The sequence below is a fragment of the Xenorhabdus sp. PB30.3 genome (assembly GCF_963895965.1).
Taxonomy (GTDB): domain Bacteria; phylum Pseudomonadota; class Gammaproteobacteria; order Enterobacterales; family Enterobacteriaceae; genus Xenorhabdus; species Xenorhabdus stockiae.
In genome coordinates, this window is sequence record NZ_CAWQMW010000057.1 from 1 (window position 1) to 57,671 (window position 57,671).

A 57,671-nucleotide genomic window follows, 5' to 3' on the forward strand; every position below is an offset into this window, starting at 1 on the left:
GAATTTGTCTGGCGGCAATAGCGCGGTGGTCCCACCTGACCCCATGCCGAACTCAGCAGTGAAACGCCGTAGCGCCGATGGTAGTGTGGGGTCTCCCCATGTGAGAGTAGGGAACTGCCAGACATCAATTTGACAGAGAAGCCATCCTTCACCGGATGGCTTTTTTGCATTTTAAACCTGAAGAAATTAATGTGCTTTTCCTTGTTCAATTCCAATTCCTGTCTGTGAACGCAAGAATTGTCTGCGAAACATTTCGCGTTCCTGCTGGCCTTGTTCTGATGTGTCAGTGATAGAAAAGAACCACGCACCGGCAAATGCCACAATCATGGAAAATAAAGCTGGATATTCGTAGGGATAAATGGGTTTTTCATGTCCAAGAATACTAACCCAGATTGTTGGGCCTAGGATCATGAGCACAACAGCTATTATTAATCCCAGCCACCCGCCAATGAGTGCACCTCGTGTTGTCAGTTTGTTCCAGTACATTGACAGCAAAATAATCGGGAAATTACAGCTTGCTGCAATAGAGAAAGCCAGACCGACCATAAAGGCAATATTTTGTTTTTCGAATAAAATACCTAACCCAATGGCGATAACCCCGAGAAAAACAACCGTAATTTTGGAAATTCTTAATTCATCCCGTTCATTAGCCTGACCTTGTTTAATCACATTTGCATAGAGGTCATGAGAAACAGCTGAGGCACCTGCAAGTGTTAATCCCGCAACTACAGCTAAAATGGTGGCAAAGGCGACAGCAGAGATGAATCCGAGGAAGAAATCCCCACCCACAGCTGTTGCAAGGTGAACTGCAGCCATATTAGTTCCACCGAGTAATGCGCCGGAACCATCTTTAAATGCAGCATTAGGGCTGACTAACAGTATTGCGCCAAATCCGATAATAAATGTCAGAATATAGAAATAACCGATAAATCCGGTGGCATAGAAAACACTTTTACGAGCTTCTTTGGCATCATTAACGGTAAAGAATCGCATAATGATATGTGGTAAACCTGCGGTACCAAACATTAACGCTAATCCTAAAGAGAGCGCAGATATTGGGTCAGAAACTAATCCACCGGGACTCATAATTTTTTGGCCATTTGAGTGAACGGCAATAGCTTCTTTAAACAGGGTATTGAAGTTGAAATTTACGGCTTTCATGACCATCAACGCCATGAATGTGGCACCTGCCAATAACAAGATTGCTTTAATAATTTGCACCCATGTTGTTGCCAGCATTCCGCCAAACAGCACATACAGAACCATCAAAATACCAACTAAAACCACAGCGATGTAGTAATTCAGCCCAAATAATAATTCGATGAGTTTTCCTGCTCCAACCATCTGTGCAATCAGGTATAAAGCAACAACAACCAGCGAGCCTACTGCTGATAATGTACGGATTGGGCGCTGTTTTAGTCGGTAAGAAGCAACATCAGCGAATGTGTAGCGTCCTAGATTTCTTAATCGTTCTGCAATTAGGAACAAAATAATCGGCCAGCCGACAAGGAAACCAATAGAATAAATAAGGCCATCATAACCGGAGGTATAAACCAGCGCTGAAATCCCCAAAAATGATGCTGCAGACATATAATCGCCTGCAATCGCCATACCGTTTTGGAAGCCAGTGATCCGCCCGCCTGCGGTATAGTAATCAGAACGTGAAATTGTCCGTTTTGATGCCCAATAAGTGATGTAGAGTGTGAACCCGACAAATAACAGGAACATGATGATTGCCTGAATATTTAAAGGTTGTTTTTCTACATTACCTGAAATGGCATCTGCTTGAGTGAGGATGGGGTAGAGGGAAGAAAATAACGCGATTGTTGATAGGACAAGTTTTCTCATTTTCTCACCTCATTGAGAATAGCTGAGGTTAAACGATCAAATTCACCGTTCGCTCTGATGACGTAAATCCCCGTTAATATAAAAGAAATAAAAATAATACCGACACCCACAGGAATACCACGAGTCATGCTGGAACCCTCATAAAGAGGTGTGCCAAGCCATCCAGGAGCAAAAGCGATGAGGAAAATAAAACTAACATAAAGTATTAACATAATGGCAGATAACAACCAGGCAAAGCGCCCACGCTTTTCAATTAACTCTTTAAAGTGAGGGTTGTTTTCGATTTCTTGATAAATATCGGTACTCATCAGGCTATCTCCTTTTAGGTATTAAAGGACGAACCTTAAACAACATTAAGGGTTGCCAGATACGGACAGCAACATTCGAGAGAATGCATGACTATCTGCCACGTCCCTGAACAGTTCTGTATTTTTTGATGATGTTTACCAAGCCGCCTTGCGGCGGCGTGCATGTGTACTATATGTGCCTTATAGCATGTACATTAAGGCATCATTATGGATTGCTTTTCTTCCAATAATTTTTCCACAACGCCGGGATCAGCCAAAGTGGAAGTATCACCTAAGTTGCCAGTATCACCGGAAGCAATTTTGCGTAAAATACGCCGCATAATTTTTCCTGAACGTGTTTTTGGCAGAGAATCAGTCCAGTGCAGGATGTCCGGAGTCGCAATTGGGCCGATTTCTTTGCGAACCCAACTTCTGACTTCTGCATACAAATCAGGAGAAGGTTCTTCACCATGAATTAACGTGACATAAGCATAAATTGCCTGCCCTTTAATACGGTGTGGTATCCCGACAACAGCCGCTTCTGCAATTTTGGGATGAGCAACCAACGCAGATTCAATTTCTGCGGTTCCCAATCGATGGCCTGAAATATTCAGCACATCATCAACACGACCGGTAATCCAGTAATAACCATCTTCATCTCGTCTGGCGCCATCACCGCTGAAATAAACGCCTTTGAAGGTAGAAAAATAGGTTTGCTCAAAACGGTCATGATCACCAAACAATGTACGAGCTTGTCCCGGCCATGAATCGATAATGACAAGATTACCTTCACTCTCGCCACTTAAGGTTTCTCCGGTATTATCGACTATTGCCGGGCTTACGCCGAAGAATGGCAGTGTGGCTGATCCAGCTTTGAGATCGGTTGCTCCGGGCAACGGCGTGATCATGAATCCACCTGTTTCTGTTTGCCACCACGTATCGACAATAGGGCATTTACTGTTGCCTATTTTCTTGTAGTACCATTCCCAGGCTTCTGGATTGATGGGTTCACCCACTGACCCCATGATGCGTAATGATGTGCGTTTGGTGCCTTCAATGGCTTTATCCCCTTCTGCCATTAACGCTCGAATGGCTGTTGGTGCGGTATAGAGGATATTGACCTGATGTTTATCTACAACCTGACAGAGACGATTCACATCGGGATAGTTTGGCACACCTTCAAACATTAAGGTTGTTGCACCACAGGAGAGAGGGCCATAAAGCAAGTAACTATGGCCGGTTACCCAGCCTACATCAGCTGTGCACCAGTAAACTTCGCCGGAGCGGTAATCAAACGTATATTTGAATGTCAAAGATGCATAGACCAGATAACCACCAGAGGTATGTAGAACACCTTTAGGCTTACCTGTTGAACCTGATGTATAAAGAATAAATAACGGATCTTCGGCATTCATCTCTTCAGCAGGGCAATCTGAACTAATCTCTTTGGTTAATTCATGCCACCAGAGATCGCGTCCGGTATGCCAATTTGTTGCATTATTGGTACGTTTGAAGACGACAACATTAGTCACATTTGTCACAGCCGGATTGCTTAGTGCATCATCGACATTTTTTTTCAGCGGAACAACTCGGCCAGCTCGTAAACCTTCATTGGCTGTGATGATTAACTTCGCATTTGAATCGATAATTCGACCGGAAATTGCATCAGGAGAAAAGCCGCCGAAAATTACGGAGTGAATCGCGCCAACCCGGGCACAAGCCAGCATGGCGACAGCGGCTTCTGGCACCATTGGCATATAAATAGCGACAACATCGCCTTTTTTGACCCCGAGTTTTTTCAAGACATTGGCGAACTGGCAGACATCGTGGTATAGCTCCTGATACGTAACATGTCTGGATTCAGCCGGATTGTCCCCTTCCCAGATAATGGCAGTTTGATGGCCTCGCTCCTGTAAATGGCGGTCAAGGCAGTTCGCACTTAGGTTAAGTGTGCCATCTTCAAACCAGCGGATACTAATATGCCCGGGGTCGAAAGAGGTATTTTTCACCTTTGTATAAGGTTTTATCCAATCGACAATTTTACCTTTCTCTCCCCAGAACCCCTCAGGATCCTGTAGTGAGCGTTGATATTCTTGCAGATATTGTTGTTTGTTTATCAGGGCTGTTTCTGCGATGTCAGCAGGAATAGGGTGCTTAATTATTTGAGTCATATTTTTATCTCCTTGCAATTGTTAATACTATGTCAAAACAAGGTTAACTAAAGTGTAAGAAGAATTTTTGTTTCTTTTTTGCGCGGAAGATCACGCAATAGAGATAATGAATGTTATGAAGGGAACATTTAATGCGGTGTATTTATATAAAATATACCGTCATTCATAATCTCATTTTTGGAAAAATTAACTAACTATTGGATTTTATTTGGTTATTTATTCTTATTTATAGATTAAATACAAAAGGAAAGGAAACCACAGTGATAATATGGAATTGATAATCATTTTCATTATCGTTTGATTCACTATAATAATCCTGTTGCTTACAAGGTGTGATCTTCATCCCCAATAAATAAAGGGTGTATGTATTTTAAACAACTGGAGATTTAATATGAGTCATTCATTACCTTCCTTGCCTTATTCTTATGATGCTCTGGAACCTCACTTTGATGAACAAACGATGCTTATTCATCATACCAAGCACCATCAAACTTACGTTGCAAATACCAATACAGCACTGGAAAATTTCCCTGAACTAGCTGGTCTGGACATTGATGATCTGGTTCAGCAGCTTGACAGGATCCCGGCTGATAAACGTACTTTTATGCGTAATAACGCAGGGGGTCATTCAAATCACAGCATGTTCTGGAAGGGGCTGAAATTAGATACAACGTTATCCGGTGCTTTAAAAGCAGCGATAGAACGGGATTTTGGCAGTATTGATGCTTTCAAAACAAAATTCGAACAGGCAGCAGCAACCCGTTTTGGTTCTGGCTGGGCTTGGCTTGTACTGAAAGAAGACGGAAAACTTGAAGTTGTTTCTACTGCAAATCAGGATAGCCCATTGATGGGACAAGAAATTTCCGGTACTTCCGGTTATCCCATTTTAGGGCTAGATGTATGGGAACATGCTTACTACCTTAAATATCAAAATCGCCGCCCTGATTATATTAAGGCATTCTGGCATGTCGTAAATTGGGATGAAGCAGCAAGGCGCTACGAAGAAAAAATTAAATAATAGCTATTATCTTCATCTTTCAAAAAGTGCTGATCATAACCGTGGTCAGCATTTTTATTGGTCATAATTTTCGCTATCATTCGATTTTTTCTTGTTTCGCGATTAAAGGCACATAATGAAAAAGAACGCTGTCATAACGATTACAACCCTTATAGTATCCTCTCTACTAATGTCTGGCTGTGCACAGCCCAAAACAAGTGCCGAACGTAATGCCAAGCATTTTGTTTATGCTTCTAATGATGATTTCGACCCCAATTTCAGAACCAAAATCTACGATAGTATCGAGCTTTCAGTACCATTTTTTGAACAATTCTGGCAGTTGGGTAAGAAGGATAGAGAAGCAGGGGTGTCCCCTGAAGAGGCGCAGCAACGGGTAATTTATTTAAAAGGTGATGAATTCTTGAATTCAATTCGGAGAACATCACATTTTGAGGGTAGAGTTTATGAGAGCAGCGAAGGCCCTTCACTAAAATGGCGTAAGGCAATGTCCGAAGCTATATCTGCTACTTATATGGATGGTTATGAAGGTCGGAATTAACCGCTTGTTTTACTGACTGTCTGTTCATTATTTGTTTATTGAGGAGAAATGGAAATGTATTACCCGCAGATATATAGAGGAAAAATAATCTCCTCCGAGAAATTGGGATCCTCTGCAATCAATAAGCTGCTGGTAAATGGCAGTTTACAGCTTACTTCTCTGGGACTGGAAGGTGATGAACAGGCTGAAGCCCGCTTTCATGGCGGGCCGGATCGTGCACTTTGCCATTATCCGATGGAACATTATTTATTTTGGAAAAGGCAATTTCCTGAATTAATGGAATTATTTGTCCCCCCTCTCTTTGGTGAAAATATATCAACGGAAGGGATGACAGAAGAGAGTGTTTATATCGGAGACATTTTCCAGTGGGGAGAGGCAATTATTCAGGTAACTCAGCCCCGTTCGCCTTGTTATAAACTTAATATCATTACCGGTATTGAGAATTTTGCTGCCATCATGCAGGACAGAGGCTATTGCGGCTGGTTATACCGCGTGATCTCTTCAGGTGTAACCTGTGCGGGTGAACCAATAAAACTTCTCAGTCGGAATAGTGATGTTTCTGTGAAAGAAGCCATTTCCATTGCTTTCCATAGCCCATTTGATGAAGAACAATATCGTCGTTTAATGGGAGCTGCCGGGCTATCTGCCAGCTGGAATCTTACGATGCAGAAGCGGATATTACTTGGAAAAATAGAGAGTTTTAGTCACCGCTTATTTGGGAAATAAGTAAATTTTCTATTTTTAAACAGGTATTCAATTGTTTGTTACTTAAGCCATGTATATATGTCAAAGGGTCAGCGTTAATAACCCTTTGACATGTAACGACTATTACGGATGGGTAATAAACCCAATTGCTTCATAAACCTTATTCAGGGTTTCCTGAGCACGAGCCTGTGCTTTTGCTGCCCCTTCTGCCATGACTTGGTTAAGCAGAGCTTCATCATTACGGAAATGGTGATAACGTTCCTGCAAGTCAGCCAGCATTTCACACACTGCGTCTGCAACCGCACCTTTCAGGTGGCCGTACATTCTTCCTTCGAACTCGGCTTCCAATTCAGGGATGGTTTTGCCTGTTACACCTGACAGGATATCCAGCAGATTGGAAACACCCGGTTTGTTTTCCAAATCATAGCGGACACGAGGTGGCTCTTCAGAATCGGTGACTGCACGTTTGATTTTCTTGGCAACAGATTTCGGGTCTTCCAACAGAGCAATGACATTATTGCGGTTATCATCAGACTTCGACATTTTCTTGCTCGGCTCTTGTAATGACATGACACGAGCGCCTTCTTTCGGAATGAAAGGTTCCGGGATCGTGAAAATCTCACCGTAAAGAGCATTGAAACGTTGTGCTAAATCACGCGTCAATTCAAGGTGCTGTTTCTGATCAATACCTACAGGGATCTGATTAGCCTGATAAAGCAAAATGTCAGCAGCCATCAGTACAGGATAGTTAAACAGACCCGCGTTAATATTTTCAGGGAAACGGGCGGACTTATCCTTAAACTGTGTCATGCGGCTGAGTTCGCCGAAATAGGTATAACAATTCAGTGCCCAGGCTAGCTGGTTATGCTGAGGTACGTGTGATTGTACGAAAATAGTGCTTTTCTTTGGATCGATACCACAGGCAAGGTAAAGTGCCAGCGTATCCAGCGTGCGTTTTTTCAGTTCTTCAGGATCCTGACGTACGGTAATACTGTGCTGGTTAACAATACAATAGATGCAATCATATTCATCCTGCATCTGAACCCACTGACGTAACGCTCCCATGTAGTTACCGATGGTCAATTCACCGGAGGGTTGTGCGCCGCTGAATACAATAGGTTTCTGTGTTTTTGGTTTCGTTGCTGTGGGTTCGTTCATTTTATTACGCTTCCTGTAAGTTCAAAGTTGGTAATCCAATTGTTGGTAGTAAATCCGGGAAATTGTCTAGTACATAATCCGGGTGATTTAATGCTATTGATTCCCCATAGTTATATCCATAGGTTAAGCCAACACAAGGGCAGCCTGCCGCCTGTGCAGCCAAAATATCATTACGGGAATCACCAACAAAAAGCAATTCATCTTTATTTAAACCAAGCATGCCCATTGTCAGATACAGTGGCGCCGGGTGAGGTTTTTTCTGTTTAACATCGTCTCCTCCCAGTACCAGTGAAAAGTATTGACTGATACCAAGAGATTCCAGTAATGGAGCAATAAAAGGTGTCGGCTTATTAGTAATAATTGCCATCGGCAGGTTGTGTTTTGCCAGCTCAGCCAGAGTTTCTTTGACATGAGGAAACAGTTTGCTGCCCGTTGTAACGGTAGTTTCATAGAATTTATCGAACAGACTGCGGACTTCACTGAACAGTTCAGGGGAAAACTCTCCGACAGCCCATTTTAGGGCACGTTCAACCATGATGTCCGCGCCATTACCCACCCACACAGCAACGCGTTCTTTGCCTGCTGCGGGCAGACCTTTGGTGAGTAAGGCCTGATCCAGAGCATCTGCCAGCCCACCGGCGCTGTCTACCAGCGTTCCATCCAGATCAAATGCAATGGCCTGAATTGCTTGTACTACATTTTTTTTCATCATGTTGCCTGTCGTTATGCCACTGTTGATAACTCACTGCGCATTTCATCAATGACTGCTTTATAGTCAGGCTGACTGAAAATAGCAGAGCCTGCAACGAACATATCTGCACCAGCCTGAGCTGCCGCAGCGATGTTGTTGGCTTTGATACCACCATCAATTTCGAGACGGATATCATAGCCGCTTTCATCGATAATTTTACGGACATGACGCAATTTATGTAGGGTTTCCGGAATGAAAGACTGACCGCCGAAACCGGGGTTAACTGACATCAATAAAATAACGTCGAGTTTATCCAGTACATAATCCAGATAGCTGAGAGGTGTTGCCGGATTGAATACCAGACCAGCTTTACAGCCATGATCTTTAATCAGCTGTAGTGTCCGGTGAATATGTTCACTCGCTTCGGGATGGAAAGTGATATAGGTTGCACCGGCCTTAGCAAAATCGGGGATAATGCGATCTACAGGCTTCACCATCAGATGAACATCAATGGGAGCGGTAATACCATAATCGCGCAGTGCCTGACAGACCATCGGGCCAATTGTCAGGTTTGGTACGTAATGGTTATCCATAACGTCAAAATGCACAACATCAGCACCGGCAGCCAGCACCTTTGCGGTATCTTCACCCAGACGGGCGAAATCTGCAGATAGAATGGATGGGGCAATCAGAAAATCTTTCTTCATTATTCTCTTCTCCAATTCATTGTTTATCCCCGTTATTTCAGGGGCAGGAAACCTCAATCACTTCTGGCAGTATAACGCCAAAAGTTCATCAACTTTACTGCGGGCAAGAATATTTCTACTTATTGTCCGGCGGGCTTTAACAATGTAAAGGGAAGCATGATGATACCATTCACGTGTCATCGGCGTGTCATGGTTGGATATGAGCACCGGAATACCATGTTGAGACGAAAGATTATAGGCAAGTCGCGCCAGATTTTCTTGGTCTGTCAGGTTAAAACTATTTGTATGGTAGGCTGTAAAATTTGCGGTTGCTGAAAGAGGAGCATATGGCGGGTCGCAGTAAACCACTGAACCTTTTGGGACATTAGTTAATGCAACTTCATAATGCTGGCAGATAAAAGTAGCCTTCTTAGATTTTTCAGCGAACCAATACAGCTCATCTTCCGGAAAATAAGGTTTTTTATAGCGTCCGAAAGGAACATTAAACTCGCCGCGTAAATTATAGCGACACAGGCCGTTATAGCAGTGACGGTTAAGATACAGAAACAACACGCTGCGATGGAATGGATCTTTGCTTTTGTTGAACTCTTCTCTCAGGCGATAGAAGGTTTCAGACGTATTGTATGCTGGTGAAAATAAGGGACGGACATGATCAATAAACTCACCCGCACGAAATTTTACCGTATCGTACAGATTGATCAGATCACTATTGATATCTGATAAGAGATAAGAATCATAATCGGTATTCAGGAATACCGAGCCTGCGCCAACAAATGGCTCAACTAAGCGATCGCCCTCTGGCAGATGACGTTTAATATCATCCACCAAGGGGTATTTTCCACCGGCCCATTTTAAGAAAGCGCGTTTTTTTTTCATGCCGTCAATAAAGTATTCAATAATTTCAGAGTCGCAGATTGTACTCTGTTTAGGACAGCATATCAGCGCCTAATCAAAATAGTTTTATTTTTTCAGATCTTGATGAACCTGTTGTAGTTTTCTTACCCAGGGTTTTTGTGTCCGAACGTCTACAGGGAGTGAGGCAATCGCTTTTTTGGCGTCAGAAGCGGAATTGTAGCTACCGTAGATCAAAATAAACCATGTCTTATCATTACGTTTAGTTTCATAAACTTTGTAATGGGAAAGGTTATTCTTTTTCGCAAAAGCAATCAAGGTATCCGGGCGACTGGCGCTGCTTAACTGGAGTGTAAACCGATTTGCCGGTACTTTGAGTAGGTCTTCACCGATACTTGCAGTACTTTGCTTATTTGTCTGATGGTCAGTCGTTGCGGGTTTTGTGGCGACCTTATGTTGTTTTTCGGTTTTTTGCTGTTCAACCGGTGTTACTGTCGTCTGCTTTACACGGCTCTGTTGTGGTGCCGGCTGGTTTTCCTGTTCCGTATTTTTTTGTACCGCATTGTTGATATTGCTCTGTTGCTGATTCAAAGCATCAGAAATATCACCGGGTAATTCGATACGTTGGTTGTAGCCTCCTGTTCCGCTGGTCGGGGAAAGGTTCTGGCTAGGGGTACTGCTGATTGGCGGCATGCCGATTTCATGCGGATGGTCAGTGGCAGAAGTTGCAGATGTGGATGGTGCTTCCTGTGCGCTATTTTGCTCATTGTCGGAAGATGATGAAGTGCCGGATAGATTAATACTTTTCTCGACTGAATTTGATGACTGTTGCTTTTCATGTTCTGTTGGCGATTTCAGGGCAGAACTGATAGCGATAATGAGCAGTAGAAGCACAAGGATACCGGCTCCAATCATCATTTGTTGACGGGATATTGCCAGTTTTGGATTCTGCTTCTGAGGGCGTGATCGCTGAGGAGGACGATCAGATGTATCGGGTTTAAACTCGTTTTCTGTTTTTTGTTTATTTTCTGATTTTAATTCGTCCATATGCCCTCCCAGCTGATGAGATAATACTGCCAATTGCTATGTGACTAATAATAGAATTATAGGTTCGGCGGCCTGACCTAACTGAAGCTGTTCACATTATACCCATTATTTGAAAAATCTATCGGATATATCTATCAATGTAGCTATTTTATAGCAAACAGCCAGAAAATTAGGGATCATTCACGACAACGTCGGATGGCATTTAATATGACATCGGTGCTGATATCAGAACGAAGTTCTGCTTTCCCGATAGCTGTGGGTAATACCAGCCGAAGCTTGCCCGCAGTGACTTTTTTATCGCGCATCATATGAGGTAAATAATTTTCAGGAGGCATTTCTGACGGGCCATGTACAGGCAGTTTTGCTCTTTCCAGCAGGCTGATAATGCGCTGTGTGTCCTGACCGGAGAATGAGCCAACAAGTTCAGAAGCCCGTGCAGCCATGACCATCCCTGCTGCGACTGCTTGCCCGTGCAGCCAGACTCCGTATCCCATTTCAGCTTCAATCGCATGCCCGAAAGTATGGCCGAGATTTAATAAAGCCCGCATACCTGAGCGTTCATGCTCATCTGCTGCAACAACAAGGGCTTTCAGCTCACAGCAACGACGAATGCAGTAAGCCATAGCCTGATGATCGAGATCCAATAATTTTTCGATATTGCTTTCAAGCCAGTCGAAAAATTCACCGTCCAGAATCACGCCATATTTGATCACTTCAGCCAGCCCTGCATACAGCTCTTGGGCTGGCAGGGTATTTAAGCAGTTGAGATCAATGATCACAGAGGCGGGCTGGTAAAACGCCCCAATCATGTTTTTTCCGAGGGGGTGGTTGACTCCGGTTTTTCCACCAACAGAAGAGTCAACCTGAGAAAGTAGAGTGGTGGGCACCTGAATGAAACGGGTGCCGCGCTGATAGCTGGCAGCAGCAAACCCCGTCATATCACCGATGACACCACCACCGAGAGCGATAAGCGTTGTGTCCCGAGCATGATTATTTTCCAGTAAGGCCGAAAATATATCATTGAGCACAAAAAGTGATTTGTATTGTTCACCGTCAGGTAAGATAACTTCATTCACCCGAAGGCCCATATTCAGCAATGTGGATTTCACCTGTTCAAGATACAGGGGAGCCAGTGTTTCATTGGTCACTATCATGACCTGCTGACCAGATTGCAGGGGCCTGAATGCTTCACTGCTCGAAAACAGCCCTTGGGCGATGGTAATTGGATAGCTTCTTTCACCTAACGTAACAATCACTTGTTCCATATCAGCTTTCGCCTTATTTTTTGCAACGGATTGAATCCGCGGAAATTAATTTTTTTCCAATAATTCAATAATTTGATTAGCTACAACTTTGGCGCTTTGCTCATCTGTACGTATTGTCAGGTCAGCAATTTCCTCATACAGAGGATTGCGCTCATCAGCCAGATTTTCTAAAACTTCACGTGCTGGTGCATCAACTTGAAGTAAAGGGCGTTTTTTGTCGCGCTGGGTACGAGCTAACTGTTTTTCGATAGTTGTTTCTAAATAGACGACAACACCACGGGCAGACAGACGATTGCGGGTTTCTTTTGACTTAACAGAACCCCCCCCAGTTGCCAATACAATGCCTTGTTTCTCAGTCAGTTCGTTAATTATTTTTTCTTCGCGTTCACGGAAGCCTTCTTCGCCTTCCACATCGAATACCCAGCCCACGTCAGCTCCGGTACGTCGCTCAATTTCTTGATCGGAGTCGTAAAACTCCATATTGAGTTGCTGAGCTAACTGACGACCAATAGTGCTTTTGCCGGCACCCATAGGCCCAACCAGAAAGATATTGCGTTTCTCTGCCATGTTTTTGGTATTACTAAGACTATTTGTTAATGATAACCCGCCCCGCCAATCAGATTAGCCGCGGGACCTAAACTGAAACCTCATGAGTGAAATGTGAGATCAGATGGAAAAATTATCTCAGCACATCAGCCTATATTGCAACTATATAAATCAGCACGAACCGATTGAATCGGGTTCATGCTTTTTTTTCTGGCTGACTGTAACCCTACCCATGAATATTTTGGTAGGCTTTTGCTGGTAATGAGAGACCTGCTCACTCAATTAGATAATCCTTGTATGCTAAATTGCCCTCAGCGTCAAATCCATAAACAGGTCAGACCAAGGAAAATGGCTGATAATCGGGCGATAAAATCACATATGCTGCATTTAACTAACTGATAAATATATCTATATTTTAATGTGATTAAATATCGGTCAATTGAGGTGTAATAAAAATTACGAGCTCCCTTCGGCTATGTCGTTCTCCCTGTTGGTTAAATAATGCTCCCAATATAGGAATTTCTGACAAGTAGGGCACTTTTTGCAGACTGGCGCCTTTTTTCTGTTGAAAAATACCGCCTAAAATAAGCGTTTCACCATTTCTAACGGTAACTTGTGTCATTATTTCTTGTTTATCAATCGCCAGATTTTCATTTCCGCCCTGATTAATGGGAAGGCCGGGCGCATTCTGGCTGATCTTGAGTATTAACCGGATTTTTCCGTTTTTTAAAATGTGTGGAGTGACCTCCATTCCCAATACGGCCTCTTTAAACTGAATCGTTGTTTTATCCTTATTCTGTACGATATAAGGAATATCAGAACCCTGTTTAATACTGGCAGGTTGCTGATGTGAGGCTGTCAGTCGTGGGCTGGCAATGATATCCAGTTGATTTTCTTGTTCTAATGCACTGAGTTCCATTTCCAGCAGAGTGGCATGGATACGGGCTGCATTCAGCACTAAACGATGGCTTTGGCTACCCGCAGGCTGATGCAGGTTCAGTCGGTTAAACCCCAGTGCCCGATTTAGTGGATCGGCGGTCATGCCCCAGTGAATACCTAATTCATGCAGAGCTTCTCTACTGCTGGTGACAATATGCGCTGTAATTTGTACTTGTTGTTGTGGAGTGTCCACTTCTTTCAGCCAGTTTTTGATGCGAGTAATAGCATCAAATTTATCTTCTAATATCAGGCTGTTTGTTAAAGCATCATGTTCTACTTTTCCCCATTTTGTCAGCAACGCTGGGGTATTTTTTTGCAATTGTTCTGTTATTTTTCCTGCATCAGCGTATTGCAGGGTAATAACCTGATATTCGATTTCCTGATCATCATGTTCTGACTGATGGAACTCCGTTGCTTCATCTGCCGTATTTTCATTGATAGGGTCGTGTGGCGGCCGGAAAGGATCTCTGACATTTATGGAAAAAGCCGTTTCTTCCGGTTCAGTATCTTCAGCACAACTGAAAAAGGATAAAAACAGGAGAGCCAGTAAGGTGTAAACACAATTCTTCATTGCTGCTTTTCCTCATAATTTATATTTTCCTCATGACTCATATCTGCCAGTACCATGCGGACGGTCAGGCTATTATCGGCGGGGGTGATTGTGAGGTGTTTAATCAGCAATAATGGCCGTAACTGCTGAATTTCACTCAGAAAGCGGAGTAATTGCTCGTAGGTCAGTGACAATATGATATGCCATAAAACCTGATGACCTTCTTTGTGGCTTTTCCATTCCATCAGTTGGCTGCCGGAACGGGTTAAAGGCTGGTGGAGCCGTTTAAGTACCGTAGCTTTCGGGGATGATATCATGTGACGATTTGAGTCGAGATTAGCGGTTATCTGTTGGATCTGCTGGTGGAGTTCGGTTAAGTCCGGTAGTTCGGAAAAACGGGTTTGAGATAATGTAATATCATTTTTCTGCTCTGCCATTTTGGAGCGAAAAGAATGAATGGCATCTTTATTGTCCTGCCAGACAAAAAAATAGAACCCCAAAATAAGAGGAACGATCACCAATTGCTGTAATAAAAATAATTGCCATGCAGGGCGAAATAACCACACCAGATAATTATTTTTCATTACTGTTCCCCATCAACCACTCAGCATCAATGGTAAATACCCGGAGATAGTCTTCAGATGTCGTTGTCATTTTTTTCAGTTGGACATTGATAAGTGAAATATTGCCTGTCAGGTTATCCAATAAATCAGAAACATCTTCATAACTCTGGCTATTGGCAGCAAAAACTAATTGGCCGGAATCATCGCTGAATGTGGTTAGCCAGCTTTTTTCCGGTAATAAGTGAGGAAGCTGGCGAAATAGCTGTAAATATCGCTGGTTCTGCTCCATGAATAACTGTTTTTTCCTTAATTGTTGAGCCAGCTGTTGTTGCTGATGAACAGCCTGCTCTGTTTCACTGATAGTTTGTTTTAATTGCGCAAGTTGGCGGCTATTTTCAGTAAATTGGTTTTGATATTGTCCAATTTGTTGTTTTTGCTCTATTGAAATGATTACCAGAGCGGCAATCCACAGGAACAGTTGCAACCCGAGGAACAGCCCCCATTTATGGCACCGACGTTTAAGCCTTGCCTGTCGCCAGGGTAGAAAATTCACCTGATGCATCATTGGTCATCCGGTCGTAGTGCTAATCCTGCCGCTATCATGAAAGCACCGATGTTTTCCGGTATTGGGGGCTGGTAATGGCAAAATGCTGACAGTAGGTGCCAGACCTGAACGGATCCTGCTGGCGCGGCCTGCTGCTTTATGGGAGTAAGGCTGGTGGGTTGTTCATCACTGTAATAAATCGGGTAATTTTCCCCATCCGGAGTAATGGGGAGCTGGTTAATGACCTGTGTCAGACTGGCATGAGACTGGGTTGATACCAGCCCATAACTGAAAGGCAGGCTCGCCGGGGCCAGCCATAGCCAGTCAGTTTTCCGTTGATGAACCAGCCAGCTGTTACCGGGAATTCCGGCAAGTTCGGCTACATAGCGTAATGCGCAGGGGGCAATATCGATGGCATCGGGTGATAAACCGACTTCTGCGAGCAGGCTGAGCCAGAAATTAAGGTCTTTTTGGCGGGTAGCACTTATACAGATTTGTTGCCCATGTACCCGATAATCGAGAGCCAGATCAGTGGTGGGGAATTGCTTTTCGGCATTAGCACGGACAAACCAACCGAGTTCCGGCTCCTGTAATGAGATGTGCTGAGGCAGAGGAATTTGTTTCTGTAATGTTTGTTGAACAGGTAGTGCCAGCCTTAATTTAACCTTGTTAGGTAATATTTGCCGCCACTGCGTTAAAATTTTGCGTAATTTTTCTGGATACTGTAACCATCCCCCTGAGATAGGGGTGTTTGGTACCTGATTTAATAAGGGAGTTTCACTAAATGATGGTGTTTCATTAAATAAAGAGTAGTGCCAGCAGTGCCGGAATTGCCAGCCGTGACGGCGTTTAGTGGCGGCAAGCGCACGAATGTAATGATTATGGATATCCAGGCCGATATACCATTTGGCTGGGTACATATAGTGATTTCCTTATCAGTGATTAGTAATTAATGAAAGGTCATATTCATCGTGTTGTATAGCCTTTATACTACGTACTAATCGTTTATAAACTGCCTCATTAACATGGCGTGAGAAATTTCAGGTGAAGTTCATAAAGTATTTTTTGATCCTTGTCGTTTTTTGCATTTTTCTGGGAACTGCCTCGATTTTTGGTTTGTACAAATATATCGAGCCACAGTTACCTGATGTCGCGACGTTAAAGGATGTCCGATTACAGACACCGATGCAGGTGTTCAGTGCTGATGGCGAACTCATCGCTCAATATGGCGAAAAACGCCGTATACCGCTTACCCTATCCGAAATGCCTCCGTTGTTGGTAAAAGCCTTTATTGCCACAGAGGATAGCCGTTTTTATGAACACCACGGTGTTGATCCGATAGGTATTATTCGTGCTGCTTCCATTATGATGACTTCGGGGCACGCTTCTCAGGGAGCGAGTACCATCACACAGCAGCTTGCGAGAAACTTTTTTCTTACCCCGGAAAAGACTTTGATTCGTAAGGCGAAAGAAGTATTTCTGGCGATTAGAATTGAGCAGATGTTAACCAAGGATGAAATTCTTGAGCTGTATCTTAATAAGATCCATCTTGGTTATCGTGCGTATGGTGTCGGTGCTGCAGCGCATGTTTATTTCGGCAAAAACGTGAATGAGTTGACACTAAGTGAAATGGCGATGATTGCCGGATTGCCGAAAGCCCCTTCAACTTTAAACCCGCTGTATTCTTATGAGCGCGCGACTAATCGCCGTAATGTGGTGCTGGGGCGTATGCTGGAAGAGGGCTACATTACTCAGCAGCAGTATTATCAGGCCAGAAGTGAGAAATTAGTTGCCAGTTACCACACCCCGCAGATTGCGTTTTCTGCACCTTATCTGACTGAAATGGTCAGACAGGATCTGATTAACCGTTATGGTGAAAATGCGTATACGGATGGTTATAAGGTCTATACCACGGTGACACGCAAAATCCAGCTGGCTGCCGTCGATGCCGTTCGTACTAATGTGATTGATTATGATATGCGTCATGGTTATCGCGGTGCTCAGGATGTGTTATGGAAGCCAGGCCAGCTTTCATGGAACAAGTTTAAGATTATCGATAAGCTGAAAGCCTTACCGAAATATGGCCCTTTGTTGCCTGCGGTTGTCATGAAATCTAATGCTAATCAGGCTGAAGTGATGCTGACAGATGGCAGCAGAGTTGAGCTGACTATGGCGGGAGTCCGCTGGGCACGTCAGTTCAAAACTGACAGCCTGCAAGGACCGGCACCACAGAGTGTGAATAGCGTCATTCGGGCTGGTGAGCAGATCTGGGTCAGAAAGGTCAATAACGTCTGGTGGCTGGCTCAATTGCCGGAAGTGAATGCGGCGTTGATCTCCATTAACCCAATAAATGGTGCGGTAGAAGCGCTGGTTGGAGGTTTCAATTTTGAATTAAGCCAATTTAACCGGGTGACTCAATCATTGCGTCAGGTTGGCTCCAATATCAAGCCATTCCTGTATACCGCTGCGATGGATAAAGGGCTGACGCTGGCATCATTGCTGAATGATGCACCTATCAGCCGTTGGGATGCTGGTGCAGGTACTGACTGGCGCCCGAAAAACTCGCCTCCGACCTATGATGGCCCGGTTCGTTTGCGTCAGGGACTGGGGCAGTCCAAGAACGTGGTGATGGTACGTGCTATGCGTGCGATGGGTGTCGATTATGCGGCTGACTATCTGAAACGCTTTGGCTTACCGGGAGAGAATGTTGTTCGTACAGAATCACTGGCGCTGGGCTCACCTTCTTTCACACCAATGCAGTTAGTACGCGGCTATGCAGTGATGGCGAACGGTGGCTATCTGGTTGATCCTTACTTCATTAACAAAATTGAAAATGATGAAGGAAAAGTTCTGTACGAAGCGAAACCTAAGGTTGCCTGCCCACAATGTACTGATATTCCGGTGATCTACGGGGATACAACACGCTCTATCGAGCTGTCTGAAGATTCGATTGAGAACGTAGCTCATTCCGATGTTTCCCAAAACCCCGTGTTACTACCACAGCCGGATCTGGAAAGTGTCGCGCCTAATCTGTACGTTGATGATCAGCAATATGCTCCGCATGTTATCAGCACGCCACTGGCATTTTTAATCCATGATGCCCTGAAAACCAACATCTTTGGTGAACCGGGCTGGATGGGAACGGGTTGGCGCGCCGCCCGCGATTTGAAACGTCGTGATATTGGCGGTAAAACCGGGACAACCAATAGTTCGAAAGATGCATGGTTCTCTGGTTATGGGCCGGATATGGTGGCAACAGTCTGGATTGGTTTTGATGAACACAGCAGAAGTCTGGGACGTACTCCGGCTCTGAAAGGAGAAGGTGGAGCGAAAACGGCTCAGCCAATCTGGGATGACTTCATGAAAATGGCATTAGAAGGCGTGCCTGAAAAACTGATGGAGGCTCCTCAAGGCATTGTGTCTGTCACGATTGATCGGGCTACGGGTAAGCTCTCTAGCGGTGGAAAAAATACCCGTGCAGAATATTTTATTGAGGGCACTCAACCGACAGAATATTCCGTACCAGAGGCGGGTACGACTGTCATCGAGAATGGTGAAAGCCAAGAACTGTTCTGATCAGTTTTAGATGCCTGTATTGCAGCTATTAAACCGAGATAAAAAGGCTCTGTCAGTTTCCTGACGGAGCCTTTTGTTATAGGTTATTTATTAATTTTTATAGCATAACGGCTATTTATTCATTTTATCTTTCACAGCTTTTGCGAATGGTTTACCGCCATCCACAGCGGTGTAGTGAATATGAATATTGATATCTTTTAACCGCCACACAGGTACGAGCCCCGGATAATAAAATATGTTATCGATTACATCCTGATCAGGGAACTCCAGTGTCCAGGTGGAAATAGCGCCTGTACCTTCGAACGGCAGATAACGGTCATCATCAAACATCAGGGTATATAGCCAATTTTCTTTCGCCACACTGCCATCATCCTCACTCAAAGAAGAAAGAGCGATTTGCTGTTGAGCGCGCAGATTATTAACCACATTTTTGCTGTTACCTGCTTTCCTGTTTGGGTCATAGAGCCAATTAACTCCGTCCATATCCGGATGGGTTAAGGTAGAACTACTGGTTTGGGTCAGGATCGCACTAATCTCTGATGACAGGACAGAGCCAAGATTCAGAGTATCCAGAGAGATTGAAACGGAAATCCGTTTAATCTGACGCAGATAATGGCCGGGATAATTGTCATCAAACAGTTTTGAATTCAGGGTAAAGCTGATGGATTGTTTATTATCGATCTGTTTTCTTAATCCGCCGCTCGTCAGTAATGAACTGAGGGAGACCGTTTTCTTAATATTCAGACGGCGCTCATTGCGCTGTAGCCATGCGTTTTCCATTTGCAGCAGATCCAGCTGTAATGATTCCCCGGCCAGTAGCCCACGATAAGAGTCGTTCCATGCAGAGGTCTTGATAAAGCCTTGGCGCTTGTAATCTCCGACTTCATAGCGCCAGCTACTTTCTGCCATCAGACACATGGAGAGAACTGCGTCATAAGCCGGAGCATACAGGGCAGCCAGACGCCCCATCAGCCATTGGTAGGTGGGAACGATCAAAAATCCGCTGGTCATAAATTCATATAGCTCACGGGCTGCGGATTGTTGAGCCTGAGCTTCCCGCAGAGCTGTATTAGCACTTTTGATGAGTAATTCCTGTTCTTGTAACTGACTCTCGATGATATTGATTTCACTTTGAGCCTGTTTATATTCAATTTCCCATTCTTGACGGCGACGTTCGTAGTCTGCGCTGTCCTGAAGCCTGTCAGCCGTAAGAGCTAATACACTGGAAATCAATTCAGAAATGATGGCTGCATTTTTAATCGGAGCGGCGTATTTTCCTCCACCAACAGCCAGACCAAAAATATTAGGAACAACTTCCAGTGCGGCACCAGCGGCATAAAAAGGAGATGCTGCTGCTTTGACTGCTTCTGCTGATGTTTTTATTGCCAGCGCGGATGTTTCCAGAGCAGAAAGATTTTCTTCATATAGATTGTGGTAATGTTCATGCCTTTCTTGCGCCATCTTTTTACTCTCTTCCAGAGTCGCTTTACCCAGTTTGGCAATCTGAACGGCTTCCTGTTGTAGTTCAATGGCAAAAGCAGATAATCTGAGAACGTGTGATTGTTCCAGCACTTTTTGCTCTATATTAATTTTGCTTTCAATCGCCTGAAATAATCGGTGTCCCATTTCAGTGAGTTGCTTCACGGCTTCACTGGCACGTCTTAGCATAATGGGGAAGCGATATGGCGGGACTTGTTGCTGTAGATTGCTTGGTAAATTGTTGGCATACGCTGAGTTTCTTAGTGCTAGACTATTCGAATCTGCAATACTGGAATAAAGAGGTAAAGGCTGTATTTTTCCATCCAGAGTCAAGCCATGACGCAGGTTGTGGAGTCTATTTTCCAGTGTTTTTTGAGCGTTAATTAATTGGTTATTAAAGGGTGATTTAAATAAGCTATTAACGAGTGATATTTGGGGTTTAAAGGAAGTTTTAATCTCTTCAAGAGTCATCGGATGCCAGTGAGTTGCATCCAGACCTTCCGGTAATGTGCCAAGTAGTAATAGTGCTTGTTGATAACATAATCCTGCTTCGTTGAGGCTATCTCTTGTCAACTGCCGATACAGGTTATCCCCTTCTTGTATCCAGAGCCTGATTAGAAAGTGAAATAATGCTTTCTGGTAATAAATAGGCAGGCTATAAGCAATCGTATCAGGATCATAGTTTCTTATTTGAGGTAAATTACTGCCGGGTTCTATTATGGGACGAGAATTCCACATTCTGATAGTCCCATAAGGATTAAATAGATATTTGAGCAACCAATAACGGGCATCATAGAAGCGCTGTTCTTCACTAAGCCGCGATGAGACCAAAAAAGGCATATGAAAAAATAACTCCCAGAAATAGAGTCCGTTGGCTCCGTGAAAGTCAACTTTTACTGGAGGATGTGTATCATCCAGTTCAGGTTCAGATAAAGATTGAGTATCCCATGCCAGAACTCGATCGATAGATTGGGTGGCTCTTGCAACCAGTTGTTTACCAAAGAGAGTATTTAAACGGATAGCATTAAAACTAAAGTTCAGACTCTGAATATCTAAATATTGAGCCTGTTTGTCAGTCCGGCGTAGTGTAATTGAGGGTACTTTATCGATATCTTTTACAGTGAATTGATATTCATTTGAGGTTTCTATTAAGTTCTTATTAACAAACACATTGGCGTGAACAACTTCTACCTCTAGCGTGGAAGAGAGTGTGAAATTATATTTTTCCTCTTCTGAAATAAGATCAACGATAATTTCACCCGTAGATGCTTTACCATTTAGTTTGGTTTTTTTCTTAGTTAGCTCTTTGTGATAAGGTTTGTTAATCTTCAGAGCTAATTCCGTCTCTGTGTTTTCCCAACCATCTTCGATTGAAAATATTATTTGATCCAAGGGGATTTTTTCTTCACTTGCAATAGATATTTTTTTGCTAATATACACATTCCATTGAGTGCTTTTTTGATATGCTGATTGGTTTATCCAATTAAAATCAAAGGTTTTTGTTAGTTTTTTGTTTTTCGATTCATTAGGTAAAAGGAAAAATAATTCAGTTTGATTATATAGAATAGAGCATGTTTTCTCTGGTTCTTTTTCTCCCAACCATTCAAAATTAAATGTTTTTATACTAGTGTCACTTGCTGGAATATTAATTTTAATGTGAATATCATCATTATGAATTTCCGTGTTAATTTCTTCAGATGGAAATGATGATATGTTATCTATTTTCCATTCTCCCATTGTACCCAAATTTTTGGGGTTGCGTTTAATCAAAGTATTAAATCCATTCAGAATGATTTTCGTTCCATCTTCGTTAAGTTTGGCTTTTAATACTAAATTAGTATAGCGGTTATGTTCGTCAGGTTTTAATGTGATAAATTTCTGTGTACCCGCATAATGATGCTGTAATGTGTCGGGATTATTGAAGATCTTATACCAAGAAGTAACGAGATTTATTTCATCATTCTTATTGAGAGTTTTTTTATCTACCAGTAGTAAATCACGTAATTCAAGGTAGTAATCTGTATTTTTCTTCCAAATGCTGGTATCTGTTTTTGTTGAATCATATAACAAGACTCCCATCCACGGATCATCTTCACGCTGTACATCTACCATTGCAATCAATGCTGGTTTGTATTTTTCATCTTTCAGGTAAGGATTATCCTTATCAAGAATTCGCTTACCGTCTTTAGTCGGATATTCACCATTAGCGTCTGTACCATCCAGCCGGAATAACATATTCGGTGCGCTCCATTCACCGTTGCTTTGCTTGAAGGTAAATTTCACATTGATGGCACGGTAATCCGTTGGTTTTTGATCAACTCCCATCAATGGTGTGGCTTCACGTTCAACCCAGATGGCATATTGACGACCAGAAATAACAATTGGCCGGATTGCCAGTAAGGTTCCTGATAGCGAAAGAGTGATTTTTTCCCATTCACGCCAGGCTAGTGGGCTGATAACGTTATTGCTGTCACGTAGGCTGATATCAAGAGATCGCCAGTAATATTCCACTGGTTCAGCATTATTTTTGCCAATAAAATGATAGCTATCACTCGCTGGATCTGTGCCGTTGATATAACCACTAATTAATTGTAAGTTACTGATTCGTTCAAATTCTGTCAGGTAACGTAGGATAGCGGTTTGAATCATGTCGTTATTTAAACGAGACTGGCCTAAATCATTTTCCAAATCGGTAAATGCGCGGGTTTTACGTAGCCTACGGGCTGGGTCAATAAAGTTTTCCGGGAAGTTGTTTTGTCTCTGTAAAACTTGCCAGTGACTATATTGGCTCAGATACCGATTCCAGTTTTCAACACGTTCATCTGAAATAGTTTGCACACCATAGCCTATTTCCATACAGGAAAAGAGACGGAATAAATAGCGTTGCAGACTGGCGATAGCGAAAGCTACCCGGCTGGTATCAACTTCTGCGGCAACCTGTATATCAGTCAGAAAATAGTTTGAAAGGTCTTCAATGGTGACGATATCTGACAATGAATCATCAGAAGGTGCCCAGCGTCGTAAAAGGTAATCTACCAGTGCATCACGCCAGAGTTCATTGAGTAAACCTTCCGGTTGGGATTGATCTTTGGGATTAATAGCGGCAAATAAAGCACTACTGACCTGATGCCAGTGATCATAACTGGATGTGGTGCTCAGTTTAGCCACATCTAATAATGGCTGAACTGACATTTCGCTTTTCTCTGCTAGTGCTTTTAGCCGCATCACGTTACTGATGCCGACAATGTTTTGTGCCACTTTCGGGGCAAAGTATTGTGTTACGCGAAGGATTTCTTTATCTGACCAGCCTATCAATTCAGCCAGATTGGCGGCTGCCTGTTCTGCGGTCCAGACGTTTGTAGCAGGTGGGTTCTGACCGATTTGGTTGGCCTGACGCAGATAATAAATAACATCGTCTTCTGTTTTATTCTCAGGTAATAAACTAAGCCAATCACTATAGCGGCTCAGGCGATGGAGGAAGGTCAGATCAAGGGCGCGGAGTTTGCCATCTTTTTGCAGTTTGAACCAATCCGGATGGTCAATCAGGGTTTCTATGCTTTTTTCTGTCAGTTTGAATATATTGCAAATCGCGGCGTAACGGCTGAGATCGTACCATGCAGCAACAGCTTTATCTTTGCGTTGTTGATCACCTAAATTGCGGGACAGTGCTATGGTATTACGCAGAAAATCAGCTTGTTTGTTGTTTGTCCAGCGTAATAGCGGTAGGGAAAGCGTATTATCAATGCCAAATACATGGTTAACGGCGTTAATAATGAGATCTTGCTGAGCAACAAACGCATTGGTCAGTAACGTTACCAGATTTTGCGTCCAGATATCCCCCTGTTGTTTCCATGCGGCTTCCTGAGCCAGATCTTTGAGTATTTTATTCACTTCATTGAACAGGGCTTTTTCGCTCTCGCCGCTAGTTGAAATTACACTGTCCAGAATAATACCGAATTGTGTATCCACCAGTTTGGCGAGCGCAGTCATCCAAATGACGGATGTGTTTTTTGCCTGAAAGCCCTGCATGGCAGAAGCGATTTTATCTTCGCTCAGCATGGCATCACTTGCACTGGGAATAACGGATCTGATTTTTTTAATCCAATCAATATTTTCAATATCAGCAGAGGTATTGCTGCCGGACTGATAAGGCATCAGTAATAGGTTAAGGGACAAGGGAGATAGATTATGCTGCTTAATCCATTGCGTGGCATTCATGACAGCGATAAGTACATCGAGAATATCAATGGCTTTAGCGTCCTTAGCTAATATCGGAATACCTGCCAGTTGTTGCAGATAGTTCGGATTATCGCGGTTCAATAGCAACAATAGCCCCAGACTTTCTTTCACTGACATGCGCAATATGCGGGGTATGGCAACCAGACGATACAGGGCGGAAACCACATCCAGCGAACGTTTGGGCTTGTTCAGGTTCTGTGCCTGCATAACGAAAGAAAGTAATATCTGGCAGGTTGCATCATCAATATTCAACCCCCGGCATAACTGGTTGATAGTCAGTGCATCGATGCCTTCGGTCGCGGCGGGATCAAATTCTTTATCATCCAGAACCAGCACAAATGAAGAAGATGCCTGTTGTGACAATCCCGGCGCATTGAAAAGCTGATCAAAGAAAGAGAGTTTGTTCTCAAGAGAGTAGGGGGTTACTTGGCCGATAAAAGCGGCAAATTGCTCAGCGGTGACGTTATATTCCTGCTGAAAATGCAGAAATACTCCCAACGTGCGCAGAGTTGCTTCTGTTATTAAAAACTCAGTCTGTTTTTCTGCTTTACTGGCTGTTGCCAATAATAGATCTAGATCTTCATAGCTGAGTTTTAATGCTTTCTGGATATGAAGAAAACGCTGGATACGGTCAAAGTTATCGTTACTGGCTTCTTTAATCCGGATAACATCTTTTGCCGTGTCTTTATCTTTTGTTTTTTCCAGATAGAGAGCGGGGGCTTTACCTGCGTTGATATAGGAAGCGGCATAGTTGGCCCCGGAGGGAAATTGTTTATCCGCATTATCCGGTTTCGTGACGTTACCGGAGTAGGTGACGATACTGTGAGTCTTGGTTTCTTCGGCGATTCCGTTAACCGCAAACAATGATTCTGCTTCCTGAGACGTCAGGCCGGTTTGTTGAGTGAATCTGGTGAGACGCTCCAGAGATCCTGCGGCTTTGGCTGTATCTCCTTTGATACCGTAATATTTTTCGAAGAAATCTTTTTGGCTGCTTTGCGATGTTTCCAGTAATAGCGCCTGAAGTTTCGGTGCCAGTGTGCTGCTTATCATCATTGCTGTTTGCAGCGAGTCAGCACTCAGATTGTCATCGATAAAATTGGGATACTTGCTGTCTGCCCGTTGGATCAAATCCAGTAATGGGATCTCTTTTTTTGCTAATACGGTTGTCGTTTGCTTGAGCGGAAAGTGGAATGGCAACGAAAGCGGGTAATGAATATCAGCCAGAGAATGGGTCAAAGGCTGGTTATTATTGATATGAGTTTTGACTTTTTCAGCCAGAGCTTCAATGACGAGTGGTAACAGGCTACTGGTCTGATTGAGGTTAGTGCTATCGAGCAATAATTTTTCGATATCAGCCCGCCGCTGGCTGAGAAAACGGGCACTTTCTTTGTCTGCATCTTTTTCAAACATCTGAATCTGTTGGTACAGCTCAACCAGATAGGCTAACGGCCCGTCATTGGCTTCGGGTAAACCCGGAAAACAATAAAGATCCTGATTATCGTTAAAGAGTGTCTTATAACTAATCTGTGAATTTATATTATTTGCCATACATGATTACCTTTGAAATAGAAATTCGATTAAAAGAAAACAGCACTTCTATTCTTCGTAACACCTTTCTCATAACATTAAGTTATGTTTCTGGCGCTATTGAAACGGTTACACTATGGCCTGTTATTGTGAGCTATCCAGCCTAAAATATATTTCGGATCTGATCGTTTATTAAAAAGTTATTTTATTTCAATGGGATTTTTAAAGTTGAGTTTATTAAATGAATCATAAAGGGATTGTCAGAGGAATATCGCGATTGGCGGGTATTAATTTTTAAATAATAATAAATATGTTTATTTGTTATCTTTAATAAAGTGAATTCTTTTGTGTATGCTCAGTATAGTGAAAAAATAGGTATTAAAGATGGTTGTCTCCAATACCCCTTTTTCATAAAGTTATATTATTAATTTCAATTATTCAGATAAGCCATCAGCGCTGCTGTAAATGTAGTCTTAACATGCTTCATTCAGGTATCGTTGTGCAAAAAATAAAGCGCTGACATTTCTGGCTTCGTTGAAATCGGGATGTTCCAGTAGTGACATCATGTCTGCTATCGGCCAGCGGATCTGTACCAGTGGTTCCGGTTCATCTCCTTCCAGATCTTCGGGGTATAAATCCTGTGCAATCACGATATTCATTTTGCTGGAAAAATAAGAAGGCGCCATCGTCAATTTTTTCAACAACTCCAGTTTTCTGGCACCTAATCCCACCTCTTCCTTTAATTCACGATTAGCCGCTTCAAGAATACTCTCCCCTGCATCAATCGCGCCTTTAGGAAAACCTAATTCATATTGTTCAATACCGACGGCGTACTCACGTATCAGAAGTAAGTCATCACCAATTACCGGAATAATGAGAACCGCTTCATGATTGGCAGGTTTCATTCGTTCATAAATACGTCTGGCACCATTACTGAATTCAAGATCGACGGACTGGATGTTGAATAAACGAGAATGGGCAATATTATTTATATTCAATATTTTAGGCTTTTTCAGTTCAATCATGCTTGCCCCTGATGGTTGTTGCGTATTTAAACTTTGCTTTAATATGGCTGATTATGTTAGTAAATGATAGCGATTATCGCTTGTATGTATTTTTGTTATGGTCTTACTTTGCATAAAATGCTGTTTTTTGTGAATTGGTGTGAGAAAATTTATATAACATGTTGTAAATAAAATTAAAAATAGAAGTCGAGAATAGGAATAACCTGATTCTGCGGGTTTCTTTCGATTGTTATTTTGTCAGTTTCTTACCTGCTGTCATGGGCGTGGAGAACAAATGAGCTCACTGGTCATTATATTGGCTATTTTTATTATTAGCCTGACTATAATGGCTTCCTTTCTGACTTTCAGATGGAGGCGGTCTGATAACGCGCGTTATATGTCATTGAAGACTAACACAGTCAGTCGTAAGTTGAGTGCAGTCGAATTTCAGGTTATTGAATCTTATTTGAAAAATATCTTACCCCAGACGAAATTAGACAGAAGCTACGTATCCGGCTACCCGGTATTTCCCATCAGGGATAATAACGTTTATACCATCAGCCATACTATCACCCGTTTTTCTGCTGTTTCCGGGGAAACGCAGCACTGGCGTTACTATCTCGATGAAACAGAAATCTATTTTCCAGCCTTGCTTGAACCTTTCGTTAATCAGCGCAATACAATCGATATTGTTGAAACTTCTTCAATGCCGCTGGTCATTGCGGTAAATGGTCACAGTCTGACAGACTATCAGCAAGACCTGCTGGTTACACCGAGTATCAAAAAAGCAGAGCACGCTTCAATTCAGAAAAACGGTAATTCGAATGCTAACCTGCTGTACCTGCGTAAAGAAACCCCGGAAGAGTATCGCCTGCGTCACTCAACAGGTATTCAGGAAGGTGTGCTGATGTGTGTTGGCTTATCGTTGTGGTTTCTGGCGCTTTTTGTTCCTTCTCCACTATTGCCGTGGCTGATGCTGGTTTCTGTGCTGTTTATTCTTGCCAGTTTCTGGCCGTTTTTCAGGTTACCCTCTGCACGTAATTATTTGAATATAAGCTGTTTCAGCGGAATATTGAAACGCTGGGGGGTATTCAGTGAATTTGAGCCGGAAAACAAAAAGAACATCTCTCTGGGAGGCGTTGATCTCATTTATCCTGTTCATTGGGAGCCGTATGTTACGCATGAACTTGATAAAAATACTGATGTAGAAATGTACTCCAATGGCCATGTTGTCCGTCAGGGGCAGCATCTTTCATTGAATGAGGAGGAAAGGCTTTACCCTTATCAACGTTACCAGAAGAATCAGATGCTGGTGGTGTTTTCTATCTTAGCCATGCTTATACTGTATTTTTATCAGCCGGTTAGCCTATCGATGCGATTAAGTTTCGCGTGGCTGCATGGCAATAACACCACAGTCATTACTGATGCCGGTGAGTTATCGAATATACCACTGCGGGAAGGGGATGTACTGAGGGTTAAAGGTACGGGAATGTGTTACATGCCACCAAAATCAGGGACACTTTCTTCCCCGGATGATTTTTCTTTTTTACCGTTTGATTGCCTTGGTATCTATTGGAACAATGGCAGCTCATTACCTATTCCCGAATCGGAGATTATTAATAAAGCTTCGGCGTTACTGACAACAGTGAATGAACAATTGCGTCCTATGGAGCATGCCCGGAAATATAATCCCGGCCTGAATGAAGTGATTACTAAATCGGGAATGATATTGCTCGACAATTTTCCTCAGATTATTTTGAAGACGAATGCGCTTTGCTTCAAGGAAGGCGATTGTAACCGGCTGAAAAATGCACTCGTCAATTTAAGTAATGCTAAAAGTTGGGATAATCTCCTAAGTCAGGCTGAAAAAGGGAAACTGAATGGAACTAAGGTTCTGCTACGTTCTGTCAGTGCGGATGCATTAGGAAAGTTAGTTGATTCCACTGCAGCTTCATTTGTCCAGCAGGAAACGGATAGATACAGTATTCTCCTGAACAGTCCTCCACCGGGGGGCGTTTTATTGATTAGTGATGAAAATCGTCCATTAGTTGAATATCCTATTTCATCGTTTGTTACTTATGATTCCAATGCATTGCAGCAATGGCATGAATTATTACGGCAGGCGGGAATGTTGACGCATGTGCCATTTGAAACGAAAGGCATCGTCACGGCGTTATCGGAAGATGCAAATGGCACCCGCCATATAACGCTGCACAGTGAGCCTGATTCTATAACACTGATTCGTTATCTGGGTAGCTGCCTTTTTCTGGCGGTAATTATGGCGACGCTGATAGTCAATGGGATACTGGTTATCCAGAAAAAACAAAAAAACAGACAGCGTTTGCTGCGGATAAAACAGCACTACGATAGTTGCTTCAATGTGAAACAACCACCAATGAGTTAGCGATAACTCGGTGGGCTATGCTACCCTGAACCTGTTTTTTGTCATCTCCGATCAGGTATTGTTATTACACATTACCCGTTAATATTGAAACAGAACAATCAGAGAGAACAATCATGCCTAATTCAGACAACGATCAAGCTGTTCGCCTTGATAAGTGGCTGTGGGCAGCCCGTTTTTACAAAACCCGTTCCACTGCGCGTGACATGATTGATGGAGGAAAAGTCCATTATAATGGTCAGCGTGGAAAGCCGAGTAAACTGGTTGAGTTGAATGCTGTCATTAAACTGCGTCAGGGTAGTGATGAGAGAACAGTCACCGTTCTGGCCCTCAGCAGCCAAAGGCGTGGTGCTACAGAAGCCCAGCAGCTTTATCAGGAAACGGAAGAAAGCATTATTAAACGGGAAAAAATGGCGTTAGCCCGTAAAATGAATGCACTAACGATGCCACATCCTGATCGTCGCCCGGATAAGAAAGAGCGGCGTACACTGATTAAGTTCAAGAATACAAAATTAAATGAGTCGGGACATTCCTAACTAAATTCGAGTTGCTTCGCGTTGCCAGCAAAGCGGCGGCTTGAAAGATAAAGGGAATAACCGCCTCAGTGAAATGAGAGAGATTTATGATCAAGCATGACCAATTACACCGCTTTTTATTTGAAAGTCATTCTGTCAGGGGTGAACTTGTTACTGTCAGTGAGACTTACCAGCGGATGTTGGAAAATCACGATTTTCCTCAACCTGTACAGCAGTTACTGGGTGAATTGTTGGTCGCAACCAGCCTGTTGACCGCGACCCTGAAATTCAACGGAGATATTACCGTACAAATTCAGGGCGACGGGCCAGTTAAGCTGGCGGTTATCAATGGTAATAACCAGCAACAAATGCGTGGTACTGCCCGTATTGATGGTGATATCAGTGCTGAAAGCAGCCTGCGTGATATGGTTGGTAATGGTTATATGGTCATTACAGTTACGCCAACAGAAGGTGAGCGCTATCAGGGTGTTGTAGCACTGGAAGGAGAGACACTGGCGGAATGTCTGGATGCTTACTTCAGGCAGTCAGAACAGTTACCAACCAGCTTGTTCATCCGCACAGGTGTACAGGATGGCAAAATGGCGGCGGGTGGTATGTTATTGCAGAGCTTGCCGAGCGCGCAAACCGGTGATGTTGATATGCTTGACCATCTGGTTCAGCTCACGACAACCATCAAAGGTGAAGAACTGTTTACACTGGATATCAAAGAAATTCTGTATCGTCTTTACCATGAAGAAGATGTCACCCTGTATGAACCTCAGCAGGTTGAATTCCGTTGTGGTTGTTCTCATCAACGCTGTGCCGATACTCTGGCAACTTTACCAGAAGCGGATCTGCAAGATATTCTCCATAAAGATGGCAAAATTGACATGGAATGTGAGTTTTGTGGAATGCATTATATTTTCGATGAAAAAGCGATTAATAAAATAAAAGAAGTGAAGCAATAATAATTATATTGATTGTATTTATGTATTGATTTTGGAGGGCGTATTTATACGCCCTTTTTATTATTAAAAATTTTTTGTTTCGTGTTCTGTGTCTCATATAACACTAAAAAAAATAATAAGTTTTCAATTTTTTGATAACAATCGCGGTTAATTAGTCATAATTATTTATTATTTCCGGCTGAGACAGAGATTAAATCTAACTGATCAGGAGCAATAAATGAGCGTTACAGGCGTTACTGCGCAGGAGCTTGCGGTTTATGGTATTCGTGATATCAGCGAAGTTATCTATAACCCAAGCTATGAATTGTTATTTTCTGAAGAAACTAAATCCTCTTTACAGGGATATGAGAAAGGAACATTGACCAACCTTGGCGCTGTCGCAGTAGATACTGGGATTTTTACAGGGCGTTCTCCTAAAGATAAATACATTGTACGTGATGAAGTGACTCGCGATACAGTGTGGTGGGCAGATCAGGGAAAAGGTAAGAACGATAATAAACCTCTCAGTCAGGAAACCTGGTCTCATCTTAAGGGGTTAGTTACTCAGCAGCTTTCAGGCAAACGTTTGTTTGTGGTCGATGCGTTCTGTGGTGCGAATGCGGATACTCGCCTGAAAGTGCGTTTCATCACAGAAGTGGCGTGGCAGGCTCATTTTGTCAAAAACATGTTTATTCGCCCTTCGGATGAAGAGCTGATCGATTTCACGCCGGACTTCATTGTGATGAACGGTGCTAAGTGCACGAATCCACAATGGAAAGAGCAGGGCCTGAACTCTGAAAACTTTGTTGCTTTTAACCTGACAGAAAGAATGCAATTGATCGGTGGTACTTGGTATGGCGGTGAGATGAAAAAGGGCATGTTCTCAATGATGAACTACCTGCTGCCACTGAAAGGTATTGCTTCCATGCACTGTTCCGCTAACGTGGGTGAGCAGGGCGATGTTGCTGTTTTCTTTGGTCTTTCCGGTACAGGTAAAACCACGCTTTCCACTGATCCGAAACGTAAACTGATCGGTGATGATGAACATGGCTGGGATGACGACGGCGTATTTAACTTTGAAGGTGGTTGTTATGCAAAAACCATCAACTTGTCGAAAGAAGCTGAACCAGATATTTATCACGCTATTCGCCGTGATGCCCTGCTTGAAAATGTCACCGTGCTGGCAGATGGCTCGGTTGATTTCAACGATGGTTCTAAAACAGAAAATACCCGCGTTTCCTATCCTATCTACCATATTGAAAATATCGTTAAGCCGGTATCAAAAGCCGGACACGCAACTAAAGTTATTTTCCTGACGGCTGATGCTTTCGGTGTATTACCTCCTGTTTCCCGCCTGACGCCAGAACAGACTCAGTATCACTTTCTGTCTGGTTTTACCGCTAAACTTGCCGGAACAGAGCGTGGTGTCACTGAACCAACGCCGACATTCTCCGCGTGTTTTGGTGCGGCATTCCTGTCGTTACATCCGACACAGTATGCTGAAGTGCTGGTTAAGCGTATGCAGGCATCCGGTGCAAAAGCCTATTTGGTTAACACTGGCTGGAACGGCACAGGCAAACGAATCTCTATCAAAGATACCCGCGCGATTATTGATGCAATCCTAAGTGGCGATATTGAAGATGCAGATACCGTCGAATTGCCGATTTTTGACCTGACTGTCCCAACGACATTGCCGGGCGTTGATAGCGGTATTCTTGATCCACGCAATACTTATGCAGATAAATCGGAGTGGGATGTTAAAGCCAAAGATCTGGCTGAGCGTTTCATTAATAACTTCGACAAATATACCGATACCGCCGCTGGCGCTGCATTGGTAAAAGCTGGGCCGAAGTTGTAAGAGTTTCAGACTATCTGCATTAAATAAAGTGGGAGAACGATCCCACTTTAAGTTGTTAACAAACCCCGTTGAAAAACTAGCGGGGTTTATCACTATGACGTTTCTTACTTTTTGGAAGAGTGATCAATTAGGCGGCAGATCAAACAATAAGATTTCACTCTGTTGATTTGCGGTTATCTGAATGTCGGATTCATCCCTGATAGCGATACCGTCGCTAATCCCTGCTTTTACACCGTTGACATCGATTTCGCCGTGAACCACTTGAAGCCAGATTTTTCGCGGTTTTTCTATATGATATTCGTACCTTTCACTACGTTTCAATGTATGACGCCATAACGTCATATCTTGAAATATCTTTAATGAACCATCACGGGCATCAGGTGAAAGTATGAGCTGGTGGTTTTTTTCCGGCTCAAAGCGGCGTTGTTCATAGCGGGGCGTCAGATTATTTTCTGCTGGCATAATCCAGATTTGGTATAAGTGAAGAGGGTTATCATGATGTGGATTATATTCTGAGTGGCGAATACCAGTACCTGCGCTCATTATCTGAAACTCGCCTGCTGATATTTGTCCCAGATTTCCCATATTATCCTGATGTTCTACTGTACCGGACAGAACATAAGTCAGAATTTCCATATCACGATGAGGATGCATGCCAAATCCTTGACCACCATCAATCAGGTCCTCATTGATGACTCTTAGGGTAGAGAAGCCCATGAAGTTGGCATCATAATAATGTGCAAATGAAAAAGTGTGCCAGCTATCCAGCCAGCCATGATTAGCGTGGCCTCGTTCTGAAGCCTTACGTAGGTAAATCATCTTCAAAATCCCTCAACATTTTTTCATAGTCTAGTTGATGGAGTTAAATATGAAATATTAGAAATTTAATATTAATGATCAAAAATTTTGAATAATAAAAAGAGGATATTAAGCATAAAAAAAAGCCAACATCAAGATGCTGGCTATAAAGTAAACACTGGAAGCAATGTGAGCAATGTCGTACTTTCACATGACCCTGAAGGTGGTGCACTGAAAGTGTTAATAATGATAATCGTTCTCAATATCATTTGTAAAGTGTTTTTCTGACCAAAATTAGATCCTGATCGGCTTTCTGATCAGAACATTGACGAATCTAGTTAAGAAAATGGCAGAAATAAGTGAACATAGAGTAGCTCGATGGCAAGCCTGTAAATTAAATTGTGTTTAGGTCATTCGAATGACAAAAGGAAGATAAATGCTGCCTAAACTGCCCCCATCTATTGACTGTTTTATCGGCAATTCTGCTTTACTCCCTGATAAAATTGGTGAATCTCCTTGCCGTGTTTACAGCTTCATACGCGGAAATGATCGGTTTTTTCTCAAATACTCTCCTTCTGTTTATGCCAATACGACTTACAGTGTCATGCGGGAAGCCTCAGTACTGGATTGGCTGGCTGATCGCCTGAATGTCGCGGAAGTTGTCTGTGTGGCAGAAAATCCAGGGAGTGAATTTATGATCTCCCGCGCTGTTCCCGGTAAGCCATTATACGAACGGCTCAATGCTCGGCAGCCGGTACTGGAACTGTTTCACGAAGCGGTTCGCCAGATGCAGTCTGTGCCTATTGTTGATTGCCCGTTTGATTCTGGCGCGGGGTTTCGTCTCAATGAGCTTGAGTATTTTCTGAACCACGGTTTGTGTGCTGAGCAATATGATCTTGAACAGTGGCCGGGGATAACGACTCCACAGAGTTTGCTGAAGCATCTGCATGCCACTTTACCCAGTGAGGAGCGAGCGTTTTCCCACGGTGATCTCTGTGACAGCAATATCTTCGTTGATGAACATGACGATTTGTATTTTATTGATCTTGGGCGGGGAGGTGTGGCTGATCGCTGGCTGGATATCGCATTTGTGCACCGTAACTTGCGTGAAGAGATTTCAGTGGATATAGCCGCGGAGTTTCTTAATACGCTTGGCGACTTTGATAACGCAGCCAAGCGTGAATTCTTCGAGCAGTTAGACGAGCTGTTTTAACCCGGAATCAGCTCACTTACGCGGGGTTGTCGTGAGTGCCCTGTCGTTTCTCCTAATTCCATTTGGTAGAGATGCTGTATGCTGATATCGGAAAACTTATAGAGCGTTGGTTGGTAACCCCGTAGCCAGAGCAAAAACCACCCTTCTTGGGGGTCAGGGCATAGTCCGGCAAAGCGGAATCCGCCTTTTTGCAATTGTGGGTAGAACTGTAGTGCTTCTTCATTAGCCGGAAGTTTCAGATAGATTAGCTGATTAGCCGGGTAATCTATGATCTCAGATAGGAAGTCCGGATCAGCCTCATACAATGTGATTTCCAGACGTCGCCCTTTTATCTGGGAAGTCGCATATGCACCGGAAGTAAAAGGGTTACAGCCTTTTTGTTGTTGATCAGGTGATGATTCACCAACATATTGGCTTATCTGGTTGGCCCAGTTCTGCCAGGATTGCGGCCAATTCAGTTTAGGCAATGGAAACGATTCCAGTGGCAAAATACCCTGAACAATGCTTTCAGGCTCCGGTAACCCGAAGGGAGAATCGACATAATCCAGCATCAGCGCGGTTGAATAAAAGCCCAGATTCTGGGCTAAATACTGACTTTTCATATGCGAACAAACTTGTTTTATCGTCAACAAACGATATTGCTGTTCTTTCGCATAGTGGCATAAATAATTCCCCAAAGAGGTAGCAATACCTTTGCCCTGAAATTCTGGGTATACCGCAACCAGCGCCAGCTCTGCCTGAGCCTGCTGAACTGCATCCTTCACAAGTGATGCATGGCCAATCAGCCGCTCCTGAGAAAAAGCCAGAGCAGAATACCATTTTCCTGTAGTCTGATAATCGTCTATCAATTTGGGTAGATAGATATCAGGATAAACATACGAATCACCGTAAATATCACGGAATAATTTGCTGATATGTTTGCTGTCACCCGATTGGTAGCTGCGGATCTGAATAGCAGAATCCAAAATAGCTGAAGGAAAAGTAGTCATAAATTTTATCCTTCAATTATAACTACGCAGATCCACAACCCGCTGCAATTTGCCTGAACGCGGGTGGGTATACATTGCATCGATATTGGTTTGAACAATCTCCAGCATATTTTGCCGGAAATGTGCAGTGTTCAGACCCGGAAATGCCAGTAGCATATTATGGCGTATTTTCTCGATATTAACGGGTTCAGGGCTGGCCACCAATAATCTGATTTTGTCTTCCGACTCTTCCTGAGATAGTACCAATTGCCAGGCGAGTAGTTCGGTTTGCGGTGACAACTGAGTTGCTAAGTCGTCAGGGAACAAGGAAAGATCACCCACTCTGATCCGGTAGCCCTGATTGGCACGCCCCTGAAGTGCAAACTTACGATGGGTCTGATCAGGTTCACACCAGCAGGCCAGATCGCCGGTAGGATAGCGGAGTACCGGCATCAGTTGCCGTTGTAGGTTGGTAACCACCAGCATTCCCCGATGCCCCGGTTCCGTGATGGGTTCATGAGTAACCTCATCAATAATTTCAATAATAGTCTCTTCACTGAAAACCCGATGTTCTCCCGGCCCACATTCGGGATCAGCAAAGCCGATTAACCCGCCGTCAACACTGGCACAGCCTACAGAGCCAAAGCGAGCCTGCGGGAAAACCTGCCGCATTGCTGCGATTTGCCCTTCAAACAGGCTCTCGCCACCGAACAGAATGGTTTCTACCATTGGCAGAGTCTGTCCGTTTTCTTTCAGATATTGAGCAAAGCGGATGAGCTGGACGGGAACGCCCGCCAGCACATTGATATTGTGATGCTGAATGTTGTGAGCCAGCAAGTCGTCATCGACTTTACAGGTGAAGGGAAACTCCACAATAGGCAATGATGAGTTAGACAGTGCACCATGCATAAACAGTAAACTGGTATAAAGATCGCCCGCAAAAAACAAATTGGCGACGCGATCTCCCGGCTGGAGTTGACGGGCAACAGCTTTGCCAAAAGACTGGATAAATGCTTTCCACTCTTGCTGGCTGAAAACCGACAGCCGACCATCACTGGTTGAACCACCCGTTTTAAACACATGCCCCCCTTCCAGTGGGGCAGTAAGCACCGGCCACGTTTGTAAATTTTCTGAGCCGACCCAGTAATTACCGGGTTCGACTAAGGGTAAATCTTGTAGCGTCCAGTTATCAGGAACGGACTTGTAGAGCTCCCGATAATAAACAGAATGCTTACGTACATGATTGAACAGATCAATTAACGCTATGCTTTTCATGATATTCGCTTCACTTAATCAGAATTTACGTAAGTCAATGAACAATGGGGCCTTTCCGCTATGAGCATTTCGACGAAATTCTGATACTGGGCAAAATGTAACATCCAGATTCAACATTCCACCGTCGACAACTTCCTTAATTTTTGAATTCTGCTCCAGATCCAATAAATATTGGCGGACTGTGACAACATCAGGATTTTCAATCAATAACTGGATACCACCGATACCTTCTTCGTTATGATCGATTATCCATTGCACAGGCGCTTCCAGCTGTTCTGACAATTCAGCCAGATTGATAAAAATACTGCCGACACGCAGTAAAGCACCATTACGTCCAACAAGTCGGAAACGAGGCGTAATTAGTCCGCAGGAACAAGGTTCATTGATCCAGTGCCCGAGATCACCTAAATCATAGCGCTGGACGGATTGCGCCTCGCGGTGGCGAGAGGTAAATATCAGACGACCGGTTTCCTCTTCTGCTACGGGGTTATCATCATGAATATTAAGGATCTCCAGCCATTGGGTATCAGCCATTAAATGGAAAACGCCATCTTCGCTGGCTGTACATCCGTGGCCTAATGGACCTGCATCTACTGAGCCGTAGGTTGCTGAACGTATCAGGGTGATGCCGAATTCATTCAGAAAATTACGCTGACCCACATTCAGGTGCTCGCCTCCCAAAAACAGTTTACGAACTCCGCCATACTGGCGCAGCTTGTCGGCTTCACTCAGGAATAATCGGTGTATCGTGCTTGGCATACCGACCAGCGTATTAATGCGTTCCTGTATGATTAAGTCCGCTATTTCGCTGAAATCACTGTCAGTGGGGCCGCCCATCGGATATTGAGCGACATCCAGCTTATCCAGAATCGTGAAGAAACTCATCATGCCGCCATATAGCTTTCCGCCGTACAGCAGGTTCATGACCCGGTCTGTAGCAGGCTCAAGCCCGCAAGCGAATATCCCGTCAGCGGCGGACTGCATTTGCGTGTGATAATCGGAATAGCTGTAAGCCGCCAGTTTTGGTGCCCCGCTGCTGCCTCCGCTACGGAAGTACAAACGGCCTTTTTCGTTTGGAGTCAGTGCCTGAAAATCGGCCTTATTCATAACTGGCAGGTTATCCAGCCCGTATGGACGCGATGGCGGAGTATTCAGATGCGCACAACCATCCAGCGTACCAGCAGGCAGACTGACAGAAACCCGCTTGGCAAGGCGTGACAATGCATAAACGCCATCGTGCGGCTCACCGCTATAGCCATTATGCATCTGACCGGCAGAGGCTATGCGGCTGACTCCCGCAGCGAACAGAGCATGGCTCATTTCTGCGATATCTTCCTGACGGGTAATCAAAGCGCAGCTTTGGAGGTGATTACGCCACGGGCGCAGAATAGAACATAATTTCTGACGGGGTGCCGGGCGTAACTGTAATGAACGGAACAGGGGAGAAGCCGCCAGCTCCTGCTCATGTCGCCATACTACCCGCCATCCATCGTTTTGCCAGAGTTTGCCATTTACCGGAGCAAAGGCGAAATCGAGGTGCTGAAATGCCATCTGAGTGGTAATTTCAGCGGATTCCTGTACATCTGCCTGCAATGCAGGATGCAATCCGGCACGACGCTCAAGGGCGGCTGCCATACGCTGCCCGATATTCTGCAAAACGGCCGGGTCATCACTATCAACCAGCAGGCATTGCGGACTGGAACAGGCTTGCTGGTCATAACAACAAATATCATCTGCCAGCGCATCCAGTTGAGCATCATTGACTACATCAGGGTTCAGCCAGGCGAAACTGATACGGTGTCCCCAGTCTATCCAGCGGCAGCCGGCTGGCAACTGGCTACGAATGGAAGATAATGCAGAGTCTCCGCCCCAGGCAGAAACAGCATCGGCCTGACTTAACAACGTTCCCAGCTGTGTGGCAGGTAACGACAGAACAGCGACGCGATCAGCTAAATCACCGGAAATGTCATGAGCAAGGAACGCATGCAGAAGTTGTTCACTAAAGCCTTTATCACTGCTGCTCGGACGTAGCCAGTTGATATTGCCGACCAGTAAACTTTCCAGCACAGCCATAAAAGGAAGCAGTGCAGCATTGGAAGGTGTGATATGAACGACCAACCCCAGTGGCTTCCATGACTCATAGCGGTTTTGGTTATAATCAAACCGGCGCAGGGAAAATGCGTCTTTTCCCAGTTCCCGTTCCAGCTTAGCCTGTAGCGCTTCACGCTGACAGAAAGCAATTAATGCTTCACGTGTTTTGGCATCAAAAAGAGGGTGATCATCCATATCGGCAAGATGATCGGCAAAGCATTGTGCACACTCAAGCACTTGTTCCGCAGTATGAGGCCGTGCCAGAAGCTCTGGTAAACGTGCACTTAATTTTGCAATTTTTTGTTTTGCCAGCTGTTCTACAGAAAGCTGTTCATTAATATTTTCTATGGAAGACATCTCAGGCCTCTTTTATCAATTCTGAAGCGGCAATAGCACAACTACGACTTTTGCTGGTACCAGCACGACCAAGCAACTCAAACCAATCAGTATCCAGCTCACAGCCACACTGACTTCCGGGATGCAGTACCGCCAGATCACTCATAACGATGCTGTGCGCCGGGCTGGAAGTGATAAAAGGAGAGACGAAGTGCAGAAAACCCGGTTCGCCATAAGGCTGCCGTGACATATTAGCGGTATGACGGATATAGACCTGTGAGTAGACCGGAACATGGAAACGATGGTGAGAACACTCCATATAAGGCACTGGATGTTCAACGGAACCGTATCCATCGCGACAGCGTACATTCGGAATACCTAATTGTTTTTCCAATCGTTGGTACAGTTCTTGTTTAGAGATTGCTTTATCGGAATGTGTTTTCCAGCCACCACCCAGAGACAGCAGTGAATCCGGATGTAATTTCAGTGGGGGTAGCCCCATTTGCTCCATTCTTTGCAGGGTAAACCACAGGAAAGCCGGAAAGCCGAAAATACGCACTGGCAGCCCTTCTTCAGCAAATTCCTGTAAGGCCTTAATCGTACCGAACGGATCGAATTCATTACTTTTTCCGTTATGACGCAGGGCATAGTAGGAGCGGTTTACCGGTGCATACTTACACAGAAACTGATCGGTATAAGCGGTTCCCAAAGAAATGGCTCCGGCAGGTTCATAACTGAGTAGAAGATAATTGCAGGGTTGGTCAGGTGTATTCCAGCCATAATAATTAAAAATACGATCCACCATATTCTGCGCAGCCGTAATACTTCGGTTGTCATAGTGCATACGGCTCTTTTGTCCGGTTGTACCTGAGGACGTTAACTCCAAAGCATCTACCGAGCTGTTGCTCACGATCAAATTACGTTTGAAATAATTGGCAAAAAGAGGTGGCAGGGCTGACCAGTCATCCATTGCCATTACAGATTGTTTATTCAAACCATTATTTGCCAGCCACTGTTCATAGCCCGGAGTATGCTCACAGTGATATAACGTCAGTTCACGCATGGCATCATTAAATAACGCATCATGATCGGCACAGGCACGATAAGGATCTGCTAAAGCACATAGTGCTTTAACATGGGTTAAGTTTTGCATAGTTAAGACTCATTTTTTTGAACAGAACAATCTTGGGATCCATGTCCCAATAAAGGTTAATAAATTTGTCTGCTCATATTTTGGATGTAATGATTTCTAATAGATTTATTTCGTTATCCGATATAAATCATTTGTACTAATAATTAATCCCTGAGGCTTTGTTGAAGAATGATGTTGGAAAGTCCTGACCGTTTTTAAAGTTATTTTTAAACTATCTTAATTGGGTTTTTGACTGGGTAAACGTGCTTTATCCAGTTTTATAGTTTGTTGTCAGTCCTAATTTGCCGCGCATTATTCCAAATAGAAATATAATAATCAATCTGTTTTTCTAATGTTTAACTCTGAATCATACAGAATCTTGTATCAATATTTGATATACCTATTTCATTATTTATTCCAGCCCGGGAGAAATAGCATTTTTAAATAATAGGAGGGATTTTAGTATTAATTGAAAGGTCTATTTATAATTGAATATATTAATCGCAGAAGTTTATTATTTATATTTTTTGTAGCAACTTAATATCCTCGAAATATATTGGTTATACAACTGTCAGTATCACAAAAACCATACTAGACTCAGATCCAGCATTTTGTTGATTTTTTATGGATGAGTAAACCATCGTCATGTTTGGCTCAGTGGAGACAAAGTGTCATGCATAACCAGTCTCAGGTGGCGAGTGGCGGTGTCATTACGTTGCTGGTCGTGATTGCGCTGTTTGTTCTGACTCAGCTTTATATGGTTATCCCTCTACTGGCACAAGTTGGTCAGGATTTTAGCCCGACCAGCCCGCGGCATGTAACGTTTGCACTTGCTACAAGTTTCAGTCTGGCCTATGCCTGTGGATTCTTGATTTGGGGGCCGGTATCCGATCAGTATGGACGTCGTCCGGTGATGCTGACGGGGTTAGTTATATTGTCGATTGCGACCTTTGCATGTGCTTTCGCGCCATCATTATCATGGCTGACCGGGCTACGGGCGATGCAAGGGCTGGCAGCATCCAGTTTTGCACCGACAGCACTCGCCTATCTCAGTGAAGCGATTCCGGTTCGCCGACGTGCGATAGCAACCGGAGCAATGTCGACTTCATTTCTTGTTGCCGGTATTTTTGGGCAAGTACTGGCTGCTTGGGTGGTACTGAGATGGGAGTGGTATTGGGTATTTCTGATAACGGGAACCTGTCTGCTGGTGGCTATTCCATTTGTTGCAGCGATGGTCAGAGAACCAGAACGTGCTGCTGTTAATGGGCATCTGGGATATCGCTTTATAGAGTTGGGAGCGGTTACCATGCGTCCGGCTGTGTTATTGCTGTCTTGTGCTCACATCACGTTACTACTGTCATTTGTTGCTATCTATACCGCTTTGGGGCCACATCTTGTAATTCTGGGACTGGAGCCCGAAAAAATCATTCTGCTGCGTATGGTTGGATTACCCGGAATGTTTGCAGCACTGTTAGCCGGGCCGATTGCTACACGGATTGGGATGCAGGGCGTTGCTATTACGGGTTATATGTTTGCGTCTTTTGGCTTATTTTTGGTGGCAGTCTTACCACAATCTCTGATCGGCGTTGCTATTGGGAGCCTGATCTTTGTTGCTGGTGTGGCACTCGCCATTCCGGCGATGATTACGCAATTTGGTACAATGTCCGTTCCCAATCGGGCTGGAGGTATGGCTCTTAATGGATTTATCCTGTTTATCGGTGCCAGTACCGGGCCACTCATTGTGGCGGATGTATCCAGTTTCACCGGGCTACTGATCGGTCTTGCGGTGGTAATGCTTCTGGCCGCCACTTGCGTTGCAGGCAGCGCTTCACTGACTGCAAATGGGAGACGACGATAAATGCTGCCATTTTTCTTTGAGTCAGTCTCTATTATTACAAGCTCCGGTTGAAACCTGTCTCTTGAGTTATGAATTATGATCAAGAGACAGGCCAAAATGTCGGGAGAAATATCAATGAACCAAACCGGATACATCCCATTGTTGATGCTGCTGACTGTCAGGTAAATGCCCAATAGCTTGCTGTGATTCAACTTGTTCTAAAAAGGCTGCATAGTCAAATAGCGTGTCGATAAACGGAAATGAGGGAGTTGGGGCAGATGAGATATCATTTGTTGTCATGATTGAGTCTCAGATAATCAACTGCAAACTGTCGAAAGGACGCGCAAGATTAAGTAAGACGGTTTTGCGTCCGCTGATCAGCCATTGTCCTTCACGCCAGTGAAACTGGTGTTCGAGATGTGCGGCGTAATGCCACTCTCTGTCACCACGACTTTCGCTGTAGAGTAATTGACTAACGCCACTGGCACTCTGTTCTCCTTCAGTCCAGCTGATAATGGGGCGCTGGAGCAGATGCTGTGAGCGGCTGCGTGGCTGCTGCGAAAAATTACGCGCATTACGAAGTCGATTGATACGCAGTTGTGTGACAAAGCGATCCTCATACAGTAAAGAAGACTCTGTCAGCGGGCTAAGTTGATCGTGTCGTGATGGAATCCACCACGTATATTCCTCCGCCAGCAAAGCGAACCAGTCGTCAAATTTCTGTTCATCAAGTAGCCAGGCTTCGTGATAAATCAAATCAGTCAGGGTCTGTATGACATTGTTATTCTCCATTGCCTCCCTCCATCATGCGTTGCCACATGGAATAAAAGTTTCTCATTGCGCCTTCACTGGTTCCTGACATTTGAGTGGTTCGATCCCAGCGTTCCGCAGGATCATAGAGGCGAGCGATATTGACCCACTCGTTAGCCTGACTTTTTAGTCCTTCGGTAGCGCGTTCATACATTTCCACATCGTCATGCGCCACTATTGAACAGGGGGAGTTGATTAAGTTGTTGTACTGTATAGTACGCTCTAGCATCTTTTGTGGTGCCCCTACCAGCTCCAGAATCCAGGATTCGACAACAGTCTCGCTGGCGGAAACCGGACGAATAATACGTAACGTCTGGATAGGCCCTTTTACGACCAGATTAGGGAAGTACACGGTATTGTGTCGTGTATCGTTCAAGATTTGCTGTGCCCGCTCCTCACCGTAACTCTCCACCATACTTTCCCAGTAATCGGGGATTGCTGAATAGTCTTTATGGATGGAATTACTGACACCGGTGTGTCCATGACCATTGGCCCAGATGCGGATCCCCATCTCAGAAAAAAAAGCGTGGGGAGACATAAGAGGAGACAAAAGTTCCACCGCTGTGGGTTGAGTACCTTGCTGATCAGCCTGAGCCCAGAGATTAATCGCTTCTCCTGCTGAAGATTCATGCGCCACCATGGGGTGACAAGTGTCAGTTTGGTTATCTATCACCATCTTCCAGTTACAGTGATGACGATGACGCAGTGGTACACCAACGACTCGTAATGCTCCTTTAGGGGAACGATCGATCATATTGTCCAGTGTCGATAGAGCATCGCCGAAGAAGATATCAAATGGCAGACCCTGAGCACTTAATCGTACAAAGATGAAATCGCGATAACACACTACATTGTCAACAGCTTTCATACCGATGCTGGCTTCGCACTCGGACAGTACACCGGGATCATATTCGGTTTTTACCGGGATGCTGAGTAATTCACCTGAAGGTTTGAATGTCCAGGCATGGTAGGGACAGCGCAGAAAACGCCCACTGTTACCACTGGTTTCCGGTAAGATCTTTACGCCTTTATGTGGGCAGCGATTATAAAGTACTTTTATTTCATTATTTTTCTGGCGAATCGCGACTAATGGCTGTGATGCTAATTCAGTTGTGAAATAGTCACCGATTGTGGGGATCTGGCTGCCGTGGCACAGATAGAGCCAGCTCTGCATAAAGACGGTATTTTGCTCGGTGATGAATATAGCCTCATCGAGATATGCAGATTTGTGAATTTCTGTGCCGCGAAATATAAGATTTTTATTCATAAAACGATTCACAATGCTAGTTTAAGGAAGCTTCCCTTTGCTCGGGAAACACAGGGATAAATGGTTCGGGAGGTAGTCGCTTCTTGCGGTGTCATAATGAAATCGTGGTGCTCGACGTCACCTTCGATCACTTTTAGTGCACATAGACCGCATTCCCCGCGCCGGCAATCATACAGTGGCTCTAATCCTGCCGCTTCCAGTGCATCCAGTAGTGACTGGCCAGCTGCGACCTGTAGCCTGATACCTGATTCTGCTGCTTCTACTTCGTAACCCGTCTCGGCGATATCAGCTTTAATTGTTGGTGTGGTGAAAAGTTCAAAGGCAATGTGTTGCCGTGAAAAATGGTGGTTATCACAGTAGTCCAGCACGGCATTGAGCAGGCGCACAGGACCACATACATGCAGCCGATCGCAGGCTTGTAATGCGCCCAATAATCGGGAAAGACAGACCTTTTGCTCTTCTGTACTGTGTAGATAAAAATGTGAAGCGGCGAGAGTTGCCAATTCGGTTGCGTAGACAGCCTGTGCTTGTGAAGAGATAAGGTAGTGACATTCCGGGTGTTTTCCCATAGCAATGAGGCGCGCTATGATGCCGATGATGGGGGTTATGCCAATGCCTCCTGCAATCACTATATCCCGCCCGCCCTCAGGTGCGGAGAGCTGTGGAAAGTGGTTAAATGGCCCCTCAAGCCTGGCACTGTCACCTACCTTCAGGCTCTGTAAATATTGGCTACTGGCAGAAGCGGTATTGAGTTGGATGGCAAATGTCAGTTTGGCTGTTGGTATCGTCAACATCACGCAGGAATAACTACGTGTACCAATATTGTCGGGCATCAACCAGCGGAAGTGACTGCCGGGTGTTAACGCAGCGAGTTCCCATTCTGGCGCCTCCAAAGTAAACTCCCGGATCGTGTCACTGAGAATACGAATATTGCAGATCGGATACTGCTGCATTTTCTGCCCCACAATAGCTGTTTCATGCAGGTTGTGTCGGCGGGCTGCCCTGCATGAATATCAATCAATTCGCATAGACTCCGTTTGTGAGTCGGTATTACGCCGTTCAGCCGGATTACACGAGTAGTCATAGCGACATATCTGTGACTTCAGAGTAAATTTATTTTTTCATTTCAATAATGTACTGGCTGCCATTTACGGTAGAGAAATTCAGATTGTAGATATTTGTAATAGAGAATCCGGCCTGTTTTGCCACAAATTCAAATTCAGACTGATTCCGTTTCCGGCCTAACAGAAGAGTATCGATATACAAATCAAATGATGCTGTTTCATCTGGTTCTTTGATCATATCGATAACATATAAGACAGAATCTTCCCGCATAGCTTGATGGCAGTTTTTGAGAAGATGGATGACCTGATTATCTGGCCAGTCATGTAAAACACCTTTCATACAATAAACGTCATATCCTGATGGAATAGCAGAAAAGAAATTGCCATTAATTAAAGTCACGCCTTCTGATTCTTGCTCGGTAAAATCATATTGATCCATGACATGACACTGAATATGGGGATAATGCCTTTTTATATTTTTTGCAAAAGAACCCACTCCGCCACCAATATCAATAAATGAAGAGATGTTATTTAAAGGCAGGCGGTCAATAACATATTCATTCATCATATTGGTCATTTTCGCCATTAAATTATCAAAAGTTATTTTTATTTTTTTATTTTTCCCATCACTGAGATAATCGAAGAATGATTCATTATGGGTAATTTCAAAAGCAGATTTATTATTATTTTTTCTTAATGATGAGCTGTATTGTGCCCAGGCGCTCCAGAAAGCGGGGTCTAATTCGAATTTTATATATAACGTTTCAAAGCTGTCTGGTTTACTGAGTGATGCCCATTGTTCGGTGAGATAAAACTTATCTTCTTTTTTTATTAACACATTGAGTGTTTGCATATAGTCCAATAACCGATGGAATCTATCCTGATAAACATTGCATAGCTGAGCAAGTTGTTCCACTGTTTTGCCATCTTGAGTGCTTAAATGTAATGGCGCTTCACTGTCTACAAAAGAAAATAGAGCATTTGATTTACGGTAAGCAGTAACCATTTCTAATGACATCATCATTCCCCTTTCTTAATTTTTAATTAAATTGATTTATCTGTTTTTTAAATATTGTTCTTTAAAATTCTTTGGTTCAATCAAGTATCGTTTCATTATCTTATAATAAATGGCAATATTCTTTTCGTATTAAAATGAATGATGTTATTCATCAGTAACACCATTAATACATCGAAAGAAAATGACTTTCAATATATTGAATATTTTATTTTCCTCTGTCTTTAATATTTTATAAGGGCAGGTTTTCATTAAACAATGATAAAAGATAAAAGTAGAATATATACTTTCCAGGCTTCAAGCTGCAGCCAATAAAGCTGCAACTTGAAAGGCAATAAGTATGGCTGACTTATGTTGATTGATTGAATAATACTTCTTTTTTTATTCCTCAATGGCTGTTTCGTGCAGATAGCGCCAGTAAGGTTGCCCCGCATGAATATCTATAATGACTGTGGACCAGCGAACCAGCGTAGTGCCTGCATTATGTTGAGTTTCGCGATAGCGGCATATCACGTTTTCTGTGGTTTCCGCTAATGTTTCACAGGCATCGATAACAATGCGTAGTTGAGGCCGGGTACCTATATTGTGACGAAACAGGTTTTCTACTTCAGTCAGACCGATACTTTGGCCTTTCATTGTTATCATCCTGAAATCAGCGGGAAAACTGCCCAGTAGTTTCTTCATCGCGGATGGATGACCTTCCCGGCCAGTAAATACCTCTTCTATCCATTGAGGAAGCTCGATTAGGCTGCGGTGAGCAATTAATTCTTTTTCTGATTGCATACGGACTCCGTTTTTTGACTGAGTTGAATGAGCTTTAGCAGGGGAAGTAGTCCTAACCCGGCGGCAATAAGGAATGTGAAATGGTAAGCAGATGTCGTGGTAGTTTGCTGTTGTAGCAGATTAAAGAGCAGTGTAAAAACCGCAGCGCCGATGCTGAATGACATCTGGCGGTTGAGGTTCCAGACAGTGCTGGCGCGGGCCAGATGTTCCCCCTCAAAATCCAGCATCGCAGTGGTCTGAGCGGTATTGGCTGAAATACCTCCGCCAATTCCCATCAGCAAGTAAGCAGCAACAAGCAAGAGTAACTCATGTTCCGCCCCGACCAGCGTCAGCAAGACGAGTCCCCCGGCATGCAATATCAGGCCAGTACAGAATAGTCGGGCAGCGCCAATGTGATTATAGAGATGACCGCAAGCTACCATGGCACAGAATGATCCACCTGCGAACAATATCATCAAAAGCCCGGTTTCACTGGCTGTCCAGCCAATCACCTGCTGGAGAAAGAAAATATTGAGTAGATTCACACCGGTAAATATGCCCGGTACAGCATAGTAAACTAAGACAGAGAAGAGCATACGGTTATTACGCAACACATTCAGGTCGAGAATTGGGTGTTCTATGCTGCGAGCATGTCTGACGTAGAGCAGGCTAAAGAAAATGCCAAGCCCGGCTAAGGTGAGTGGGAGCCACGAACTGGTAGAACCCGCATACAGTGACATACCAAACAACAGTACAGTCAGTGCCAGACTCACCAATAATAGCCCTATGAGATCCGGTCGGCGGGCGGTGGTCTTTTCCTCTTTGATCCACAATATTGCCAGTAATGCCGTGATGAGACTGAAAGGGATATTACAGAGAAATACCCAGCGCCAGGAAAAGTGATCCACGATGACTCCGCCTGCACCGGGAGAAATAGCCGGTGCAATTAGCGCGACAGCCATAATCAGCGTCGATACTTTTGCGCGTTCATCTTTTTTAAACAGGCCAAAGGTGAGTGCCTGACCTACCGGGATCAGTAATCCACCGCCTATCCCCTGAATAAATCGAAACAGGATCAATGACACAAAATCGTTGGATAGCCCTGATAGTAAAGCCCCTACAGAAAATATTGCCATGGAAGCTGCCATGGTCAATCTGGCACCCAGATGACTGGCAAGCCAGGTACTTAGTGGAATAATGAGCGTCAACCCCAGAATATAGCTGTTTGCTACCCAGGCCACATTAGATTCAGAAATGTTGAGTTCGTGAGAAATATTAGGCAATGCAATTGCTGACATAAAAATATTTATGCAGTCAATGAAAAAGCCAGCTAAAAAAATAAAGGCAATACGATAACGATATGTCATTTTATCCTCCAGTTCGGAGTCTAATTTGGCTTGCTCGGTAGTGTCGATTAGATTAAATTAAACTCAGTGTTTACTAATATTTAACAATATATGATTTTTAATCACTTAAACCGAATTCAAACGTTTCTTGCGGTAGTAGATTGTGGGTCATTCACTCTTGCTGCAAAACGGCTTTTCATTAGCAAAGCGATGGCGAGTATTCATGTGAAATCGTTGGAGGAAGTGCTGAATGTGCCGCTGCTTATTCGCAACACACGAGGCATCACTCTGACAGAAGCCGGTGAAGTCCTATATAAGGATTTTCGGGAAATATTTTCTAATATTCAGACATCTATTGAAAACATATCTGACATTCATCGTTCTTTGTCCGGAACTCTGAGTATCACATCCACGGCGGAATTTGGTGCGCAATTTTTACTGCCGTTAATTGGTGAGTTTTGCAAACTTCATCCAAATTTAGGCATCAATTATTACGCTGATTCATCATTGAATGATTTAATTTCAGAACGGTTTGATCTGGCAATTCGCTTAGGGACTTTACGTGACTCGACTTTAAGAAGCAGAAAACTGGGTAATTATGCCATTGTTATGGTGGCCTCATCAGAGTGGTTAAAAAACAATCCCGTTAAATCCCTTGATGATTTAAATGCTGTGCAGTGGATTGCTAGCAGTAACTTACAGGCACCAACACAGTGGACTTTACGCAACGATAAAAAGGAAGCGTTCGAATTTCGTGCTATGGCCCGGTTTCACTCTAATTCAGCCTTAGCTATTAAGGCGATGGTGTGTTCCGGACTCGGTGTAGCCATTCTGCCGGAGTGGATGGTGAAAGAGGAAATTGCGAAAGGGGAGCTGATCCAGTTGTTTCCCGACTATACATTGCCCAAGCAGGACATCACGATTGTATTTGCCGGTGATCATCGTATTCGCCTCAAATGCCGCGTTTTTATTGATTATCTGATACAGAATTTGCATTTTAATTAAGCTGATTTTAAGCACTAATTTATCCTTTTTAAGGATATGCTGTATTTCACTCTGAATCCCTGTAGTGGTAGCTATGGTTGCCCGTAAGAACAAGAATCGAATCGTTCTTATGGGCAAAATTTATTGCCAACAGATAAATGTTATTGTCTTTCCACAGCCACCAGTGCCTGCGCACAGGCCCAGGCTGAACTCCATGCCCACTGGAAGTTATACCCGCCAAGCCAGCCGGTGACGTCGACAACTTCACCGATAAAATACAATCCCTTCACCTTATGGGACTCCATTGTTTTCGATGACAGCTCATTAGTGTCTACGCCACCGAGAGTCACCTCTGCGGTGCGATATCCCTCAGTACCATTTGGCTGTACCTGCCAGCATTGCAGGGTAGTGACCAGATCTTTTTTCTGTGCTGAATTGAGCTGTTTCAGAGAGAGTTCTGGTAGCTGACCAAGAGATTGCAGACACTCCACCAGACGTTTTGGCAACAGTTTGGCAAGGGTGTTTTTCAGGCTTTGGTTAGGGTGGGTTTCACGTTCCTGAGTTAAGAAGTCATCCAAGTCGATATTCGGGAGTAAGTTAATACTCACATATTCACCGGGCTGCCAATAGCTGGAGATCTGTAGAATAGCGGGGCCGGAAAGTCCACGGTGAGTAAACAGGATATTTTCCCTGAACACCGTTCCGTCCTGTGCGGTAACAACGGAAGGTACCGCCACACCGGAGAGAGTTTGAAGCTGTTCCAGCAATGGTTTGTGTAGGGTAAAAGGAACTAAGGCGGCACGAGTTGGCAGGATATTAAGACCGAATTGTTCCGCAATGCGATAACCGAAAGGAGAGGCACCTAAACCGGGCATAGATAATCCGCCAGAAGCCACGACAAGTGAGTGCGCGCTTACTTTTTTTCCTGATGCAGTAATTTCGAACTCTTGCTCATTTTTCTCTATCTGAGTGACTTCACTACGTAAGCGAATTGTCACCTGACCGGCTTCGCACTCTTTCAAAAGCAGGTTAATAATCTGCTGAGCCGAGTCATCGCAAAAAAGCTGCCCTAACGTTTTTTCATGGTAGGCAATACCATGACGTTGCACCAAATCAATAAAATCCCATTGTGTGTAGCGAGCAAGTGCTGACTTACAAAAGTGCGGATTGGCTGAAAGGAAGGCTGCGGGTTCGGCATACATATTGGTAAAATTACAGCGTCCACCCCCGGACATTAAAATTTTGCGGCCTGCTTTTTTACCATTATCCAGTACCAGAACGTTTAGTCCTGACTGCCCGGCCTGTGCTGCGCAAAACAAGCCAGCCGCGCCAGCACCAATAATTACTACATCAAATTTTTCCATTCGTTTGCTATCTCTATACTTGCAGAATAACTTTCTTGCCGGATTATTTTTCAGGAAATACACTTCATTGTGGAGGGACTATCTGCGAAATGCAGAGAAAAATAAGTACTTGGTTGAACTTTTATTATGGCAGGCCATTTTTCATCAAAAAAATATAAAAAGATAAAAATCACATAATTTTTTGATTTTTATGATAAAAGTAAATCATTCGCTGCCGGTTTATTGTCATTAAATCAAAAAAAGGTCATATTTCTCTTTTCCCGCCAGCGTTTGTCACTGATAATGCGCCGCGTTCATGTCCTACTAACTGGCTTAACGTTTATGCTACATCTGTTTACTGGCCTGGATTTTTATACCGGCCTTATGTTAGTACTTGCTCTGTTGTTTGTGCTTTTTTATGAAGCCATCAATGGGTTTCATGATACCGCAAATGCAGTAGCAACTGTTATTTATACCCGCGCTATGCGCTCGCAATTTGCTGTTGTCATGGCAGGGGTTTTTAACTTTTTTGGTGTTCTACTTGGTGGATTAAGTGTCGCTTATGCGATTGTTCATCTATTACCTACAGATCTCCTACTGAATGTCAGCTCAAGCCATGGTTTGGCGATGGTCTTTTCCATGCTGCTGGCGGCAATTATCTGGAATCTGGGCACATGGTATTTCGGGATCCCGGCATCCAGCTCTCATACGTTGATTGGTTCTATTATCGGGATTGGCCTGACCAATGCGATAGTGACCAGCTCTTCTGTTGTTGATGCGCTGAATATTCCGAAGATGATACAGATTTTTATGTCCTTGATTCTGTCTCCTATGATTGGTTTGGTGATCGCGGGAGCGATGGTCTTTTTACTGCGCCGTTACTGGAGTGGTACTAAAAAGCGCCGTCGTATCCATATGACGCCGGCTGAACGTGAAAAGCAGGATGGTAAACGTAAACCACCATTCTGGACACGAACAGCTCTGATCCTTTCTGCTGTTGGTGTGAGTTTTTCTCATGGCGCCAATGATGGCCAGAAAGGGATTGGTCTGATCATGCTGGTACTGATTGGTGTCGCGCCTGCTGGCTTTGTTGTGAATATGAACTCAACAAGCTATGACATTGCTCGTACCCATGATGCTGTTGTGCATTTGCAGCAGTATTATGAGCATCATGAACCTGCGCTTACCCATGCAATTGAGCTGACTCCGGCCATATCTCCGGTTGAAGATCAACTGGATATGAATTTCCACTGTGATAATTCACGGGCACTGGATGTGCTGAATACCACGGAAACAATGCTGGGAAGTATTCAGAACTATAGTGAGCTGAATCCGGATCAACGTAACAGCATGCGTCGCATGTTGATGTGTATTGCTGATACAGCAAGTGCTGTGGCTAAATTGCCAGAAACCAGCATGGAAGATGCACGTTTCCTGCATAAATTGCGTAAAGATCTGCTGAATACCGTTGAATATGCACCAATGTGGATAATCATCGCGGTGGCGCTGGCACTGTCTCTGGGCACAATGGTTGGCTGGAAACGTGTTGCTGTCACTATTGGTGAAAAAATCGGTAAAAAAGGCATGACTTATGCTCAGGGGGTTTCCGCTCAGGTGACCGCCGCAGTATCGATTGGGGTTGCTAGTTATACGGGGATGCCGGTATCGACGACACAGGTTCTTTCTTCTGCGGTCGCAGGTACAATGCTGGTTGATGGTGGTGGTGTTCAAAGTAAGACTATCAAAAATATCATGCTGGCGTGGGTACTGACATTGCCGATTTCAATTGCCCTGTCAGGCTGCCTGTATTGGATTGCTCTGCAATTGATCTAAGCTTAAGTTATTAAAAAGGGTTGGCAGCTCTATCAGCAGCTCAACCCTTTTTATTGCCACTTTTTATTTTCAACTCGCTTTCCCTCTCTGTTGTTATCAGACTATCGCTATTCCTACCAGACACAGTAAGACAATCCCACATAACACTTTCGTCAATATAAACTGCTTACGCAGCCTTTCGCAGAAAAAGATGACATCATCATTGTGATGGTTGAGATAGCCTTGTGTGTTAATGTAGCGTACCAGCCGCATTTGTTTACTGAATTGGCCATTACCAGTAAAAAAACCATTACCATCAATGGCTTGATATAGCATCGGATCTGCCTGACGCAGAATAGATAATAAAGCACGTAGTGAAGAAATATAACGTAATATATTGATAATACAGATAATGCAAATTGCCCAGAAGAATGCAAGCATACTGAACATATTCCCCCTCCTTAGAGTGGCAACGGGATATTGTGTATGGATTAAGAATTTATCTGAAAAGGTAGCAATGTAAATAGTCACAGTATTAAATTTTAGGAGGAAATGGCTTATTAGAAAAGCCAAGTGATATTGAAAAATGGCCTCAGTATCAGAGATAAAATGTTTAATACAGTTATGGTATTGAAAGCAGATATCTTTTCTTTCAAGTGGTTAACTAAATAAAGTAACAAGTTGTGATCACGACGACACTCAAAAGAGGCGTCAAGCAGTTATAGTATAAGTATAAAATCATGGCGTTTAATGCCGCCAATCCATTTTATGGAAGGAGTTCACTTATATGGCTTATAAACATATTCTTGTAGCAGTTGATCTATCTCCAGAAAGCAGGGTCTTGGTGGATAAAGCGGTTTCTTTGGCAAGGCCATACAATGCTAAGGTTTCCTTGATCCATGTTGATGTAAATTACTCTGATTTATACACCGGCCTGATAGATGTCAATCTTGGTGATATGCAGGCACGTATCGCAGATGAAACCCGTAACTCCCTGAAAGAGCTGTCAGAGAATTCAAGCTATGAAATTCAGGAAACGCTGAGTGGTAGCGGCGATTTAGGGCAAGTACTTGTTGATGCGATTAAGCAATATGATATGGATCTCGTTGTCTGTGGTCATCATCAGGATTTTTGGAGCAAGCTGATGTCATCAGCTCGTCAGCTCATTAACACAGTCCATGTTGATATGCTTATCGTTCCGTTGCGTGACGAAGATTAATATTCTGCTGAAAACTTATTCTATGGAATCGCCTGCTCATTGCAGGCGATTTTTTTGCTTCCGTAAAGGATAAGGTGCTTTAAAAAGCTTTTTATTAAGAAATTATAAAATTTATTTTCAACAAAATTAATAAAAATAGTTATTGAAATTCAATCATAAAATAGTGGTATATTCAGAAAGCAAACCGTAATTACCTCACATTTTCGACAAAAAATAACAAAGGAAATGGGGAGGGCATCACATCTGAATGTATAAAGGAAGCTATAAATGAATGTACCATCATCTTTAGTCTCATTTCTTGAATCTGTTCAGTATCACAATCCACATCAACCAGAATATTTACAGGCAGTAAGAGAAGTATTGACCTCGCTCTGGCCTTTTCTTGAGCGGAATCCGCAATATCGTGAACAGGGGTTATTAGAGCGTTTGGTTGAACCAGAAAGAGTTATTCAATTCCGCGTCAGCTGGGTTGATGATCAGGGAAAGGTTCAGGTAAACCGCGCATGGCGGGTACAGTTCAATTCGGCCATCGGGCCATTTAAAGGCGGGATGCGTTTTCACCCTTCCGTTAATCTCTCTATTCTGAAGTTTCTGGGTTTTGAGCAAACATTAAAAAATGCGCTGACAACATTACCAATGGGCGGTGGAAAAGGTGGTTCTGATTTTGATCCTAAAGGGAAAAGTCAGGGTGAGATTATGCGGTTTTGTCAGGCATTAATGACAGAGTTGTATCGCCATCTGGGGCCTGATACTGATGTTCCTGCCGGCGATATCGGAGTTGGTGGCCGGGAAGTGGCGTTTATGGCCGGGATGATGAAAAAGTTATCCAACAACACGGCCTGTGTTTTCACAGGTAAAGAGCTTTCTTTTGGTGGCAGTCTGATCCGCCCGGAAGCGACGGGTTATGGTCTGGTTTATTTCATTCATGCGATGCTGAAACGTCATGGTATGGCGCTGGATGGTATGCGGGTATCGGTTTCGGGAGCAGGAAACGTCGCTCAATATACCATCGAAAAATGTCTGGAGCTGGGGGCTAAAGTGGTAACGGTATCCGATTCTGGCGGTACTGTTCTGGATGAAGAAGGATTCACTCCAGAAAAACTGGCTCATCTGGAAGAGATTAAAAATAAGCGTTATGGGCGTGTTGAGGATTACGCCAAAGAACGTGGGCTGACTTTCCTTAAAGGGCAAAACCCGTGGTCAGTGCCTGTAGATATCGCTCTGCCTTGTGCGACACAGAATGAGCTGCATCTGGAAGATGCAAAAATACTGATTCAGAATGGTGTGAAATTGGTAGCAGAAGGAGCCAACATGCCGGCAACTATCGCAGCCACGGATGCTTTCCTTGAAGCTGGTGTTCTGTTTGCGCCGGGTAAGGCCGCCAATGCGGGAGGTGTAGCCACTTCGGGCCTGGAAATGTCGCAGAATGCGATACGCCAGAACTGGAAAGCAGAAAAAGTGGATATCCGCTTACATCACATCATGCTCGATATTCACCAATCCTGTGTGGAATATGGCGGGGAAGGCAAACAGATCAACTATGTACAGGGTGCGAATATAGCGGGTTTTGTTAAAGTTGCGGATGCCATGCTGGCGCAAGGGATTTTGTAATTCAGTGAGCTTACCAGTAAACAATAAATGATTTTTGATGAATAAACCCCATGTTGAATGGGGCTTATTTTTTTGAATATCAAGTACAATCAGAATAAAACAGTGCCGGATTTGGCAAATTCCGTAAAAGTTTTGTCTTTTAGATTATATATTCTATCCGCGGCAGCAATCGTTTCAGGCCGATGTGCTACAAAAATGCGGGTAATGGGCATCTGTTTTATCGCGTTATTGATCTTTCGTTCATTAAATACATCGAGGTCACTCGTTGCTTCATCAAGAAAAAGGATTCGTGGGCGCTTATAAAGTGCTCTGGCCAGAGATACGCGCTGCTTTTGTCCTCCTGAAAGAATACTCCCCATATCACCTATCATTGTTTCGTACTGCATTGGCATAGTTATAATTTCGTTATGGATTGCTGCTGCTTTAGCACACTCATACATCCATTCAAGGTCGGGCTGAGGATCAAAAGAGGAAATATTATCCATCAGAGAAGCCGCAAAAAGTTTGTCTTCCTGCATCACAAATGCGGTATGTCGCCGATATTCGTCAATACCAATCTGTCGTATGCTGGTTCCATCAATCAATACACCTCCTGATTGGGGAAGGGCTAATCCCGCCATTATTCTGAGAAGAGTGGATTTACCACAACCTGACGGCCCGATAATTGCGATATTTTCGCCTGCATTAATTTCCAGATCGATATCTTTAAAAATAAAGGGTTCAGCTTCGCCGTAACGATAGGAAAGATTATTGAGCGTTATCCGACCTTCCACAGCCTCAAGCGGAACTAAGTTTTTTGAATACCAAGTGTCCTCTGTTTCTGCGGTTGCAACGTCCGTTAGGCGATCTGAGTGTATTGATATAAGGCGAAAATTAAAAAGTGAATTGATCACTTTAATAGAGCGGGTAAGAAACATATTAGCGTAGAGCATAAAGGCGAATAGAGTCCCTGTTGTTATTGCGCCATGTTCCATGAGATTACCACCAAAGAATAAAATCGTTGCTGATGAAAGCCCTGTAAGAAACCCTGACAGGGTTTGGTTTATCAGATCTATCTTGAATAAATGAGCTCTGGCATTAGCTGTGTTAATAACTTTATTAAGCCATGTCATACGCCGATTTTCTGTCAGGGAAAATACTTTGACACATGCCACATTTCGTACTGTTTCAAGGAAATGAGATGACTGTAATGCTTCATTGTGAATGGCCTCAACTCGGGCACTTTTGTATGTGTTATAGAGGGCAAGTTTTACGCTGAGATAAATAAAGATAATGAGCAGGGAAATAAAAGCCAGAAGCGCGCTGTAACAAAACATTAGCGTTATCAGAGTTAGTAGAATGAGCACATCAAGCAAGGAAGTCAGCATTTCTGCGGTGAAGGCTTCTTTAATTTCATTGAGTGATGTCAGCCGGGACGCTATATCTCCTACATGGCGCTTTTCAAAGAATGTTAACGGAAGGCTCAGTAACTGGTTAAAAAAACCTATACTCCACTGTATTCCCAAAGAGTAGCGCATCGCCATCAGGGTCCAGGCCCGGATAATGCTGAGTGCAGAGCGGAGAATAAGTAGAAAAATAACGCCAATAACAATCAGATTCAGCATTTCGAAGTCACTGGATCGCAAAACAATATCGATAATAAATTGAGAGCTGAGGGGAATTGAGAGGGCTAGCCCCTCAATAAAAAGTGATATCAGAATGATTTTTAGCAACGTGCTTTTAAGGTTAGCTACACCCTGGAACATATCTGTGATAGTGATACTTTCACTCACTTTTTCCTTTTTAAAATCAGAGCGTGGCCATACTTCCAGAA

Annotated in this window: 45 protein-coding genes and 1 rRNA gene (1 of these 46 running past the window's edge); 15 read left to right on the top strand and 31 right to left on the bottom strand. The window is 43.7% G+C overall.

Translation table 11 applies throughout. From position 1 onward, the window contains the following. Positions 1-7 precede the first annotated feature (7 nt). Positions 8-123 (top strand): 5S ribosomal RNA (gene rrf / locus AACX38_RS04470). Between the two features lie 63 nt (positions 124-186). On the opposite strand, the gene actP is transcribed toward rrf, so the two are convergent. From actP to acs, 3 genes are all read right to left on the bottom strand, one after another. Next, positions 187-1,848, bottom strand: a complete 1,662-nt coding sequence (gene actP, locus AACX38_RS04475) for a cation/acetate symporter ActP (protein ID WP_099120452.1) — start codon at positions 1,846-1,848, stop codon at positions 187-189. After that, positions 1,845-2,156, bottom strand: coding sequence for a DUF485 domain-containing protein (locus tag AACX38_RS04480; protein ID WP_228863614.1), 312 nt, complete (start codon positions 2,154-2,156; stop codon positions 1,845-1,847). The genes actP and AACX38_RS04480 overlap by 4 nt, the downstream gene beginning before the upstream one ends. A 194-nt stretch (positions 2,157-2,350) precedes the next feature. Next, entirely contained in the window at positions 2,351-4,306 is a 1,956-nt protein-coding gene (gene acs / locus AACX38_RS04485; RefSeq protein ID WP_228863615.1) for an acetate--CoA ligase, read from the bottom strand. Positions 4,307-4,697: 391 nt separating this feature from the next. Here acs and sodA point away from each other — a divergent pair, with 391 nt between their 5' ends. The 3 genes from sodA to yiiM all read left to right on the top strand — a co-directional run bounded on the left by sodA (position 4,698) and on the right by yiiM (position 6,588). Further along, positions 4,698-5,324 (top strand): superoxide dismutase [Mn], encoded by a 627-nt coding sequence (gene sodA, locus AACX38_RS04490; RefSeq protein WP_228863616.1) that lies wholly within the window; start codon positions 4,698-4,700, stop codon positions 5,322-5,324. A gap of 115 nt (positions 5,325-5,439) precedes the next feature. Next, complete coding sequence (locus tag AACX38_RS04495) at positions 5,440-5,862, top strand: Exc2 family lipoprotein (RefSeq protein ID WP_228863617.1); 423 nt, start codon at positions 5,440-5,442, stop codon at positions 5,860-5,862. Between the two features lie 54 nt (positions 5,863-5,916). Continuing rightward, positions 5,917-6,588: a 6-hydroxyaminopurine reductase gene (gene yiiM / locus AACX38_RS04500; RefSeq protein WP_228858205.1), complete on the top strand. Its 672-nt coding sequence runs from the start codon at positions 5,917-5,919 to the stop codon at positions 6,586-6,588. Positions 6,589-6,690: 102 nt separating this feature from the next. On the opposite strand, the gene trpS is transcribed toward yiiM, so the two are convergent. From trpS to AACX38_RS04555, 11 genes are all read right to left on the bottom strand, one after another. Continuing rightward, positions 6,691-7,725: a tryptophan--tRNA ligase gene (gene trpS / locus AACX38_RS04505; protein ID WP_228863618.1), complete on the bottom strand. Its 1,035-nt coding sequence runs from the start codon at positions 7,723-7,725 to the stop codon at positions 6,691-6,693. Positions 7,726-7,729: 4 nt separating this feature from the next. Further along, a complete protein-coding gene (locus AACX38_RS04510) occupies positions 7,730-8,434 on the bottom strand; it encodes a phosphoglycolate phosphatase (RefSeq protein ID WP_228863619.1) in 705 nt (234 codons plus the stop codon). A 14-nt stretch (positions 8,435-8,448) separates the two neighbouring features. Further along, positions 8,449-9,123: a ribulose-phosphate 3-epimerase gene (rpe, locus tag AACX38_RS04515; protein ID WP_099111050.1), complete on the bottom strand. Its 675-nt coding sequence runs from the start codon at positions 9,121-9,123 to the stop codon at positions 8,449-8,451. A 57-nt stretch (positions 9,124-9,180) separates the two neighbouring features. Next, a complete protein-coding gene (gene dam / locus AACX38_RS04520) occupies positions 9,181-9,999 on the bottom strand; it encodes an adenine-specific DNA-methyltransferase (RefSeq protein WP_228863620.1) in 819 nt (272 codons plus the stop codon). Positions 10,000-10,083: 84 nt separating this feature from the next. Continuing rightward, the gene (locus AACX38_RS04525) at positions 10,084-11,022 is read right to left on the bottom strand and encodes an SPOR domain-containing protein (protein WP_228863621.1); all 939 of its coding nucleotides are present in this window, start codon (positions 11,020-11,022) and stop codon (positions 10,084-10,086) included. A 176-nt stretch (positions 11,023-11,198) separates the two neighbouring features. After that, positions 11,199-12,287: a 3-dehydroquinate synthase gene (gene aroB / locus AACX38_RS04530; RefSeq protein WP_228863622.1), complete on the bottom strand. Its 1,089-nt coding sequence runs from the start codon at positions 12,285-12,287 to the stop codon at positions 11,199-11,201. A gap of 45 nt (positions 12,288-12,332) precedes the next feature. Then, entirely contained in the window at positions 12,333-12,854 is a 522-nt protein-coding gene (gene aroK / locus AACX38_RS04535) for a shikimate kinase AroK (RefSeq protein WP_038260059.1), read from the bottom strand. 403 nt (positions 12,855-13,257) lie between these two features. Beyond that, positions 13,258-14,343 (bottom strand): secretin N-terminal domain-containing protein, encoded by a 1,086-nt coding sequence (locus AACX38_RS04540; protein ID WP_228863623.1) that lies wholly within the window; start codon positions 14,341-14,343, stop codon positions 13,258-13,260. Next, complete coding sequence (locus AACX38_RS04545) at positions 14,340-14,906, bottom strand: hypothetical protein (RefSeq protein WP_228863624.1); 567 nt, start codon at positions 14,904-14,906, stop codon at positions 14,340-14,342. The genes AACX38_RS04540 and AACX38_RS04545 overlap by 4 nt, the downstream gene beginning before the upstream one ends. Then, positions 14,896-15,450 (bottom strand): PilN domain-containing protein, encoded by a 555-nt coding sequence (locus tag AACX38_RS04550; protein ID WP_339385656.1) that lies wholly within the window; start codon positions 15,448-15,450, stop codon positions 14,896-14,898. The genes AACX38_RS04545 and AACX38_RS04550 overlap by 11 nt, the downstream gene beginning before the upstream one ends. Then, positions 15,447-16,349, bottom strand: coding sequence for a hypothetical protein (locus AACX38_RS04555; RefSeq protein ID WP_228863626.1), 903 nt, complete (start codon positions 16,347-16,349; stop codon positions 15,447-15,449). Before AACX38_RS04555 ends, AACX38_RS04550 begins: the two co-directional genes overlap by 4 nt. Before the next feature lie 124 nt (positions 16,350-16,473). Here AACX38_RS04555 and mrcA point away from each other — a divergent pair, with 124 nt between their 5' ends. Then, entirely contained in the window at positions 16,474-19,005 is a 2,532-nt protein-coding gene (gene mrcA, locus AACX38_RS04560) for a peptidoglycan glycosyltransferase/peptidoglycan DD-transpeptidase MrcA (protein ID WP_228863627.1), read from the top strand. Positions 19,006-19,116: 111 nt separating this feature from the next. Here the strand turns inward: mrcA and AACX38_RS04565 are convergent, their stop codons facing one another. Both AACX38_RS04565 and nudE read right to left on the bottom strand, forming a co-directional pair. After that, the gene (locus AACX38_RS04565; protein WP_228863628.1) at positions 19,117-26,271 is read right to left on the bottom strand and encodes a Tc toxin subunit A-related protein; all 7,155 of its coding nucleotides are present in this window, start codon (positions 26,269-26,271) and stop codon (positions 19,117-19,119) included. Between the two features lie 452 nt (positions 26,272-26,723). Beyond that, entirely contained in the window at positions 26,724-27,275 is a 552-nt protein-coding gene (gene nudE / locus AACX38_RS04570; RefSeq protein WP_228863629.1) for an ADP compounds hydrolase NudE, read from the bottom strand. 274 nt (positions 27,276-27,549) lie between these two features. Here nudE and AACX38_RS04575 point away from each other — a divergent pair, with 274 nt between their 5' ends. The 4 genes from AACX38_RS04575 (at position 27,550) to pckA (ending at position 32,975) form a co-directional block, all read left to right on the top strand. Then, positions 27,550-29,658, top strand: coding sequence for an IgaA/UmoB family intracellular growth attenuator (locus AACX38_RS04575; RefSeq protein ID WP_255712011.1), 2,109 nt, complete (start codon positions 27,550-27,552; stop codon positions 29,656-29,658). A gap of 113 nt (positions 29,659-29,771) precedes the next feature. After that, complete coding sequence (gene hslR / locus AACX38_RS04580) at positions 29,772-30,191, top strand: ribosome-associated heat shock protein Hsp15 (RefSeq protein ID WP_099111038.1); 420 nt, start codon at positions 29,772-29,774, stop codon at positions 30,189-30,191. 86 nt (positions 30,192-30,277) lie between these two features. Further along, positions 30,278-31,138 carry an Hsp33 family molecular chaperone HslO gene (gene hslO, locus AACX38_RS04585; protein ID WP_228863630.1) on the top strand — a complete coding sequence of 287 codons (861 nt, stop codon included), beginning with the start codon at positions 30,278-30,280 and terminating at the stop codon, positions 31,136-31,138. A gap of 217 nt (positions 31,139-31,355) precedes the next feature. Next, positions 31,356-32,975 (top strand): phosphoenolpyruvate carboxykinase (ATP), encoded by a 1,620-nt coding sequence (gene pckA / locus AACX38_RS04590; protein ID WP_228863631.1) that lies wholly within the window; start codon positions 31,356-31,358, stop codon positions 32,973-32,975. Between the two features lie 123 nt (positions 32,976-33,098). On the opposite strand, the gene AACX38_RS04595 is transcribed toward pckA, so the two are convergent. Next, positions 33,099-33,794: a pirin family protein gene (locus tag AACX38_RS04595; protein WP_228863632.1), complete on the bottom strand. Its 696-nt coding sequence runs from the start codon at positions 33,792-33,794 to the stop codon at positions 33,099-33,101. A gap of 415 nt (positions 33,795-34,209) precedes the next feature. Between AACX38_RS04595 and AACX38_RS04600 the strand changes: the two genes are divergently transcribed. Beyond that, positions 34,210-34,986, top strand: coding sequence for an APH(3') family aminoglycoside O-phosphotransferase (locus tag AACX38_RS04600; RefSeq protein ID WP_228863633.1), 777 nt, complete (start codon positions 34,210-34,212; stop codon positions 34,984-34,986). Here the strand turns inward: AACX38_RS04600 and AACX38_RS04605 are convergent. Genes AACX38_RS04605 through AACX38_RS04620 form a run of 4 tightly spaced genes read right to left on the bottom strand, consistent with a single transcriptional unit; the run spans position 34,983 to position 40,809 of the window. Continuing rightward, positions 34,983-35,975 carry a GNAT family N-acetyltransferase gene (locus tag AACX38_RS04605; protein WP_228863634.1) on the bottom strand — a complete coding sequence of 331 codons (993 nt, stop codon included), beginning with the start codon at positions 35,973-35,975 and terminating at the stop codon, positions 34,983-34,985. The genes AACX38_RS04600 and AACX38_RS04605 overlap by 4 nt on opposite strands. A 12-nt stretch (positions 35,976-35,987) precedes the next feature. Continuing rightward, complete coding sequence (locus tag AACX38_RS04610; RefSeq protein ID WP_228863635.1) at positions 35,988-37,229, bottom strand: phenylacetate--CoA ligase family protein; 1,242 nt, start codon at positions 37,227-37,229, stop codon at positions 35,988-35,990. Between the two features lie 18 nt (positions 37,230-37,247). Further along, complete coding sequence (locus tag AACX38_RS04615) at positions 37,248-39,677, bottom strand: acyl-CoA reductase (RefSeq protein WP_228863636.1); 2,430 nt, start codon at positions 39,675-39,677, stop codon at positions 37,248-37,250. Position 39,678: 1 nt separating this feature from the next. Beyond that, complete coding sequence (locus AACX38_RS04620; RefSeq protein ID WP_099120428.1) at positions 39,679-40,809, bottom strand: LuxE/PaaK family acyltransferase; 1,131 nt, start codon at positions 40,807-40,809, stop codon at positions 39,679-39,681. Positions 40,810-41,461: 652 nt separating this feature from the next. Here AACX38_RS04620 and AACX38_RS04625 point away from each other — a divergent pair. Continuing rightward, positions 41,462-42,646: an MFS transporter gene (locus AACX38_RS04625; protein WP_228863637.1), complete on the top strand. Its 1,185-nt coding sequence runs from the start codon at positions 41,462-41,464 to the stop codon at positions 42,644-42,646. Between the two features lie 111 nt (positions 42,647-42,757). On the opposite strand, the gene AACX38_RS04630 is transcribed toward AACX38_RS04625, so the two are convergent. The 7 genes from AACX38_RS04630 to AACX38_RS04660 all read right to left on the bottom strand — a co-directional run bounded on the left by AACX38_RS04630 (position 42,758) and on the right by AACX38_RS04660 (position 48,910). Continuing rightward, the gene (locus AACX38_RS04630) at positions 42,758-42,925 is read right to left on the bottom strand and encodes a hypothetical protein (RefSeq protein WP_228863638.1); all 168 of its coding nucleotides are present in this window, start codon (positions 42,923-42,925) and stop codon (positions 42,758-42,760) included. Positions 42,926-42,934: 9 nt separating this feature from the next. Beyond that, positions 42,935-43,417 carry an aromatic-ring-hydroxylating dioxygenase subunit beta gene (locus AACX38_RS04635; protein ID WP_228863639.1) on the bottom strand — a complete coding sequence of 161 codons (483 nt, stop codon included), beginning with the start codon at positions 43,415-43,417 and terminating at the stop codon, positions 42,935-42,937. Continuing rightward, positions 43,407-44,702 carry an aromatic ring-hydroxylating dioxygenase subunit alpha gene (locus AACX38_RS04640; RefSeq protein WP_228863640.1) on the bottom strand — a complete coding sequence of 432 codons (1,296 nt, stop codon included), beginning with the start codon at positions 44,700-44,702 and terminating at the stop codon, positions 43,407-43,409. The genes AACX38_RS04635 and AACX38_RS04640 overlap by 11 nt, the downstream gene beginning before the upstream one ends. A gap of 8 nt (positions 44,703-44,710) precedes the next feature. Beyond that, positions 44,711-45,655, bottom strand: a complete 945-nt coding sequence (locus AACX38_RS04645; protein WP_228863641.1) for a flavin reductase family protein — start codon at positions 45,653-45,655, stop codon at positions 44,711-44,713. A gap of 160 nt (positions 45,656-45,815) precedes the next feature. Next, positions 45,816-46,790: a methyltransferase gene (locus tag AACX38_RS04650; RefSeq protein WP_339385657.1), complete on the bottom strand. Its 975-nt coding sequence runs from the start codon at positions 46,788-46,790 to the stop codon at positions 45,816-45,818. A gap of 372 nt (positions 46,791-47,162) precedes the next feature. After that, a complete protein-coding gene (locus AACX38_RS04655) occupies positions 47,163-47,564 on the bottom strand; it encodes a hypothetical protein (RefSeq protein ID WP_228863643.1) in 402 nt (133 codons plus the stop codon). Continuing rightward, a complete protein-coding gene (locus AACX38_RS04660; RefSeq protein WP_228863644.1) occupies positions 47,543-48,910 on the bottom strand; it encodes an MFS transporter in 1,368 nt (455 codons plus the stop codon). The genes AACX38_RS04655 and AACX38_RS04660 overlap by 22 nt, the downstream gene beginning before the upstream one ends. A 90-nt stretch (positions 48,911-49,000) precedes the next feature. Between AACX38_RS04660 and AACX38_RS04665 the strand changes: the two genes are divergently transcribed. Further along, a complete protein-coding gene (locus AACX38_RS04665) occupies positions 49,001-49,894 on the top strand; it encodes a LysR family transcriptional regulator (protein ID WP_228863645.1) in 894 nt (297 codons plus the stop codon). Between the two features lie 140 nt (positions 49,895-50,034). On the opposite strand, the gene AACX38_RS04670 is transcribed toward AACX38_RS04665, so the two are convergent. Beyond that, positions 50,035-51,237, bottom strand: coding sequence for a BaiN/RdsA family NAD(P)/FAD-dependent oxidoreductase (locus AACX38_RS04670; protein ID WP_228863646.1), 1,203 nt, complete (start codon positions 51,235-51,237; stop codon positions 50,035-50,037). A gap of 321 nt (positions 51,238-51,558) precedes the next feature. On the opposite strand from AACX38_RS04670, the gene pitA reads away from it, so the two are divergent. After that, on the top strand, positions 51,559-53,049 hold the full coding sequence (pitA, locus tag AACX38_RS04675) for an inorganic phosphate transporter PitA (RefSeq protein ID WP_099111019.1): 1,491 nt from the start codon (positions 51,559-51,561) through the stop codon (positions 53,047-53,049). Positions 53,050-53,145: 96 nt separating this feature from the next. On the opposite strand, the gene uspB is transcribed toward pitA, so the two are convergent. Next, complete coding sequence (uspB, locus tag AACX38_RS04680) at positions 53,146-53,478, bottom strand: universal stress protein UspB (protein WP_228863647.1); 333 nt, start codon at positions 53,476-53,478, stop codon at positions 53,146-53,148. Between the two features lie 337 nt (positions 53,479-53,815). On the opposite strand from uspB, the gene uspA reads away from it, so the two are divergent. Continuing rightward, positions 53,816-54,247, top strand: coding sequence for a universal stress protein UspA (gene uspA / locus AACX38_RS04685; protein WP_099120419.1), 432 nt, complete (start codon positions 53,816-53,818; stop codon positions 54,245-54,247). Positions 54,248-54,514: 267 nt separating this feature from the next. Next, entirely contained in the window at positions 54,515-55,858 is a 1,344-nt protein-coding gene (gdhA, locus tag AACX38_RS04690; protein ID WP_099120418.1) for an NADP-specific glutamate dehydrogenase, read from the top strand. Between the two features lie 89 nt (positions 55,859-55,947). Here gdhA and AACX38_RS04695 read toward each other — a convergent pair whose 3' ends face one another. Beyond that, on the bottom strand, positions 55,948-57,671 hold the 3' portion of the coding sequence (locus tag AACX38_RS04695; RefSeq protein ID WP_228863648.1) for a peptidase domain-containing ABC transporter. Its footprint extends 442 nt past the window's final position; the window shows 1,724 of its 2,166 coding nt (coding positions 443-2,166); the start codon falls outside the window, past its right edge — the gene reads right to left on this strand; its stop codon occupies positions 55,948-55,950.

Coding starts and splice junctions, on each gene's coding strand:
- actP (WP_099120452.1), bottom strand. CDS start 1,848: ATGAGAAAACTTGTCCTATCAACAATCGCGTTATTTTCTTCCCTCTAC.
- AACX38_RS04480 (WP_228863614.1), bottom strand. CDS start 2,156: ATGAGTACCGATATTTATCAAGAAATCGAAAACAACCCTCACTTTAAA.
- acs (WP_228863615.1), bottom strand. CDS start 4,306: ATGACTCAAATAATTAAGCACCCTATTCCTGCTGACATCGCAGAAACA.
- sodA (WP_228863616.1), top strand. CDS start 4,698: ATGAGTCATTCATTACCTTCCTTGCCTTATTCTTATGATGCTCTGGAA.
- AACX38_RS04495 (WP_228863617.1), top strand. CDS start 5,440: ATGAAAAAGAACGCTGTCATAACGATTACAACCCTTATAGTATCCTCT.
- yiiM (WP_228858205.1), top strand. CDS start 5,917: ATGTATTACCCGCAGATATATAGAGGAAAAATAATCTCCTCCGAGAAA.
- trpS (WP_228863618.1), bottom strand. CDS start 7,725: ATGAACGAACCCACAGCAACGAAACCAAAAACACAGAAACCTATTGTA.
- AACX38_RS04510 (WP_228863619.1), bottom strand. CDS start 8,434: ATGAAAAAAAATGTAGTACAAGCAATTCAGGCCATTGCATTTGATCTG.
- rpe (WP_099111050.1), bottom strand. CDS start 9,123: ATGAAGAAAGATTTTCTGATTGCCCCATCCATTCTATCTGCAGATTTC.
- dam (WP_228863620.1), bottom strand. CDS start 9,999: ATGAAAAAAAAACGCGCTTTCTTAAAATGGGCCGGTGGAAAATACCCC.
- AACX38_RS04525 (WP_228863621.1), bottom strand. CDS start 11,022: ATGGACGAATTAAAATCAGAAAATAAACAAAAAACAGAAAACGAGTTT.
- aroB (WP_228863622.1), bottom strand. CDS start 12,287: ATGGAACAAGTGATTGTTACGTTAGGTGAAAGAAGCTATCCAATTACC.
- aroK (WP_038260059.1), bottom strand. CDS start 12,854: ATGGCAGAGAAACGCAATATCTTTCTGGTTGGGCCTATGGGTGCCGGC.
- AACX38_RS04540 (WP_228863623.1), bottom strand. CDS start 14,343: ATGAAGAATTGTGTTTACACCTTACTGGCTCTCCTGTTTTTATCCTTT.
- AACX38_RS04545 (WP_228863624.1), bottom strand. CDS start 14,906: ATGAAAAATAATTATCTGGTGTGGTTATTTCGCCCTGCATGGCAATTA.
- AACX38_RS04550 (WP_339385656.1), bottom strand. CDS start 15,450: ATGATGCATCAGGTGAATTTTCTACCCTGGCGACAGGCAAGGCTTAAA.
- AACX38_RS04555 (WP_228863626.1), bottom strand. CDS start 16,349: ATGTACCCAGCCAAATGGTATATCGGCCTGGATATCCATAATCATTAC.
- AACX38_RS04565 (WP_228863628.1), bottom strand. CDS start 26,271: ATGGCAAATAATATAAATTCACAGATTAGTTATAAGACACTCTTTAAC.
- nudE (WP_228863629.1), bottom strand. CDS start 27,275: ATGATTGAACTGAAAAAGCCTAAAATATTGAATATAAATAATATTGCC.
- AACX38_RS04575 (WP_255712011.1), top strand. CDS start 27,550: ATGAGCTCACTGGTCATTATATTGGCTATTTTTATTATTAGCCTGACT.
- hslR (WP_099111038.1), top strand. CDS start 29,772: ATGCCTAATTCAGACAACGATCAAGCTGTTCGCCTTGATAAGTGGCTG.
- hslO (WP_228863630.1), top strand. CDS start 30,278: ATGATCAAGCATGACCAATTACACCGCTTTTTATTTGAAAGTCATTCT.
- pckA (WP_228863631.1), top strand. CDS start 31,356: ATGAGCGTTACAGGCGTTACTGCGCAGGAGCTTGCGGTTTATGGTATT.
- AACX38_RS04595 (WP_228863632.1), bottom strand. CDS start 33,794: ATGATTTACCTACGTAAGGCTTCAGAACGAGGCCACGCTAATCATGGC.
- AACX38_RS04600 (WP_228863633.1), top strand. CDS start 34,210: ATGCTGCCTAAACTGCCCCCATCTATTGACTGTTTTATCGGCAATTCT.
- AACX38_RS04605 (WP_228863634.1), bottom strand. CDS start 35,975: ATGACTACTTTTCCTTCAGCTATTTTGGATTCTGCTATTCAGATCCGC.
- AACX38_RS04610 (WP_228863635.1), bottom strand. CDS start 37,229: ATGAAAAGCATAGCGTTAATTGATCTGTTCAATCATGTACGTAAGCAT.
- AACX38_RS04615 (WP_228863636.1), bottom strand. CDS start 39,677: ATGTCTTCCATAGAAAATATTAATGAACAGCTTTCTGTAGAACAGCTG.
- AACX38_RS04620 (WP_099120428.1), bottom strand. CDS start 40,809: ATGCAAAACTTAACCCATGTTAAAGCACTATGTGCTTTAGCAGATCCT.
- AACX38_RS04625 (WP_228863637.1), top strand. CDS start 41,462: ATGCATAACCAGTCTCAGGTGGCGAGTGGCGGTGTCATTACGTTGCTG.
- AACX38_RS04630 (WP_228863638.1), bottom strand. CDS start 42,925: ATGACAACAAATGATATCTCATCTGCCCCAACTCCCTCATTTCCGTTT.
- AACX38_RS04635 (WP_228863639.1), bottom strand. CDS start 43,417: ATGGAGAATAACAATGTCATACAGACCCTGACTGATTTGATTTATCAC.
- AACX38_RS04640 (WP_228863640.1), bottom strand. CDS start 44,702: ATGAATAAAAATCTTATATTTCGCGGCACAGAAATTCACAAATCTGCA.
- AACX38_RS04645 (WP_228863641.1), bottom strand. CDS start 45,655: ATGCAGCAGTATCCGATCTGCAATATTCGTATTCTCAGTGACACGATC.
- AACX38_RS04650 (WP_339385657.1), bottom strand. CDS start 46,790: ATGATGATGTCATTAGAAATGGTTACTGCTTACCGTAAATCAAATGCT.
- AACX38_RS04655 (WP_228863643.1), bottom strand. CDS start 47,564: ATGCAATCAGAAAAAGAATTAATTGCTCACCGCAGCCTAATCGAGCTT.
- AACX38_RS04660 (WP_228863644.1), bottom strand. CDS start 48,910: ATGACATATCGTTATCGTATTGCCTTTATTTTTTTAGCTGGCTTTTTC.
- AACX38_RS04665 (WP_228863645.1), top strand. CDS start 49,001: ATGATTTTTAATCACTTAAACCGAATTCAAACGTTTCTTGCGGTAGTA.
- AACX38_RS04670 (WP_228863646.1), bottom strand. CDS start 51,237: ATGGAAAAATTTGATGTAGTAATTATTGGTGCTGGCGCGGCTGGCTTG.
- pitA (WP_099111019.1), top strand. CDS start 51,559: ATGCTACATCTGTTTACTGGCCTGGATTTTTATACCGGCCTTATGTTA.
- uspB (WP_228863647.1), bottom strand. CDS start 53,478: ATGTTCAGTATGCTTGCATTCTTCTGGGCAATTTGCATTATCTGTATT.
- uspA (WP_099120419.1), top strand. CDS start 53,816: ATGGCTTATAAACATATTCTTGTAGCAGTTGATCTATCTCCAGAAAGC.
- gdhA (WP_099120418.1), top strand. CDS start 54,515: ATGAATGTACCATCATCTTTAGTCTCATTTCTTGAATCTGTTCAGTAT.